Here is a 56901-nt window from a genome sequence, read left to right on the forward strand (position 1 = left end):
TACCCCCCCCCCCCCCCCCCCCCCCCCCCCCCCCCCCCCCCCCCCCCCCCCCCCTCCTTCCCCCCCCCCCCCCCCCCCCCCCCCCCCCCCCCCCCCCCCCCCCCCGGGTCGTGTCACGCGCGGGTCAGGTCACGCGTGGTTCAGACGGCCCACCAGACGGTGGTGTCGGCGGGCAGTGTCGCCTGGCCGTCCTGCGACACGGTCACCTCGCCGCTGGCGACGAGCACCCGGCCGTGGGCGGGGACGGTCACGGCCTTGGAGCCGGTGTTCGCGGTGCACACGAAGTCACCGCGCCGGAAGGCGAGGACGCCCTCCGGGGCGGTCAGCCACGTGACGCTGTCGCCCGCGCCGAGGTCGGCGCGCTCGCGCCGCACGGCCAGCGCGTCGCGGTACAGCTCCAGGGTGGAGCCCGTGACGCCGCTCTGCGCCTCGACGCTCAGCTCGGCCCACTCGGCCGGCTGCGGCAGCCAGCTTCCGCCGTCGCCGAAGCCGTACGACGGGCCGGTGCGGGTCCACGGGATCGGCACCCGGCAGCCGTCGCGGAAGCCGTCCTGTCCGGCGCCCCGGAAGAAGGCCGGGTCCTGGCGCGCCTCGTCTGGCAGGTCGACGACGTCGGGCAGGCCGAGCTCCTCGCCCTGGTACACGTAGGCGGAACCGGGCAGCGCCAGCATCAGCAGGCTCGCGGCGCGGGCCCGGCGCAGACCGAGCTCGCGGTCGCCCGCGGTGCGGATCTGGGTGCCGAGGCCGGCCTCGTTGGCGAAGCGGGTGGCGTGCCGGGTGACGTCGTGGTTGGAGAGCACCCAGGTGGAGGGCGCGCCCACGGGACGCATCGCGTCGAGGGTGCGGTCGATCACCGAGCGCAGTTCCTCGGCCTCCCAGTGGGAGCCCAGGTACTGGAAGTTGAAGGCCTGGTGCAGCTCGTCGGGGCGCACGTAGTTGGCGGTGCGCTCGACGGTGGGCGTCCACGCCTCGGCGACGAAGATGCGCTCGCCCGAGTACTCGTCGAGGATCGTGCGCCACTGGCGGTAGATGTCGTGCACGCCGTCCTGGTCGAAGAACGGCATGACATCGTTGCCCAGCAGTTTGAGCTGGTCGTGGCCGCCGAGGTCGGGGAGGCCCTCCGCCTTGACCATGCCGTGCGCGACGTCGATACGGAAGCCGTCGACGCCCATGTCCAGCCAGAACCGCAGGATCGAGCGGAACTCGTCGCCCACGGCCGGGTGTTCCCAGTTGAAGTCGGGCTGCTCGGGCGCGAAGAGGTGCAGGTACCACTCGCCGGCGGTGCCGTCGGGCTCGGTGACGCGGGTCCAGGCCGGGCCGCCGAAGATGGACTCCCAGTCGTTGGGCGGCAGTTCGCCGTCCTCGCCCTTGCCGGGGCGGAAGTGGTAGCGGTCGCGCAGCGAGGAGCCGGGGCCCTCGCGCAGCGCGCGCTTGAACCACTCGTGCTGGTCGGAGGAGTGGTTGGGCACGAGGTCGACGATGATCCGGAGACCCAGGCCGTGGGCGTCGCGGATCAGGGCGTCGGCGTCGAGCAGGTTGCCGAACATGGGGTCGACGGCCCGGTAGTCCGCCACGTCGTAGCCGGCGTCGGCCTGCGGCGAGGCGTAGAAGGGGCTGAGCCACACGGCGTCGACGCCGAGGTCGCGCAGGTACGGGAGTCGGGAACGTACGCCCTCCAGGTCGCCCATGCCGTCGCCGTTGCTGTCGGCGAAGCTGCGCGGATAGACCTGGTAGATCACCGCGTCGCGCCACCAGTCGCGATGCGCGGCGACGGTGGCGAGAACGGAGTTCGGGGCCTGGTCGGCGGAGTGCTGGCTCATGGCGTCCTTGATGCGATGAGGGTCCCCGCTTCCGGGCGCTGCCGGGGGTGGGGAGGAAATCGGGTGTGGGGGCAGGACCCCTGCTCGCGCGAGGCCGGGAGCACGGGGCGGGAGGCGTCGGGGCGGGGGGGATGAGGCGGCCGCGGTACTGGCGGGGTCGGATGGGCACCGCGGCCGCCACCCGCGCGCGCTGAGCGCGCGGGAGTCTGGGCGTTTCGGGGGCGTCCTCGCGGATCAGCCCTTCGTGCCGCCCGCGGTGAGTCCGGTCACCAGGTTCTTCTGCACGAGGTAGAAGAAGGCGGAGACGGGTATCGCGACCAGCACGGCGGTGGCCGCCATGAGGTTGCGCTGCGCGTCGTGCTCGCTGACGAAGCTCTGGAGGCCGACGGCGAAGGTGTACTTCGAGTCGTCCAGCATGAACGTCGAGGCGAAGGCGACCTCACCGAACGCGGTGATGAAGTTGTAGAACGCGGCCACCGCGAGACCCGGCTTGGCGAGCGGCAGGATCAGCCGGAAGAAGGTGCCGAAGGGGCTCAGTCCGTCGACCCGGCCGGCCTCGTCGATCTCGAACGGGATGGTGTCGAAGTAGCCCTTGAGCAGCCAGGCGCTGTAGGGCACCGCCGTCGAGCAGTAGACGAGGATCAGGCCGAAGTAGCTGTCGATGAGCTGCAGGTCCGAGAGGATCTGGTACATCGGCACGATCAGCACGGCGATCGGGAACATCTGGGTGACCAGCAGGACCCACATGAACTTCTTGTAGCCGGGGAAGCGCATGCGCGAGACCGCGTAGCCGGTGGTGGCCGCGACCATCACGCCGATGACCGTGGTGCCGAGCGACACGATGAGCGAACTCTTCATCCACTCGAAGAAGTTCGTGTGCTGGAGCACGAAGGTGTAGTTGTCGAACGTCATCGTGTCCCAGATGCGTCCGGGGTGCAGGTAGTCGTCCTTGTCCGGGCCGAGGGACAGGTAGACGAGCCAGGCGATCGGGAACAGCGCGACCAGGCTCGCGACGGTCAGGATGCCGTGGGAGGCGAGCGAGCCGGCGAGGCTGCGCCGGCCGCGCCCGCGCGCGGGGCGGGGCGGCTCGGCGGACCCGGTGGCCTGGTCGGCCGGAGGCGTCTGCAGTGTGGTGGTGCTCATGGAGACTCCCGCCTCAGATCGCGAGCTGCTGGTCATTGCGGTTCAGCCAGCGGCGGTAGAAGGAGGTGAAGACGATCAGGATGGCCAGCAGCAGCATGCCGTAGGCCGCCGACTGGGCGAAGTCACGCGGCTGCTGTCCGAAGCCGAGGTAGTACGCCCAGGTGACGAGGATCTGCGCGTCCGGCGCGGTGCTGCCGAAGAGCAGGAAGATCACGGCGAACTGGTTGAAGGTCCAGATGATGCCGAGGAGTACGACGGTGGAGCTGACCGACCTGAGGCCCGGCAGGGTCACGAAGCGGAACTGCTGCCACTTGTTGGCGCCGTCCATCTCGGCTGCCTCGTACAGCGTCGCGTCGATGGACTGCAGTCCGCCGAGCAGCGAGACCATCATGAACGGCACACCGCACCAGGTGTTGACCATGATGGCGGCGAAGCGCTGCCAGAAGGTGTCCTCCAGCCAGGAGGGTGCCGGCAGGTGCAGCGCGTCGAGCATGGAGTTGATGATGCCGCCGTCGGCGAGCATGAAGCGCCAGCCGAAGACGGTGACGAAGGTCGGCACGGCCCAGGGCAGCACCAGGATCAGCCGGTAGACCGTACGGCCGCGCAGCTTCTGGTTGAGCAGCAGCGCGAGGCCCAGGCCGACGCAGTAGTGCAGGGCGACGCAGATGACGGTCCAGGCGATGGTCCAGATGAAGTGCGACCAGAAGCGGTCGTACGACGTCGGACCCCACAGGATGTCCTTGTAGTTGTCCAGCCCGATGAACTTGTAGGTGGCGTCGATGTGGTTGACGCCGATCGTGCGGGCCGAGTTGAGGCTGTTGGCGTCCGTGAGCGTCAGGTAGAGGCCCCGAACCAGCGGATAGAGCACCAATCCGCCGAGTACGACGACGACCGGGGCGATCATCGCGTACGCGTACCAGTACTTCTGGTACGAGTGCTTGAGACGCTGCATCCGGCCGGGACGCGGTGCTCGGTCACCGCGGCGCTTGCCGGTCGCGCGGTCGATGGCGACTGTCATGGTTCGACACCTTCTGCAAGATCAGGATTTGGGCGCACACAGCCGGTGGCCGCCGGGTCCGTCCCCCGGTCTCTCGGGGGTCCCCCCGTCCCGACCGAGGTCGGGACGGGGCGGGTCCGGCGGCCACACGGGCTCACTTGCTGAAGTCCGGCACCAGCTTGGCGATGGCCAGCTCGACGTTGCTCAGACCCTTGTCCAGGGACTCCTTGCCACCCGCGATCTTGGGCAGCTCGGTGTCGAGCGGGCCCCACAGCGAGCTGTACTCCGGCAGCGCCGGGCGCGGCTGGGCGGCGGAGAGGACCGTGCCGTAGCCGGCGATGCCCGGGTCGGCCTTGACGGCGTCGGTGTAGGCGTCGTCACGCGTCGGCAGCGTGGAGTTCTTCAGCGCGATGGCGGCCTGGGACTTCGCCGACGTCATGAAGTTGACGAACTTCAGCGAGGCGGCCTGGTGGGCCTTGTCCGAACCGGCGTAGACCGAGAGGTTGTGACCGCCGGTCGGGGCGCCCGCCTTGCCGGTGGAGCCGGCCGGGACGGTGGCGATGCCGAGGTTCGCCTTGTCCGAGAACGCCGAACCCTTGTAGAAGTTCGTGATCTCCCACGGGCCCTGGACGATCGCGGCGACCTTGCCGTTCACGAACGCGTCCTGGATGTGGGCGTAGGCGTCCGCGGTGGTGTCGGCCTTGTGCAGGCCCTTGCCGGAGAAGAGGCCCAGCCAGGTGCCGTACGCCTTCTTCGCGGCGTCGGAGTTCACCGTGATCTTCTTGGCGGAGGCGTCGACGGTGTCGGTGCCCTCGCCGTAGAGGAAGTTCTGCGCGTAGTAGGCCTGGGTCGAGCCCCAGTAGCCGTCGACGCCGGTCTTCGCCTTGATGGTGGCGGCGTCCTTCTTCAGGTCGCTCCACGTCTTGGGCGCCTCGGTGATGCCGGCCTTCTGGAAGAGCGCCTTGTTGTAGACGAGCGCCAGGGTGTCCGTGACGAGCGGCACACCGTAGGTCTTGCCGTCGTACTTGGCCTGCTCGATCAGGTTGGACTTGAACTTGGCCTGGTCCTTCAGGGCCTCGGTGCCGTCGAGGGGCAGGAAGTAGCCCTTCTTCGCGAAGGCCGGGGTCCAGCCGACCTCGGAGCGCAGGATGTCCGGGGCGCCGGAGGCACCGGCGGCCGTGTCGAACTTGTTCTGCGCCTGGTCGAAGGGCACGTTGACGTACTTGACCTTGATGTTCTTGTTGGCGGCCTCGAACTCCTTGACCAAGGCCTTGTACGTCGGCGCCTCATTGGTGGCGTTGGACGTGTCCCACCACGTGATGGTGACCGGCCCGCCGGCCTTGTCGCTGCTGTCACTGCCGCTGCCGCCGCAGGCCGTCGCCGCGAGGGCGAAAGACGCCACCAGCGCACTGGCCGCTATGCCACGCCGCATGAGTTCTCCTTGAGGGTGAAAGCCCGAGTAGGTGGGGAACCGGTCCCGCCCGGTCCCCTTGCCGACTTGCCGACTGCGCCGTTGCGTCCGCCGGGCGACTGGAACGTAACAGCGATGTAAGCGGCGCGAAAGGTCTTGCAGCAAAAAAGTGAAAGACCTAACGACAGTTATGCGGCCGTGACCTGGTGGCGACCGTCCCGAAACCCCGCTACCAGGCCGCTCAGCAGACATACGGACGTCTGTGCAAGACTCTGCAAGCTCTTGCCACGGATGTCGCATACAGGGATCATCGGCCGTCAGTGCCTTGCAGGAGCCACCCCTTCCCGCGCGGCGCACGCACGGGACACCGAGCCGACCAGAACACGAGGGAGCGCGATGACGCAGCAGCCCGGAGCGGGCCGAGCAACCGCCCGCACACGGCGTCTGGTTGGTGGGCAGGGTGAGATGCGACCGGTACAGTCCAATCCTGTGACCACACGGCTTGCCGACATCGCAGCCCAGGCGGGGGTCAGTGAGGCGACGGTCAGTCGCGTCCTGAACGGGAAGCCGGGCGTCGCCGCGACCACACGCCAGTCCGTCCTGGCCGCGCTCGACGTGCTGGGCTACGAGCGCCCGGTGCGCCTGCGGCAGCGCAGCGAGGGCCTGGTGGGCCTCATAACCCCCGAGCTGGAGAACCCGATATTCCCTGCCCTCGCGCAGGTGATCGGGCAGGCCCTGACGCGCCAGGGCTACACCCCGGTGCTCGCGACCCAGACCCCGGGCGGCTCCACCGAGGACGAGCTGACCGAGATGCTGGTCGACCGCGGGGTCGCCGGCATCATCTTCGTCTCCGGCCTGCACGCCGACACCTCGGCCGACATGCAGCGCTACGAGCAACTGCGGGGCCGCGGTGTCCCGTTCGTCCTGGTCGACGGCTTCTCGCCCAAGGTGCAGGCGCCTTTCATCTCCCCGGACGACCGCGCCGCGATGGCTCTCGCGGTCACCCACCTCGCCTCGCTCGGGCACACCAACATCGGACTCGCCCTCGGCCCCAAGCGGTTCGTGCCGGTGCAGCGCAAGATCGAGGGCTTCGTGCGCTCGATGCAGGAGCAGTTCGACCTGAACCCCGCGGACGTCGAGGAGCGACTGGTCCAGCACTCGCTGTACACGCTGGAGGGCGGCCAGGCCGCCGCGAACGCCCTCATGGACCGCCACTGCACGGCGATCGTCTGCGCCAGCGACATGATGGCCCTCGGCGCGATACGGGCGGCGCGCCAGCGCGGCCTGGAGGTGCCCACGGACGTCTCGGTCGTGGGATTCGACGACTCCCCGCTGATCGCCTTCACCGACCCGCCGCTCACGACGGTCCGCAAGCCGGTGCCGGCCATGGGCCAGGCCGCGGTGCGCACGCTGCTGGAGGAGATCGGCGGGACGCCCGCGCCGCACAGCGAGTTCGTGTTCATGCCGGAACTCGTGGTGCGCGGTTCGACCGCTTCCGCCCCCGGGGACCGGAATCGTCCCTGAGCAGGACGCCACATCGCCCCCGAGAAGGATGACAAAGGGGGCGAAGCACTCCCACGGGCGTAGAAAATGCGGCCAGGACCCGACCAGAGCATCATCGGTGAGGGAAGGCTTTTCTGGCAGACTCTGTGCCTATGGGTGATTCGACCGTGACGACACTGGAAGGCCGGGATCAGGCCACTCCACAGCCCGTCGCGGAGGAGAACGCGGGGAACAGACTCCTGCGCCGTATGCGGAGCCCGCGTCGCCCCCGCCTCTGGTTCGAAGTCCTGCTCATCGCCGTGAGTTACTGGACGTACTCACTGATCCGCAACGCCGTGCCGGAGCAGAGACGCGAGGCGCTCCGCAACGCCGACTGGATCTGGCGGATGGAGCACCACCTCGGCATCGCCGTCGAGGAGTCGGTCAACCACGCCGTGAACTCGGTCGGGTGGCTGATCATCGGGATGAACTACTACTACGCGACCCTGCACTTCGTGGTGACGCTGAGTGTCCTGGTCTGGCTGTACCGCTGTCATCCCGGCCGCTACGCGGCGGCCCGTCTCGCGCTTCTCTCCACCACGGTGGTGGCCCTCGTCGGCTACTACTTCTTCCCGCTCGCGCCACCCCGTCTGATGACCGGCAGCACCTTCGTCGACACGGTCACGGTCCACGAGACCTGGGGCTCGATGGCCTCCGGCGACCTGAAACACATGTCCAACCAGTACGCCGCGATGCCGTCCATGCACATCGGCTGGTCCCTGTGGTGCGGGCTGACCGTCTTCGCGCTGGCCAAGGCCCCCTGGGCGCGCATCCTCGGCGTCCTCTACCCGGCGGCCACCCTCGTGGTCATCGTCGCCACCGCCAACCACTTCTGGCTGGACGCGGTGGGCGGCCTGCTCTGCCTCGCCTTCGGCTTCCTGGTCACGCTCCTGTGGTACGGCGCTCTGCCGTACGCGCTGCCGCAGTGGGTCCCGGGGACACGCGGGGCACCGGTCCTGCGGACGACGCAGTGAACACCACCCGCCCCGCCGACGGGCGACCATGCGGCGGTCACGTTCAGTGACCGCCGGGGGCCGCCCCGTAGAACAGTTCGTCCACCACGGCCCGGGCCCGCCGGGTGGTGCGCCGGTAGTCGTCGAGCATGTCCCCGACGTGCCCCGGGTCGTATCCGAGATAGCGGCCCACGGCGGCCAGCTCCCGCCCGTCCGAGGGGAAGGTGTCGCCGGCCCGGCCCCGGACGAGCATCACGGCGTTGCGCACCCGGGTGGCCAGCACCCAGGCCTCGTCCAGCGTCGCCGCGTCCTCCGTCGACAGCAGTCCCGCCGCGCTCGCCGCGGCCAGCGCCTCGCGGGTCCGGGTCGTCCTGAGGCCCGGCTCGGCCCAGCCGTGCCGGAGCTGGATGAGCTGGACCGTCCACTCCACGTCGGAGAGACCCCCGCGCCCCAGCTTGGTGTGCAGGGTCGGATCGGCGCCGCGCGGCATCCGCTCCGACTCCATCCGGGCCTTCAGCCGCCGGATCTCCCGTACGGCCTCCTCGCCCAGGCCCTCCGCCGGATACCGGAGCGGGGCGACGAGCTCGACGAACCGGCTCCCCAGGTCCGGGTCCCCGGCCACGACCTCCGCCCGCAGCAGCGCCTGCGACTCCCACACGAGCGACCAGCGCCGGTAGTAGGCCTCGTACGACTTCAGGGTGCGCACCAGCGGCCCGGACTTCCCCTCGGGCCGCAGATCCGCGTCGATCAGCAGCGGCGGATCCGCGCTGGGGAGCTGGAGCAGCCGCCGCATCTCGGACACGACGGCGTTCGCGGCGCGCGCCGCCTCCTGCTCGTCCACGCCCTCGCGGGGCTCGTGCACGAAGAGCACGTCCGCGTCGGAGCCGTAGCCGAGCTCGTGGCCGCCGAAGCGGCCCATCCCGATGACCGCGAACCGGGTGGGGAGCGTGTCGCCCCAGCCGTCGCGCACCACGGCCCGCAGGGTGCCCGCGAGCGTCGCCGCCGTCAGGTCCGAGACCGCGCCGCCGACGAGATCGACCAGCGCCCCCTGGTCGGCGACGGCCGGCGTCTCCTCGGTCCCGTAGCTGGCGACGATGTCCGTCGCGGCGATGCGGAACAGCTCCCGGCGCCGGACCCCACGGGCAACGGTCACGGCCTGCTCGCCGCCGTCGGCCCGGCGCACCGCGGCGAGGATCTCCTGTTCGAGCTGGGCCCGGCCGCGCGGCTCCAGGCCGCCGCTCTCCCCGTCGCCCAGCAGGGCCACCGCCTCGGGCGCGCGCATCAGCAGGTCGGGGGCGAGCCGGCCCGCCGACAGCACCCGCGCGAGGTTCTCGGCGGCGGCGCCCTCGTCCCTCAGCAGCCGCAGGTACCAAGGGGTCTTGCCCAGTGCGTCGGACACCTTGCGGAAGTTCAGCAGACCGGCGTCGGGGTCCGCGGAGTCCGCGAACCAGCCCAGCAGCACGGGGAGCAGGGTCCGTTGGATGGCGGCCTTGCGGCTGACCCCGGAGGCCAGCGCCTCCAGATGGCGCATGGCGGACGCCGGATCGGCGTATCCGAGGGCGACGAGCCGCTCCCTGGCCGCGTCCGGGCTCAGCCTGGCCTCACCCGGGGCCAGTTGGGCGACCGCGTCGAGCAACGGCCGGTAGAACAGCTTCTCGTGCAGCCGCCGGACCATGGACGCGTGCCGCTTCCACTCCCGGTTCAATTCCTTGACCGGGTCGACGCGCAGCCCGAGCGACCGTCCGATCCGGCGCAGATCGGCCTCGTCCGTCGGCACCAGATGGGTGCGCCGCAGCCGGAAGAGCTGGATGCGGTGCTCCATCGACCGCAGGAAGCGGTAGGCGTCGTCGAGCTGTACGGCGTCGGCGCGCCCCACGTATCCGCCCGCGGCGAGCGCCTTCAGGGCGTCCAGGGTGGTGCCGCTGCGCACGGTCGTGTCGGCCCGGCCGTGCACCAACTGCAGGAGCTGTACGGCGAACTCGACGTCCCGCAGACCGCCGGGGCCGAGCTTCAGCTCCCGTTCGATCTCGGCGGCCGGGATGTTCTCCACGACCCGGCGCCGCATCTTCTGCACATCGGCGACGAAGTTCTCCCTCTCGGCGGCGTGCCACACGAGCGGGGCCAGCGTGGCGACGTACTCCGCGCCCAGCTCCAGGTCCCCGGCGACCGGGCGGGCCTTGAGCAGGGCCTGGAACTCCCAGGTCTTGGCCCACCGCTGGTAGTAGGCGAGATGGCTGCTGAGCGTGCGCACCAGGGGGCCGTTGCGTCCCTCGGGGCGCAGATTGGCGTCGACCGGCCAGATGCTGCCCTCGACGGTCGTCTCCGAGCAGATCCGCATCATGTGCGAGGCGAGCCGGGTGGCCGCCTGCACGGCCTTCCCCTCGTCGGCGCCCTCGGCGGCCTCTCCGACGAAGATCACGTCGACGTCGGACACGTAGTTCAGCTCGTGTCCCCCGCACTTGCCCATCGCGACGACGGCGAGCCGGCACAGCGCGGCGTCCTCGGGCGCGGCGGCGGCGGCGATGGCGAGCGCGGCGCGCAGGGTCGCGGTGGCGAGGTCGGCGAGTTCGGCGGCGGTCTGGGCGAGGTCGGTGGTGCCGCACACGTCGCGCGCGGCGATGGACAGCAGGCAGCGGCGGTAGGCGACGCGCAGCGAGACGGGGTCCGCGGCGCCCGCGAGTCCCCGCTCGAACTCCTCGACCCCGGGATGCAGGTCCCGCGCCTCGTAGGTGACGAGGGCCTGCCAGTCGTGCGGGTGCCGGGCGAGGTGGTCGCCGAGCGCGGCGGAGGCTCCGAGCACCCCGAGCAGGCGGTCCCGCAGCGGCTTGGCGGCGATCAGCGTGTCGAGGAGTTCCCGCTGGGCCGGCGGGCCGTCCTGGGCCTCGACGAGGCGGACGAGTCCGAGCAGCGCGAGGTCGGGGTCGGCGGTGGCGCCCAGCGCGTCCAGGAGCACCGGGTCGGACCGCACGGGTGCCAGTTCGGGCCCCTCCAGGAGCCCCTCGGCCGCCGACGGATCGGTGAAGCCGTGCCGCAGCAGCCGCGTGAAGGTACTGCTCCTGCGCCCCGGCGCCGTCATCCCGGCCTCCTGTCGGATCTCACCGCACGGATCATCGGATCAAGGTCGTGCGAAGCGAGCCTAACCCCGGTCTCCAGGGTGGCGCCCCGCACCGGTCTGGGCTTCTGTGGACAGAGCCATGAGCCGTACGACAAGGGAGTCAAGCCATGGACATGACCCTCGAAGTGATCCTGCTGCCGGTGTCCGACGTGGACCGGGCCAAGGAGTTCTACCGGGACAAGGTCGGCTTCCATGTCGACCTGGACGGGGAGGTGATGGAGGGGGTGCGGATCGTGCAGCTGACACCGCCCGGGTCCGGGTGTTCGATCGCGCTCGTGGACGGGCTCGAGGTCCCGACGGGCACGCCGCGGCCGGGGACGTACCACGGGATGCAGTTGTGCGTGCAGGACGCCGCGGCGGCGTACGAGGAGCTGACCGCCCGCGGCCTCGAGGTCAGCGAGCCGGTCGCGTTCGCTCCGCGGGACGGGGCCACCTTCATGTATTTCAAGGACCCGGACGGAAACGGCTGGGCGATCCAGGAGTACCGCCGCCGGGCGAAGGAGCCCTTGCACCAGGTGCTGGGCCAACTGGCCCGTGATCACTGACGGCAGCAGTTCATCCGATCTTCACCCCTCCGGTTGAGGGGCGTGGGTCGGGGGAATGTTGGCGTGCGCATGCTCTGTCCGCACCGCCACCGTCGTATCTCCCCCCACCGGAGGTCTGAAGTGTCCGGCAGAAACGTGTACACCCGCAGCCGTGCCGTCGTGGCATCCGCCCTCGCCTTCACCGCGGCCGCGGTCGGGCTGTGGACGGGCTTCGCCGGCTCGGCTCCCGCGCACGCCGCGGCCGCGGTCCCGACCCCGGACCACGTCGTCGTCGTGGTCTTCGAGAACCACGCGTACAGCCAGGTGATCGGCTCCTCCAGCGCCCCGTACATCAACTCGCTCAAGACCGGCGGGGCCAACCTCTCCCAGTCGTACGCCGAGACGCACCCGAGCCAGCCCAACTACTTCGCCCTGTTCTCCGGCTCCACCCAGGGCATCACGGACGACAGCTGCTACACCCCCGGCTTCTCCTCCGCCCCGAACCTCGCCTCCGAGCTGATCGCCGCGGGCAAGACCTGGGGCAGCTACAACGAGACGCTGCCCAGCCAGGGTTCGACCACGTGCAGCAGCGGGAACTACGCCCGCAAGCACAACCCCTGGTTCGGCTTCAGCAACGTCCCGACGTCCAGCGCCAAGACCTTCACCCAGTTCCCGACGGACTACACGACGCTTCCGCAGGTCTCCTTCGTGGTCCCGAACCTGTGCAGCGACATGCACGACTGCTCGGTGTCCACCGGTGACACCTGGCTGAAGAACAAGCTGGGCGCGTACGCCACCTGGGCCAAGACCCACAACAGCCTGCTCGTCGTCACCTTCGACGAGGACAACCGGCTCGCCGGCAACAAGATCCCGACCGTGCTGTACGGCCAGCAGGTGACCGCCGGTTCCTCGTCCTCCACCACGTACAACCACTACGACCTGCTGCGCACGCTGGAGGACATGCACGGCCTCTCGCACGCCGGCAACGCCGCCTCCGCCAAGGACATCACGGGCATCTGGACGTCCTGACATGTACCTTGCGGACAGCCGCGCCGGTGCACCGGAGACAGCGGCGGCGTCCGCGGAGAGCGCCGCCCGGCCCCGCGCCGGGCGGCGCCTCACCGCGGTCGGGCCCACGGTGCTGGCGCTCGGCACGGTCAGCCTGATCACCGACGTCTCCTCGGAGATGGTGACGGCCGTGCTCCCCCTGTACCTGGTGGCGAGCCTCGGCCTGTCCCCGCTCGGCTTCGGGCTCCTCGACGGGATCTACAACGGCTTCTCGGCCCTGGTCCGCCTGGCCGGAGGACATCTCGCCGACCGGGGCGGCGGCCGCCACAAGTGGGTGGCGGGCGCCGGATACGCCCTGTCGGCCGTCTGCAAACCGCTGCTCCTGGTGGCCCAGACCCTGACCCCCATCGGCCTGGTCCTCGCCGCCGACCGCACCGGCAAGGGCCTGCGCACCGCGCCGCGCGACGCCCTGATCTCCCTGTCGAGCAGCCCCGAGACCCGCGGCCGCGCCTTCGGCGTGCATCGCGCGATGGACACGGCGGGCGCCCTGCTCGGCCCGCTCGTCGCGTTCCTGATCCTCCGGGCGACCGTCGACGGCTACGACGCTGTGTTCACGGTGAGCTTCTGCGTGGCCGTGGTGGGGGTGCTGGTCCTGGTCCTGTTCGTACCGGGCGGCCCGTCCACGCGGGCCGCGTCCGCGGCGGGGAGGCCGGCCGCGGAGACCACGCCCACGGCTGGGACACCGGCCGGGCGGGACCTGTCCGTGGGGGAGACACCGGCCGCGCGGGCCGCGTCCGCGGCGGGGAGGTCGGCCGCGGAGGCCAAGCCCACGGCTTGGACACCGGCCGGGCGGGACCTTTCCGTGCGGGAGACACCGGCCGCGCGGGCCGCGTCCGTGCCACCGACGCCACCCGGGCGGGGGGCGTCCGTCGCGCAGCCACCTGCCGAGCCCGGCGCCGCCTTGGCCGGCGCCGCCTTGGCCGCCCCCGCCATCACCGCCTCCTCCCCCGCCGAACGGGCCGCGCCCCGTCCCACCCTGCGCGCCGCGCTCGCGCTGCTGCGCCGGCGGGAGCTGCGCGGCATCGCGCTGTGTGCGCTCCTGCTCGGGCTCGCCACGGTCAGCGACTCGTTCATGTTCCTGCTGCTCCAGCGCAGACTCGGGGTGCCGGACCGCTGGTTCGCGCTGCTGCCCGTCGGCACCGCCGCCGCGTTCCTGCTGCTGGCCGTACCGCTGGGCCGACTCGCGGACCGGGCCGGCCGGTGGCGGGTGTTCCTGGCCGGCCACGGCGCCCTGCTCCTCGCGTACGGCCTGCTGCTGACGTCCTGGCACGGTACGGCGCTGCCGTTCGCCGTCCTGTTCCTGCACGGCGGCTTCTACGCGGCGACGGACGGCGTGCTCATGGCCGCGGCCTCCGACAGCGTGCCCGAGGAACTGCGGTCGTCCGGGCTCGCCCTGGTCCAGACGGGTCAGGCACTGGCTCGCTTCGTCTGTTCGCTCACCTTCGGCGCGGCCTGGACGGCGTGGGGGGACCGTACGGCGCTCATGGCGTCCGCCGTGGCACTGGCCCTGTGCACGCTGTTCTCCCTGAGCCTGCGCCCCGTCCGCCGCACCTCTCCGGAAGGCCGCCTCGCATGACGCTGCGCAACCGCATCCTGGTCCTGGTCTCGGCCCTGCTCGTCCTCGCGGGCGTCGCGACGGCCTCCGTGCTGCACGCCTCGGCCCGCGCGGACCGCCGCGACCGGGCGCAGCCGGGCGGCCCGCGGATCACGGCGGGGCCGGTCTCCCTGACCGACTCCCGGCGCCTGGTGTTCCGGAACATGGCGTGGGGCCCGCACCGCGACGAGCTGACGTCCGTCCCGGCGTCCGACCCGTCGGGGCCGCGCGTCGCGTCCAAGGTCAAGTGCCTGCGCTTCTACGCCGCCTCGGGCACCGGGGTGTGCCTCCAGGCGGCGCACGGCGCGGTCCAGGACACCTACCGGGCGGTGATCCTCGACGCCTCGCTGCGCGAGAGGGCCCGCTACGACGTGCCCGGCATCCCGTCCCGGGCCCGCGTCTCGCCCAGCGGTCGGTACGCCGCCTGGACGGCGTTCGTGGGCGGCGACTCGTACGCGGGCACGAACTTCTCCACCCGGGCAGCGATCGTCGACACCCGTACGGGGAGGCTGACGCCGTCCCTGGAGGAGTACCGGGTGGTGAAGGACGGCAGGACCTACCGGTCGGCCGACGTCAACTTCTGGGGCGTCACCTTCACGGCCGACGACCGCGGGTTCTACGCCACGATGGCCACGCGCGGCACGACCTATCTCGTCCGCGGCGACCTGGCCGCCCGCACCGTCACCACCCTGCACACGAACGTCGAGTGCCCGTCCCTCTCCCCCGACGGCACCCGGGTCGCCTTCAAGAAGCGCGTCAAGGGCCTTCCCAAGGACGCCCCCTGGCATCTGTACGTCCTCGATCTGGGCACCGGGCACGAGACGGCGCTCGCCGAGTCCCGCAGCGTCGACGACCAGGTCGTCTGGCGCGACGATCACACCCTCGTCTACGCGCTCCCCGGCGACTACGGCGCCGACCTGTGGACGCTGCCGTCCGACGGCACGGGAAAGCCGCGGCGCGTCAGCACCGCGGCCGTGTCACCCGCGTACGTGGGCTAGGGACTCCCCCCGGCCGGCAGGGAGCGTCAGGACCCGGCGCCGGCGCGGCGACGGCGGACGGCCAGCACCAGGCCGCCGCCGAGGACGGCCGTGGCCGCCGCCGCGGCGGCGAGGACCGGGGTGCCGTCGGAGCCGGTGCTCGCCAGGCTGCCGTCGACGTCACCGGTGGTGGAGCCGGCCGACGTGGAGCCCGTACCGCTCGTACCGCCCGTGCCGCTCGTACCGCCGGAGCCGCCGGAGCCGCCGGTGGACTGGCCCTCGTGGTCGTTGCCGCCGGTGGAGGTTCCCGGGGAGGTGGCGGAGGGCGTCGGGGAGGGGTCCTCCTCGTTGTCGGTGGGGATGGCGACGTGGATCTTGGCCGTGTCATTGGCGGCGTTCTTGTCGAAGTCCGGGTGGATGTCGTAGACGGAGGTCACCTTCACCGAGCCGTCGGTGGTCTTCGTGCCCTTCGCGACGTCCAGCATGAACGTGTACGTGAGGGTCTGGCCGACCTCGATGGTGTGGTCGTCGGGCGTGCAGACGTAGACGGCACGGCCCGGCGTCCCTCCGGGCGCGTTCGGGCCGTCGATCCCGAACGGCGAGCAGTCGTCGGGGACCTGGCTGGCAGTGGTGCCCTTCGGGATCCGCACCATGAGCGCCGGCTGGTCGTCGCTCGTCTGGACCCGGACCCAGCCGGGGCCGTCGTTGCGGAGTCCCACGTTGATGGACTGCTGCCCGCCCGCGAGGGCCTCGGTGTCCTCGCCGAGCGCGACGAGGTCGGCCAAGCTGTCGGCGGTCAGGTCGAGCCGGCGGTAGCTCTCGCTGAATCCCTCGCCCGGAAGCGCGCCCGTGGCCGAGGTGCCGTACTCGACCTCCTCCATCAGCGCCTTGGGCAGCGCCTTGAACCGTACGGGCGTCTCGACCGAGGCGCCGGGCGCGATGACGGTGTCGAGCTCGCAGACGGCCTGCCTGACCTGGTCGGCGATGGTCGAGTAGGTACAGCCCTGCACCTGTTCGGGGAAGTCGAGCCCGCGGGTCAGCCGCACCCGGAAGGTGAAGCCGTCCGCCGCCGCGGTGCCCTTGTTCGTGATGACGACGTTCTTGTCGTACACCTCGCCCGGCTTGGGCGACGCGGTCGCCAGGGTCGACATCTCCAAGGAGGCCTCGCCCGGATCGGCGTACGCCGGGGCCGCGGCAACCGCGGGAACGGCCGCGACGAACGCGGCGGCGGCCACGAAGGCCGCCGGCTTGCGAAGCTGCGAGGTGCGGATGCGCTGGCGCACGGTGGGATCTCCTAGGACGACCGGCCGGACAAGGACCGGAGCTTCTCCGTCCGGCCATGTCCTGGACACCTGAAGGGCGCCGAGGGTTGTACGCGGGTTCGCGAGGAGCAGGGTGGACGGCGCGACGCCCCCCGAATCCGGCGCTGCGGTGATCCGGCTCCGTCGCTACGGCCCCCGACCGGCCGAGGCTGTGGTCTTCCGTGGATGTGCCGCCTGGTCCGGGACGCCCCGTACCGAGCCGGAAGACGCTGTGGCAGCCTGGTGGCGACCGGCTGTGTTCTTGTGCCTGGGGGATGGCGCTGCGGCCGGTGACGGGGGTGGCGATGACCGTTCTCATCGGCCTGCTCGGGGCCGCGTTCGGCGGTCTGGCCGGCGCCGTGGCCGGCTATGTGACCAATCGCTCGGGCATGCTGATGCAGCTGAGCCACGCCTATGACGTCGCCCTGCGCGACCGTCGTCTTGAGCACTACGCACGGCTCTTCCACCTGACCGAGCGCATCCCGCGACGCTGGCGGCCGGGGCACGAACCGGACAGGGCGAAGCTGTTGGAGCACTGGGAGACCTTCCACGACTGGTACTTCGGGGAGGCGGCGGGCGGCATGTTCCTCACGCCCGCGGCGAAGGGCTGCTACCTCGCGGTCCAGAACGCGCTGATCGAACTGGGACGGGACGGCGCCCCCGGCGCAGCCGCCGCCGAACCTCTCAGCGAGGACGAGTCGCGATTGATCCGGCATCTCGCCAGCGAACTGCGGCACCAGCTCGCCGAGGACGTGGGCGCGGCGCACCCACCCCGGCTGCGGTGGGCACGGGTCAACCGGACGGTCGAGCTTCCCCACGTCGCCCCGCCCGTCTGACCCTTCCGTCGTCGTCCCCGCGGCCCGTCACCTCCTGCACAACGGCCGAGCGGAACCCCCGGGCGTCGTTCTCACTGACCTGGAAGTCGACCGTCCAGCCGCCCGTCTTCTGGTTCCAGTCGATCACGTTGAACGACAGCGGGCCGTCGCCCGCTCCGAGAGAGGCTCCGCAGCCGACGGTGAGCAGGGAATGCGACGCACGGGAGCTGTCGCCCGTGGGGATTCGATCGCTGATCAGCCGGGGCCGGTGCCGGTGCCCGTGCAGAACGAGGCTCACGTCGCGAGCGGCACACCATGTCAGGAACCGCTCCGCATCCTCCATCTCCAGCAAGCGCTCCCGCAGCACCCGACCCGGACGCCGCTCCTTGCGGCCGGTCCCGAAGCCGATCACCGGGACCTCTCCCTCCAGCGGGTAGGGATAGGGGTGATGGTGCAGGACCGCGATGCGAAGGCAGTCGTCGAACGACGCCACCTGCCGGGCAGCGTCATAGCGCGTGGCGACGTCTACAAACTGTTCGATGCCGATTCCGCCGCGCGCTGCCAGGCCGGTCCGGGAGGAGTCGAAGCAGAGGAACACGATTCCGGCGTCGGAGTCGTGCACAGGGCCTCGGTCCCACCGTAGGTCGACCAGTTCCTCCCGGCGCCGCCCCAGCCGGCTGATCCTGTTGCCCAGGATCCGCTGGTCGTGGTTGCCGGGCACCACGATGGGCTCGGCCCGGGTCAGTTCTCGTAACTGGTTCTCGAAGTCGATGTACTGCTGTCGGTACTCCGGAAACGGCTGGTCGAACAGGTCTCCCGTGACGACCACCCGGTCCAGCGGCTCGAACCGGGCCACAGCGCTGCGCAGGTACTGGCGGAGCTGGTTCGGCTTGCGGGCACCGATGTGGAGATCGCTGAGATGCAGCAGGCGCCGACGGGTCGCACGGGCGCGCGCGGCCCCGCGTTCCGCGTCGTTCCGTACCCCTCGCAGCACCGGATCCCAGTCGCCGTACGTGGTCAGATCGGCGACTGCGCGGTAGGCGGCATCGAGGGGGAGGAAGAAGGAACCCTCACCCCGGATCGCGAAGATGGCTCCGGGCCATTCGTCGCGTCGTTTCAGGGCGTCGGTCACCCCTTCGTCGGGGTCCAGGACCCGGGCGTTCACCTCCGGCTCGTACAAGGTGGGGATGAGGACGAGCAGTCCGTGCCCCGGAGCGAGCGCCGCTTCGCGGGCGAAACTGTCGAGCCACCGCCGGTCCTTGCGGGAGCCGATGGGCAGGACGACCACGTCATAGCCCCGGACCACATCTGTCAGCGGTTCCAGCACCCGCCGAACCGTGCGGCCAGGAAGGACACCGGACCTGGTGCCGGTCACATCCGGTCCTGTGTCCCGCAGGCGGCCGAGAGATTCGGCCGCCCGGTTCCGCAGGTCGTCGGCGAAGTGACGCGAGGAGGAGACGAACTGATCATGCCTTCGGCTCAGGGCGAGCAGGAAGTACTCGATCTCGCCGTACCCCAGCCGGGGCGGTTCGCGGTCCGGAGCCAGCAGATAGCCGACGACGGCGGAAGTAGGCAGGTCGAAACGGAGTCCCATGTAGCCCCCGGGAAAGCCACGGCCGACCCCACCCCGGAGACGGCTCGTCCCCACACTGTAGGGACGAGCCGGGACGTCCGCGCGAAGACCGACGAACAGCCGCGGGGCCCACGGTCACAGACCGTGGACCCCGCGTGCTGAACCTCAAGGAATCTCTCTGCCCATCCCTTACAGCACCGGCAGGTTCTTCCGCAGCTCGAAGACGGTGACCCCGGAGCGGTACTCCTCCCATTCCGCCTTCTTGTCGCGGAGGAAGCGACGGGATGAAGCTTCGGCCCCTCGAAACCAGAGTTCTGCCTCCATTGAGCCGTGCACGAAGGGGCGTTGGCGGTCGTCTTGGTGGGTGGAGGTCGCCTCGCGACGGCCCAGAGACGACACGAGCGAAGCCGTCTCCTGGGCAGTGCCCAGGACAACCGTTAACACTCTCCCGCTCCTTTGACGAAAGGGTAGTATGTCCAAACTCTTAACGGGACGAGGGGGAAGTATGGAAATGTACAGCCGCGTCGATTCCTCTGTCCCTCCCTCACAACGCGCTGGCCTAGGGGTCAACAATGAGGCCGTTGTGAACCTCAGAAAAGCGCTGGAACCCTTGACCCGGCGATCGAGGAAGTAGAACGCACCCTCCTCTACGCCTCCCGGAACTACTGGCCGAGAATTAACGATCACGCTCGAACATCGATCTTCAATCACGCCATAAACGACTTTAATTCGCTGATCAATCAATTGCGCGAGGGTGACGGCCGCAACTGCGCCCGAACTTCTCGTTCCCTCTACGAACATCTCGTGAATTATTGTTGGGTGTCAGCTTACGAAGAAGCCCAGGAGCGGTACATTGCGCACGAATCGGTAACACTCGACTTGCTTGCAAAAATGCGGCGCGGCGTGATGCTTTTGAGCAGTGTTCAGCGAAGGCGGGAGTTGCATCGCCTCAAAAAGATCGATGGCAAGAATAGACACAAGCTTCAAGAAGTTCGAAGGAAATACGGGACAGCATTCGCACGAGATTGGGCAGCGGTAAGTATTCGTGAGCGCGCGGAGATCTGCGGTTTCGGTTCGTCATACGACACCTACCGACTGCTGTCACAGGTGACGCATGGGAGCTTCGGCGGAACCTTGGGTACCAGGAGAGAGGCGCACGGCCAGGGGCTACCGATTCACCGCGTCGGCCCATCCCTTGAACTAGCGGTGTTGGCATACCCCGAAGGGTTGTCGTTTTTTCGCGACTTGTGCCGCAGGATTGAAATTATTGACGGGATAGACGCTCACGAACTGATTGACGCCCTCAACCTACTGATTAGATCATGGCCAATATACAAGAACGCCTGCGAGTGGCTCGATAAGCAACTCTGGCCGGATTCGCCGCCGCCACGGCCAACAGCCATTTTGGCTCTCTACCCGGCTGGCGGGTCAAGGTGGTTCCTCTGGGAACCGGCATTCTCGGTCATCACGCCAGCCACTCCGCCCACAGATGCGAACATCCATGAAGGTCGAGCGAGAAGTCACCTCGGTTCGAGCGTTCCAGATTACTTCAAGACAGATCTTGATGGAAAACCGGTCACGGTGGCAGTGCATGGGGTAGCGCTTACAGTGAGCTCTAGATGTAACTGGTATCCGGCAGAGTCTATCTTGCAGAAACCCGAGCGAGCCCAGGATTGAAGCGAGATAGCGAAGCACTGCGCGTAGGTTTTCTTGATGCTCCACTCAATATCCTATTTCGGGAAACCCTGACGCATTGGAGATGTGCCGCGGCATCCAAGTATTCCGCGTTGGCACGCCTGTTCCTGCCGCCCCGTCAAATGCTATTGATCAGTCGTAGGGTACCGGCACGATGAGCTTGACCAATTCTTGGTCCCGCAGGACTGCTATGGGACTGCCCTTCAGCCGGCGCCGCAGCAGGCCGTGCACACAAGTGCCCCCTGCGGGGCTGCGTCGATAGGGGGCTCCGGCCCCTGACGGCCCACAGACGGCCCAGGAGCGGTGAGGACAGCCGCGGGGCCCACGGTCGATGACCGTGGGCCCCGCGGGCTGGACCGTAGAAACTCTCGCCTGCGCTTACAGCACCGGCAGGTTCTTCCGCAGCTCGAACGCCGTGACCTCGCTGCGGTACTCCTCCCACTCCGCCTTCTTGTTGCGCAGGAAGAAGTCGAAGACGTGCTCGCCGAGGGTCTCGGCGACGAGTTCGCTGCGTTGCATCAGGGCCAGGGCCTCGCCCAGGTTCTGCGGGAGGGGCTCGATGCCCATGGCGCGGCGTTCGCCGTCGGAGAGGGCCCAGACGTCGTCGTCGGCGCCCGGCGGGAGTTCGTAGCCCTCCTCGATGCCCTTCAGGCCCGCGGCCAGGAGCAGCGCGTAGGCGAGGTACGGGTTCGCGCCCGAGTCGATCGAGCGGACCTCGACCCGCGCCGAGCCGGTCTTGCCGGGCTTGTACATCGGGACGCGGACGAGGGCGGAGCGGTTGTTGTGGCCCCAGCAGATGTACGAGGGGGCCTCGCCGCCGGCGCCCGCGGTGCGCTCCGAGCCGCCCCAGATGCGCTTGTAGGAGTTGACCCACTGGTTGGTGACGGCGGCGATCTCCGCGGAGTGCCGGAGCAGGCCCGCGATGAAGGAGCGGCCGACCTTGGAGAGCTGGTACTCGGCGCCGGACTCGTAGAACGCGTTGCGGTCGCCCTCGAAGAGGGAGAGGTGGGTGTGCATGCCGCTGCCCGGGTACTCCGAGAACGGCTTCGGCATGAAGGTGGCCTGGACACCCTGCTCCAGCGCGACCTGCTTCATGATCAGCCGGAAGGTCATGATGTTGTCGGCCGTGGAGAGCGCGTCGGCGTAGCGCAGGTCGATCTCCTGCTGGCCGGGGGCGCCCTCGTGGTGGCTGAACTCGACCGAGATGCCCATCGACTCCAGCATCGTGATGGCCTGGCGACGGAAGTCCTGGCCGACGTTCTGCGGGGTGTGGTCGAAGTAGCCGGAGTTGTCGGCCGGGGTGGGCCGCGAGCCGTCCAGCGGGCGGTCCTTCAGCAGGAAGAACTCGATCTCGGGGTGGGTGTAGAAGGTGAAGCCCAGGTCCGAGGTCTTGGCGAGGGCGCGCTTGAGGACGTAGCGCGGGTCCGCGAAGGACGGGGAGCCGTCCGGCATGAGGATATCGCAGAACATCCGGGCCGTGCCGGGGGCCTCGGCGCGCCAGGGCAGCACCTGGAAGGTGGACGGGTCGGGCTTGGCGATCATGTCGGACTCGTACACGCGGGCGAAGCCCTCGATGGCCGAGCCGTCGAAGCCGATGCCCTCGTCGAAGGCCTGTTCCAGCTCGGCCGGGGCCACGGCCACCGACTTCAGGAAGCCGAGTACGTCCGTGAACCACAGACGTACGAACCGGATGTCACGCTCCTCCAGCGTCCGGAGCACGAACTCCTGCTGCTTGTCCATCTTCCGCTTCCCCATCCTTGCTGGTCAGGCCGCCTGCTCCCACGCCTCGAAGACGATCGGCGCACCTGAGCATCCCACCACAACACCATTTCATGCGCGTTGCGGACCATGATCGGCCGGGCGACCTCGGCCTGAACGCCTCGCGTACGGCAGGTGTCCTGCTCTGTCGCACATACTGCCTGCTCACACCCCCACCCGTAAGGCCCGGCCGGTACCCACCCCTCCCCGGAGCTTTAATTTGCATCTCAGATACAAGTTTTATTAGTGTGCGATCCATGCGGAGCGGCGCAACCCACCGCTCCCGCCCCGGCTTTGAGGAGTCCTGATGCTGTCCGAACAATCCGCCGTCACCGTGCGCGCGACCCTCCCCGTCGTCGGCGCCGCCATAGGCGAGATCACCGAGCGCTTCTACGGCGGGCTGTTCAGCGCCCACCCCGAACTGCTCCGCGACCTGTTCAACCGCGGCAACCAGGCCGCCGGCACCCAGCGTCAGGCCCTGGCCGGATCCATCGCCGCCTTCGCCACCCATCTGGTCGAGCACCCCGACGAGCGGCCCGACGCGATGCTGAGCCGCATCGCCCACAAGCACGCCTCCCTGGGCGTCGCGCCCGAGCAGTACAAGGTCGTGCACGAGCACCTCTTCGCCGCCATCGTCGAGGTCCTCGGCGACGCGGTCACCGCCGAGGTCGCCGCCGCCTGGGACGAGGTCTACTGGCTCATGGCGAACGCCCTCATCGCCATCGAGAAGCGCCTGTACGACGAGAACGCGGACGACGGCTCCCTGCGCCCCTGGGTGGTCACCGAGCGCGTCGAGGAGACCGACGACGTCGCCACCTTCCGGATCCGCCCGGCCGACGGAGCGCCCCTGCCGGACTTCCGCGCGGGCCAGTACGTCTCCGTCGGCGTCGAACTCCCGGACGGCGCCCGGCAGATCCGCCAGTACAGCCTCTCCAGCGCGCCCGGCTCCCCGGTGCGCCAGATCAGCGTCAAGCGGGTGCGCGCCGACGAGAACGGCGTGACGAGCCCCGAGGGCGAGGTCTCCGGCCATCTGCACGCCCACGTCCGCGAGGGCGACCTCCTTCAGGTCTCCGCGCCGTACGGCGACCTGGTCCTCGACGACACGGACGCCCCGCTGTTCCTCGCCTCGGCGGGCATCGGCGTCACCCCGGTGATCGCCATGCTGGAGCAGCTCGCGATCTCCGGCCACAAGGCCCCCGTCACCGTCGTGCACGCCGACCGCTCCCCCGCCGAGCACGCGCTGCGCGCCGACCACGAGGCGTTCGCGGGCAAGCTCGCCGACGCGGAGACGCACTTCTGGTACGAGCGGCCCGAGCCGGGCCACCCCGCCGAGCGGACCGGTCTGGTCGACCTCTCCGGAGTGACCGTGCGGCCGGGCACGCACGCCTACCTGTGCGGTCCGCTGCCGTTCATGCGGGCGGTACGGACCCAGCTCCTCGCCAAGGGCGTGCCCGCGTCCGACATCCACTACGAGGTGTTCGGCCCGGACCTCTGGCTGGCCCAGCGCTGACCGGATCCGAGGCAGCAGCGGGTCGGCACGCCCCGGGACCACAGACGGTCGACATGGCCCACCGGTCCGGACCGCTACGGCCTTCGGCTGATGCCCAGCAGTACGGGCCCGGTCGGCTCGGCGACGACGTCGGCGACCGTGAGCGGGTCCAGCGAGGCGTAGAAGGCCTCCTGGGCCCGCCGCAGGGCGCCCCGCAGCCGGCACGCCGAGACGAGCGGGCAGGGCGTGTCGCCCTCGCACTCGACGACGTCGCCCTCCCCCTCGAAGGTCCGCACGATCGCCCCCACGGACTCCCCGCGCCCCTTCTCGGTGAGCGTGAGACCGCCTCCCCTGCCGCGCCGGGCGTCGAGCAGCCCGAGGTGCTGGAGTTCGGCGACCACCTTGGCGGCGTGCGTGTAGGGGACCCGCATGTCGTCCGCGACCTCGCGCGTGGTGGGCGTCGAGCCGTCGGCGACGGCCAGTCGCATCAGGACGCGAAGGGCCAGGTCGGTGGAGCGCAGCAACCGCATACCCGCCAGGGTAGGTAATGCGCATCTCCGGTTCAAATTTTCATTCCGGGCACGTCCGGACCCGCTTCGCCATCGGCCGGACCACCGGCCGACCCGCTTCCCCAGCGGCGGACCCCGCTTCCCCGCCGTCCGGCCCCGCTCCGCCGCCCGTCGGCCCGAGCGGGTGCCGCGCACATCCCCCCGCCCGCGCACAGCTCCTCGCCCACGCACAGCTCCCCGCCCGCGTCCACCCCCTTCTTCGGCCAATCCCGTGCAGTCCCTGGGCCATTCCTGTGCCCTCCCTGCCGACGCCGCACGGGGTCCGATTACGATCGGCGCACCCGACCGTCCCATCCTCATAAGGACTCGCCATGGGTTCCGCCAAGAACACCAGCACCGGATCGCGCCAGGCCCGTATCGAGGAGCTGCGCCGTGCCGAGCGCGCCCGCGAGCGGCGCAACCGGTTCCTCGTGATCGCGGCGAGCACGGTCGTCGTCGCCGGCCTCGTCGCCGGTGCTGTCGTGCTCGTCCAGTCGCAGTCCGACGACGGCAAGAAGGACACGGCGAGCGACGCGAAGCAGGCGTCGGGGCACTTCGTCACCGGCGCGGACGGGGTGAAGACCTGGAAGGGCACACTGTCGCGCAACCACGTCACCAAGACCGTGTCGTACGCGATGGAGCCGCCGGTCGGCGGTGACCACAACCAGGTCTGGATGAACTGCAACGGTGACGTCTACGCCAAGGCCGTGAACCCCATGAACGCCGTGCACTCCCTGGAGCACGGCGCGGTGTGGGTGACGTACAACAGCAAGGCGTCCGAGGCCGACGTGAAGGCGCTCGCGGCCAAGGTCAAGAAGACCCCGTACACGCTGATGAGCCCGGTCGAGGACCAGAAGGACCCGATCATGCTGAGCGCCTGGGGCAAGCAGCGCTCGGTGACCGGCGCGAGCGACAAGAACGTCGACGCGTTCCTCTCCGAGTTCGTGCAGGGCAAGCAGACGCCCGAGCCGGGCGCCGCCTGCACCAACGGCCTGTCCCAGTGAGGCACGTCGGGTGGATCGCGGGGGCCGCGGCGGCCGTTCTCGTCGCGGCCGGGGCGATCACGTACGCGGTCGCCGACGGCGGCGGCGACTCCGGGACGCGCACGCCCGCCGCCGACTCGGCGGACGCGGGGTTCGCCCGGGACATGGCGGTCCACCACCAGCAGGCCGTCGAGATGTCCTACATCGTGCGGGACCGCACCAAGGACGTGGAGGTACGGCGTCTCGCGTACGACATCGCGCAGACGCAGGCCAATCAGCGGGGCATGCTGCTCGGCTGGCTCGACCTGTGGGAGCTGCCGAAGGTGTCCGCGGACGCGCCGATGACCTGGATGGGCATGGGTGACATGTCCTCCGGCAAGGACGGCTCGCTGATGCCGGGCATGGCGACGAACGCCGAGATGAAGCGGCTCGGCACGCTCAACGGGAAGCAGGCCGAGGTCTTCTACCTCCAGCTCATGACCGACCACCACAAGGGCGGCATCCACATGGCCGAGGGCTGTGTCGCCAAGTGCACGGTCGGCGTGGAGAAGCGGCTGGCGCAGGGCATGGTCGACGCCCAGCAGTCGGAGATCAAGCTGATGGCCGACATGCTGAAGGCCCGCGGCGCGAAGGCCCGCGACTAGGGCCCTCCGGGCCAGGGGGACGGGCTCGGGGACGGGAGTTCGGAACGGTCCGGGGACGGGAGTCCGGAACGGTCCGGTGACGGGCGCACCAACCGGGTCCCGGATCAGGTGCGCGGAACGGGTCCGGTGACGGGCACAGCGACCGGGTCCGGAACAGGTGCGCGGAACGGGTCCGGTGACGGGCACACCGACCGAGTCCGGAACAGGTGCGCGGAACGGGTCCGGGGTGGTGTCCCGGACCCGTCAGGTTCTGCCGGCGCGCTCCGCCGACGTACCGTCAGCCCTTCCAGTCCGTACCGCACTTGAGCGGAACACCGGTGGGGACGAGCCGTTCCATCGAGCCGGGCCGGCCGTGGGTGACGGCGAGCTGGGCCCGGTCCAGATAGCCGATGAAGAGCTGGGTGTGGGCGGGCATGGCCGCCGGGTCGTACACGAAGACCACGGTGCCGTCGTCGCGCCGCTCCCGCTCCACGACCCGCTCGACCCCGGCCCCCGAGCCGTGCCGGTCGACCCGTGTGTGGTCGTCCGGGCCCTTGCAGAACACCCCGGTCTTCACGAGGACGGGGAATCCGGCCTCGCGCAGCGCCTTCTGCAGTCCCGCCGGGTCCTTGAAGTACTGCTCCTTGGTCCAGGTCACCGCGACCTTGCCGTCCGCCCGCTTGGCGACGGTGAACGCGACGGCCTCGGTGTCCGCGCCCGTGGGCGGCGCGGTGGCCGGGTGGCCGTAGCCGGGTGCGCCGAGCGCGAGGCCCGCGGCCGCGGTCACTCCGACGGCGGCGACGGCCAGCCGCCTGCGCCGCCGGCGGACCGCGCGGCCCTCGGCCACGATCCGTTCGACGGGCACCGTCATCGTGATGTCGTCGAGCGAACCCCGCAGGACGTCCAGGACGTCCCTGTCGTCGTGGGTGGCGTTCATGATCCTGCCTCCGGTGTGTCGAGGGTGACGAGGTGGCCGCGGAGTGTCCCGACGGCCCGTGCGAGATGGGCGGTCACGGTCCCGGGAGCGATCCCGAGCGTCTTCGCCGTGGTCGCCGTGTCGAGGTCGAGGAAGACCCGCAGGGCCACGACCTCCCGCTGTCTGCGCGGCAGTTCGCGCAGCAGGGCCAGCAGCGCGGGATCGATTCCGGCGCCGCCGGAATCGACGGCCGCGGCCTCCCGGCCGTCGTGGTCGCCGTACCCGACCTCGCGACGGTGCCGACGCCACCACGAGACACGGGTGTTGAGCGCGGTCCGGACGATCCACGCGCGGGGCGCGGGATGGCCGCGGACCCGGGGCCAGGCCGCCCAGGCCCGTGCGAACGCCTCGGCCACGAGGTCCTCGGCCAGCGCTCGGTCGCTCACCGCGGCGAGGACCGCCCGCAGGCAGACGTCCCGTCCGCTCCGGTAGAAGTCTTCGAACTCGAGCTGCTTCACACCACTGACACGCCTCGGGGACTCGATCCGCTTACAGAATCCGGGGACCTCTTTACAGAGCCCGGAGGGGGACAGAGGGAAAACCCTCGAATCTGGGCGAGGGTGTGCGGCAAACCGACCCAAATGATCGCCAATTGCCGCCACTTGGTCTTTCCTTGGGTTGTTCATTCCCCTGGCATGAACGGTTCACCGTAAGAGTGGCCCCCATCTGTGATCCATTCCTCACGCTCCGGCAGGACGTGGGGCTTTTCGCGCGGATCACCGCAACCACTACATGCGACGAATCGCATCGCAGGGGGTTCTATGAGATCCAACCGCGCCACCGCGCGCGCCGGAGTGAGCCTGGCGGCGACCCTGCCCCTGCTCGCCGGCGCGCTGGCGCTCGGCATACCCGCGGCGTCCGCCGCGGACGGCCCGAGCCGAGTCACGCTCGCGGGCACCAAGCCCGCGTGGGCCACGGCCCACGCGGACAAGGGAGCGGCTTCCGACGCCTCCCAGGTCTCGGCCCGGGTGTACCTCGCCGGACGGGACGCCAAGGGCCTGGCGGCATACGCCAGGGCCGTGTCCGACCCGCACTCGGCTTCGTACGGGAAGTACCTCAGCGCCAAGAAGGCGCAGACGCGTTTCGGTGCCACCAAGGCCCAGGTCACCGCGGTGACCACCTGGCTGAAGTCGGCGGGCCTGAAGGTCACCGGGACGACGCAGCACTACGTCTCCGTCACCGGTGACGTCGCCGCCGCCGAGAAGGCGTTCGGCACCCAGCTCCACAACTACACCAAGGGCAAGAAGGTCTACCGGGCGCCGTCGAAGACGGCTTCCGCGCCCGCCGCCCTGAACGGCGCCGTCCTGACCGTCACCGGCCTGGACAACGCCCCGCACAAGGCGCAGCACGCCGATCAACTGCCTCCTCCGGACGCGGTGTTCAAGAACTCCGGGCCGTTCTCCTCGTACTACGGCTCGAAGACCGCGAGCACCCTGCCGGACGCGTACGGAACGAAGATCCCGTACGCCGTCCAGGGCTACACCGGCAAGCAGCTCCGCGCCGCGTACGGGGCGGGCAAGCGCACCGGCAAGAACGTGCGCGTCGCCATCACGGACGCGTACGCCTCCCCGACCATCGCCTTCGACGCGGCCACCTACGCCGCCAAGCACGGCGACGCCGCGTACTCCAGCGGTCAGCTCCGTCAGGTGCTGCCCAAGAAGTACACGAAGACCGAGGAGTGCGGGGCGGCCGGCTGGTACGGCGAGGAGACCCTCGACGTCGAGGCCGTGCACGCGGTCGCGCCGGGCGCGAGCATCACGTACGTGGGTGCCGGTTCCTGCTACGACGACGATCTGCTCGACTCGCTCAACAAGATCGTCGACGGGCACCTGGCCGACATCGTCTCCAACTCGTGGGGCGACATCGAGGCCAACCAGACCCCGGACCTGGCCGCGGCCTACGACCAGACGTTCCAGTTCGGCGCGGTCGAGGGCATCGGCTTCTACTTCTCCTCCGGCGACAACGGCGACGAGGTCGCCAACACCGGTACGAAGCAGGTCGACACTCCGGCCAACTCGGCGTGGGTGACGGCGGTCGGCGGTACCTCGCTGGCGGTCGGCAAGAACGACACGTACCTGTTCGAGACCGGCTGGGGCACCGAGAAGGCCACGCTGTCCGCGGACGGCAAGAGCTGGACCGGGTTCCCGGGCGCGTTCACCTCGGGTGCGGGCGGTGGCACCAGCAAGACCGTGGCGCAGCCCTACTACCAGAAGGGCGTCGTCCCGAACGCGCTGGCCAAGGCCAACAACGCGGCGGGCAACCGGGTCGTCCCGGACATCTCGGCGATCGCCGACCCCAACACCGGATTCAAGGTCGGCCAGACGCAGACCTTCCCGGACGGGACCGAGCAGTACAGCGAGTACCGCATCGGCGGCACCTCGCTGGCCGCTCCGGTGATCGCGGCGGTCCAGGCGCTCGCCCAGGAGGCGCGCGGCGGCAAGGCGATCGGTTTCGCCAACCCGTCGATCTACGCCAAGGCCGGTTCGAAGGCGTACCACGACGTGACCGACACGCCCGGCGGCAAGCAGTACGCCGTGGCCCGTGTCGACTTCGTCAACGGCTTCGACGCGGCCGACGGTGTGGCCACCTCGGTCCGCAGCCTCGGCCAGGACAGCTCGCTGAAGGCCGTGAAGGGCTACGACGACGTCACCGGTGTGGGTTCGCCCGCCCCGGGCTACGTCGAGTCGTTCAGCCGTCGCTGACCGGCGTTCACCGACGACGCGCCCGTCTCTCCCCGGGAGAGGCGGGCGCGTCGCTCGTTCCCGGGGCCGCCCCGGACACCCCTCGCCCCCCATCGCGTCGCTCTGACGATTACACTGACCGCGTGCCTCATCTGAACTTCCGGTCCCTTTACCAGCACGGCTTCGCGCGCGTCGCCGCCTGCACGGGTCACACCGTCATCGCGGACCCGCACGCCAACGCCGAGGCGGTCCTGCGCCAGGCGCGCGCGTGCGCCGACGAGGGTGTCGCCGTCGCCGTCTTCCCCGAGATGGGCCTGTGCGGCTACTCGATCGAGGACCTGCTGATGCAGGACGCGCTGCTCGACCAGGTCGAGGAGGCGCTCCGGGCGGTGGTCGCGGGTTCGGCGCAGCTCCTGCCGGTCCTGGTCGTCGGCGCCCCGCTGCGCCACCGCAACAGGATCTACAACTGCGCGGTCGTCGTGCACCGCGGCCGGGTCCTCGGTGTCGTGCCCAAGTCGTACCCGCCGAACTACCGCGAGTTCTACGAGCGCCGGCAGATCGCCGCGGGCGACGACGAGCGCGGCGGCACCATCCGGGTGGGCGGCGAGTCCGTGCCGTTCGGGGTGGACCTGCTGTTCGCCGCCGAGGACGTACCGGGTCTGGTGCTGCACGCGGAGATCTGCGAGGACATGTGGGTGCCGGTGCCGCCGAGCGCCGAGGCTGCCCTGGCGGGTGCCACCGTCCTGGCGAACCTCTCCGGCAGCCCGATCACCGTCGGCCGGGCCGAGGACCGCAAGCTGATGTGCCGTTCGGCGTCCTCGCGCTGCATCGCCGCGTACGTCTACGCGGCGGCCGGACTGGGCGAGTCGACCACCGACCTGTCCTGGGACGGCCAGACGATGATCTACGAGAACGGGGCGCTGCTGGCCGAGTCCGACCGCTTCCCGCTCGACGACCAGTTCGCCGTCGCGGACGTCGACCTCGACCTGCTGCGCCAGGAGCGGCTGCGAACCGGCAGTTTCGACGACAACCGGCGCACCCACACCACCCGCACCGCCGACTTCCGGACCCTGTCGTTCCGGCTCGACCCGCCGTCCGGCGACCTGGGCCTGCGCCGCCGTGTCGAGCGCTTCCCGTTCGTGCCGGCGGACCCCGAGCGGCTGGCCCAGGACTGCTACGAGGCCTACAACATCCAGGTCGCGGGCCTCCAGCAGCGGCTCGCGGCGATCGGTGGCCCGAAGGTGGTCATCGGGGTGTCCGGCGGTCTCGATTCGACGCACGCGCTGATCGTCGCCGCGCACGCGATGGACCGGGCGGGCCGCCCGCGCGGCGACATCCTCGCCTTCACGCTGCCCGGCTTCGCCACCAGCGACCACACCAAGGGCAACGCGCACGAGCTGATGCGCTCCCTCGGGGTCACCGCCGCCGAACTGGACATCACCCCGACCGCCCGGCTGATGCTGAAGGAGATGGGCCACCCCTTCGCCTCCGGCGAGCCGGTGTACGACGTCACCTTCGAGAACGTGCAGGCCGGGCTGCGCACCGACTACCTGTTCCGGCTCGCCAACCAGCGCGACGGCATCGTGCTCGGCACCGGCGACCTCTCGGAGCTGGCGCTCGGCTGGTCCACGTACGGCGTGGGCGACCAGATGAGCCACTACAACGTCAACTCGGGTGTCCCGAAGACGCTGATCCAGCATCTGATCCGCTGGGTCATCGGCACCGGACAGTTCGGCGAGGACACCGGCCGGACGCTCGCCGCGATCCTCGACACGGAGATCAGCCCCGAGCTCGTGCCGGGCGAGGAGATGCAGTCCACCGAGTCGAAGATCGGCCCGTACGCCCTGCACGACTTCACCCTCTTCCACGTGCTGCGCTACGGCTTCAGGCCGTCGAAGATCGCCTTCCTGGCCTGGCACGCGTGGCACGACCCGGACGCGGGTGCCTGGCCGCCCGGCTTCCCCGCGGCCGAGCGCCGCGCGTACGACCTGCCCGAGATCCGGCGCTGGCTCGAGGTGTTCTGCCGCCGCTTCTTCGGGTTCGCGCAGTTCAAGCGCTCGGCCATGCCGAACGGGCCGAAGGTCTCGGCCGGTGGTTCGCTCTCGCCGCGCGGCGACTGGCGCGCACCGTCCGACAGTTCGTCCCGTACGTGGCTCCGCGACCTGGCCCGCTTCGACACCCCGGACCCCGAAGACCGGCCGGAGGCCTAGGAGACGTCAGGGGGCTGGATTTCCCGGACCCCGAAGACCGGCCGGAGGCACGGGACTTGCCGAACTACGGGCCGCCCGGACATCGAAGTCCTTCCGGGGACCCGGGACCTCCCGAGAGCCCGGCACTTCCCGGAGGCCAGGGACTTCCCGGAACTCGAAGATCTGCCGGAGGCAGGGGACTTGCCGGAAGTCCGAACTCCCCCGAGGGGCCTCCCCTTCCGGGTCCCGGGCCTCCCTGGGGCGCCGGGGTCGTGCTCAGTGGTGCAGGGCCTCCTGCCGGTCGGGCACGTGTGTGGCGATCACTCGCGCGGGCCCGGCCGGCTGCTTCGCGCGGCGCCGGTCGACCGCGTACGCCGCGCCCGCCACCCCGATCCCCAGGACCGCGAGCCCGGCTCCGGCGGTCGCCGGTGCGGTCGCGCCGAGGCCCGCCGCCAGGGCGAGTCCGCCGATCCACGCGCCGCCCGCGTTGGCGAGGTTGAAGGCGGCCTGGTTGGCGGAGGACGCGAGGGAGGGCGCGGCGGCGGCCTTCTCCATGACCATGAGCTGGAGGGGCGAGCCGGTGACGAAGGCGGCCGTGCCGAGCAGCACCACCGCCAGGGCCGCGCTCCACTCGGTGCGCATCAGCAGCGGGAAGGCGGCGAGCACGGCGACCAGCGAGGCGAGGCCGCCGAAGAGGGTGCGGCGCATCGCGTGGTCGGCGAACCGCCCGCCGAGCAGGTTGCCGGCCGTGGCGCCGACCCCGAACAGCGCCAGCAGCGGTGTGACGCTGCCCTCGGCGTATCCGGCGGCGTCGGTGAGCATCGGCGTGATGTAGCTGTACGCGGAGAACAGGGCCGCGAAGCCGGTGACCGTGGTGCCCAGCGCGAGCCAGACGGGCAGCGGGCGCAGGGCGGTGAGTTCGCCGCGCAGACCGCCGCCCGAGGTGTGGCCGGGCGTCCGCGGGATCAGCAGGTACAGCGAGGCGATGGCGGCCAGGCCGATCGCGCTCACACCGAGGAACGTGGCCCGCCAGCCCAGGTGCTGCCCCACGAGGGTGGCGGCGGGGACTCCGGCGACGTTCGCGACGGTCAGGCCGAGGAACATCAGCGAGACGGAGCGGGCCTTGCGCTCGGGGGCGACCAGCCCGGTGGCGACGACGGCGCCGACGCCGAAGAACGCGCCGTGCGGCAGACCGCTGAGGAATCGGGCGGCGAGCAGCCAGTTCTCGTCGGGGGCGAGCGCGGAGAGCGCGTTGCCCGCGACGAAGAGACCCATCAGGGCGATGAGGACCGTGCGGCGCGGCATCCGGGCGGTGGCCGCGGCGAGCAGCGGGGCGCCGATGACGACGCCGAGCGCGTAGGCGGAGACCAGGTGTCCGGCGGCCGGGATGGAGATGCCCAGGTCGCCCGCGACGTCGGGCAGCAGGCCCATCATGGCGAACTCGGTGGTGCCGATGCCGAAGGCGCCCACGGCGAGGGCGAGCAGGGCCAGTGGCATGAGATGCCTTTCGAAGGAGCTGGGGCGGAGCGGGACGCGTACGGGCGCGGCGGTCTGCGGGAGGTCGCGCGGGTACGGGCGCGTCCGCGCACGGCGATGTGCGCGGACGGTCGGTGGAGCACCGGCTATTAAGTTTAGCCGGTGAACAAAGTCTGCCGGGCCCAGTGTTCCAGGAGGTTGAAAGGCGATTCCGGGCGGGTTAAGAGGCCGTGGCGTCCATCTTGACGCGGGCCGCGATCGGGAGGTGGTCGCTGCCGGTCTCGGGCAGGGTCCAGGAGCTGACCGGTTCGACGCCCTTGACCATGATCTGGTCGATCCGGGCCATCGGGAACGAGGCCGGCCAGCTGAACCCGAAGCCGCTGCCCGCCGCACCCTGCGTGGACCGCATCTGCGAGGTGACGGCGTTCAACGCCCGGTCGTTCATCGTGCCGTTGAGGTCACCGAGCAGGACGACCTGCTGCAGCGAGTCGTCGGCGATGGCCTCGCCCAGGGCGTTGGCGCTCTTGTCGCGCTGCCGGGCGGTGAACCCGGCCTTCATCTTCACCCGCACCGAGGGCATGTGGGCCACGTACACCGCGACCCGGCCGGCCGGCGCCGTCACGGTCGCCCGCATGGCGCGCGTCCAGCCCAGCTTGATGTCCACGGGCCGCACGTCGGTGAGCGGGTACTTGCTCCACAGCCCGACGGTGCCCTGCACCGAGTGGTACTTGTACGTGGACGCGAGCGCCTCCTCGTACACCGGCACCGCCGACGCCGTCAGCTCCTCCAGGGCGAGCACGTCGGCGCCGGAGGCGGCCACGTCCCGGGCGGTGCCGGACGGGTCCGGGTTGTCGGCGTTGACGTTGTGGGTGGCGACCGTCAGATCGCCGCCCGCGCCGGTCTTGTCGGTGAGCAGTCCGCCGAAGAGGTTCAGCCAGACCGCACCGGTCAGCACCACGGCGATCAGGGCCACGGCGGACTTCCGCACGAAGGCGAGGACCAGCAGGACCGGGATGAACACCCCGAGCCACGGCAGGAACGTCTCTGTGAGACTGCCGAGGTTGCCGATCCGGTTCGGGATCCGCGCGTGCGTCAGCATCACCAGGGCGAGCAGCAGCGCGAGGGCGGCGAGGATCAGCCCGCGCCGCCAGATGCCGCGGTCGCCGCGCCAGCCGTCGAGCAGGCGCCGGAGCCGGGAGTCTCTGCGTTCCGGCCCCCGGCCGTCGCTGCCCGTCTCCGTCATATACGCCTGCGCCATACCGTCGCCTCACAAAATGCCGTGCGCACCGTCTGCCCCTCGACTAAGACCCTAGGGGATGTCCGGTGTGGTTCTCGCCGTCCGGGACGGCCGTACAGGCAAGGGGACGTAGAACTCGGTGCCCGGAGTTCCGCATCCTGGCACGACGTGCGGCCTCTGTGACGAAACGCGCACATTCACCCCGTCAGAAACCGTTCTTGTCACGGCCGGGCGGGGCGCAGGCCCTCCAGCAGCGTGTCGACGATCCGCTCGGCGAGGTCCTCCGGGAGTTCGGTGTCCGGGCGCATGACGGAGCGGACGAGCATGGGGCCGACGAACATGTCGTTGAGGAGCTCGATGTCGACGTCGTCGCGCAGTTCGCCGTTCTGCTGTCCGCGCCGCAGCACCTCGAAGCCCATCTGGCGGCGCGGCGCTATGACCGTGGCCTCGTACGCGGCCCACAGCTTGGGGCTGGACTTCATCTGCGCGTAGACGTTGTGCAGGATCGCCGAGGAGCGGCTGACCAGACCGCGCCGGCGCAGCGACTCCAGCAGCACGACGAGGTCGTCGCGCATGGAGACGCCGTCGAGTTCGGGGTCGGCGGGCTCGGCACCGCGCAGGACGTCGACGAAGAGTTCCTCCTTGCCGCTCCAGCGGCGGTAGATCGTCGCCTTGCCGACGCCCGCGGTGCGTGCCAGCCGCTCGATGGAGATGTCCGCGAGCGGGACGCCGTCCTCCAGGAGCTTCATCACGCCCTCGATGATGGCGCGTTCCACCGCCTCGCTGCGGGGACGTCCCCGACCGGGGCACACCTGCCTGTCTCGGCTGTCCGCGAGGCTCACGTCGAACTCCGTTCCCATCGTTGACCAGGTGTCATTCTCCCCCGTTCACGGCGGTGGCGGGCCCGCGGCGCGAGGTGCCCGCCGTGGGCACCCGGGTCGGGGGTGCCCACGGTCGCGTACGCCGGTGTCAGTCCTGTCCGAGGTCGGCCGTCACCAGCTCGGCCTCGTTGCCGCTCTCCTGCGGGGCCGCGGGGCGGCCGGGCAGGAACAGCGCGACGACCACCGCGCCGATGACCGCGACACCCGCGCCGCACAGGGCGGTGACGTGCATCGCGTGCAGGAACGCGTCGTTCGCGGGGGTGACGAGGGCCTTGCCCTGCGGGCCGAGCTTGGCTGCGACACCGAGGGTGGCCTCGATGGACTCGCCCGCGGTGTGCCGCAGCGGGGCCGGGACGAGGGAGAGCTTGTCCTCGATGCCGTTGCGGTAGGCGGTGGAGAGGACGGAGCCGAGGACCGCGATGCCAAGGGCGCCGCCGACCTGGCGGAAGGTGTTGCTCAGCGCGGACGCGGAGCCGGCCTTCTCGCGCGGCAGGGCCTGCATGATGACGACGCTGGTCGGGGTCATGATGTGCGCCATGCCGGTGCCCATCAGGAAGAAGATGACCTCGAGGAGCCAGATCGGGGTGTCGGCCTCCAGCGTGGCGAACGCGGCGAGCATCGCGGCGATGATCACCAGCCCGGCCGTGCAGGTGGCGCGGTTGCCGAAGCGGTCGACGACGAGCCGGGCGCGCGGGGCGAAGATGATCTGCGCCACGGCGAGCGGGAGCATCAGCAGACCGGTCTGCAGCGGCGAGTAGCCGCGCACGCTCTGGGTGTAGAAGACGGAGAAGAAGGTCACGCCCATGAGCGCGAAGAAGACGAGCGCGATGGCCGAGATCGCGGCCGAGAAGACCTTGTTCTTGAAGTACGTGACGTCGATGGACGGGTGGTCGCTGCGCTTCTCGAACACCACGAAGCCGACGAGGACGGCGAGACCGGCGCCGATGGTCGCGAGGACCTGCGGGTCGGTGAAGTCGGCGAGCTGGCCGCCCTTGATGATGCCGTAGACGAGCAGGACCAGGCCGATGATCGAGAGGACCACGCCGACCGGGTCCAGACGGCCCGGGTTCGGGTCGCGGGAGTCGGGGACCAGCCAGATCATCAGGCCGATCGCGAGGATCACGATGGGCACGTTGATCAGGAAGACCGAGCCCCACCAGAAGTGGTCGAGGAGCACGCCGCCGGTGATCGGGCCGATCGCGATGGCGAGGCCGACGCCGCCGGCCCAGATGCCGATCGCCTTGGGCTGCTCGTCGCGTTCGAAGACGTTCATCAGGACGGCGAGCGTGGCGGGCATCACGAAGGCGGCGCCGAGGCCCATCAGCGCGCGGAACACGATGAGCTGGACCGGCGAGCCGGACTCGGCGGCCAGCGCGGAACCGATGCCGAAGACGGCGAGACCGGCGAGCAGCACCTTCTTGCGGCCGAGCCGGTCGCCGAGGAGGCCCGCGGTGAACAGGAGACCGGCGAAGACGAGCGTGTAGGCGTTGATGGCCCACTCCAGCTCACCCTGGGTGGCTCCGAGGCCGGTGGGCGCCGGGGTCGAGATCGTCTTGATCGCGACGTTCAGGATGGAGTTGTCGAGCACCACGATCAGCAGGCTCAGCATGAGCGCGCCGAGGATCGCCCAGCGGCGCCGGTGCACCGCCTCGGGTACTCGTCGTTCGAGCGGAGGAGCGGAAGTTGTCATGACGACCACATTAGAGTCATTTCGATACGGCACCGTCTCGTATCGGAAATGCTTTACGCAGACCTTACGAAGGGACCTAGGCCTTCGGACGGAGGCGGGCGCTGCGGGCCTCCGGGCGGACGGCCGGGGCCGGCGGACGGACAGGTGCCGGCGGACGGGCGGAAGCGCGACGCGGAGTGGCTTGGCACGGAGGGGCGTGGCATGGAGGGGCGCGGCGTGGCGTGAACGACACCGCGTCCGACGGGCCCGGTCTAGCCGCGCGTAGCACGAGGTGCCACCATGGAGGTGATCCGGGGACGCCGTCAGGGTGCCTCGAGATGACATAAGGAGCCGTTGCGATGACGCAGCTTTCGGCTGCCCAGAAGCAGCCTGCGGAGGGTGTCCTCAAGGCCACCGGCAGCAAGGCGCTGTACGGGGGCAAGAGCACCCGCCGTATCACGGTGCGCGACATCACCGCCGCCAAGGAGCGCGGCGAGAAGTGGCCCATGCTCACCGCCTACGACGCGATGACCGCGTCCGTCTTCGACGAGGCCGGCATCCCGGTCATGCTCGTCGGCGACTCGGCTGGCAACTGCCACCTGGGCTACGAGACGACCGTCCCGGTGACCCTGGACGAGATGACCATGCTGTCCGCCGCCGTCGTCCGCGGCACCAGCCGGGCCCTGATCGTCGGCGACCTGCCCTTCGGTTCCTACCAGGAAGGCCCGGTGCAGGCGCTGCGCTCGGCGACCCGCCTGGTCAAGGAGGCCGGGGTGGGCGCGGTGAAGCTGGAGGGCGGAGAGCGCTCGCACCGCCAGATCGAGCTGCTGGTGGAGTCCGGCATCCCGGTGATGGCGCACATCGGCCTGACCCCGCAGTCCGTGAACGCCATGGGCTACCGCGTCCAGGGCCGGGGCGAGGAGGCCGCGCACCAGCTTCTGCGGGACGCCAAGGCGGTCCAGGACGCGGGCGCCTTCGCCGTCGTCCTCGAACTGGTCCCGGCGGAGCTCGCCGGCGAGGTCACGCGCACCCTGCACATCCCGACGGTCGGCATCGGCGCGGGCCCCGAGACCGACGCCCAGGTCCTGGTGTGGACCGACATGCTCGGTCTGACCGGCGGCAAGGTGCCGAAGTTCGTCAAGCAGTACGCCGACCTGCGCGCCGTCATGGGCGACGCGGCGAAGGCGTTCGCCGAGGACGTCGTCGGCGGGAACTTCCCGCTGGAGGAGCACTCCGTCCACTGACACCCCGGGTTCCGGGGCTCTGAGCCACTGCGGCACCGTGGACAACCCGCCGATCTTCCCCCGTCGGCGGGTTGTCGCCGTTCTCGCGTCCTGCCCGCGGGTTGTCGCCGTTCTCGCGTCCTGTCGGCGGGAGGCCCCCGCACCCCGCCTCCAGCCTCGTCCGCCCCGCCCGTCCTGCCGGTTCCGTCCGTCCGGTCCGTCCTGTAGGCGGGTTGTCGGCGTTGTTCGCGTTCTTGTCGGCCGACTGTCGACGACCTATCGGTAACGCTCGGATTCTGTAGGCGGCCTGTCGGTCGTTTGTCGGTGGCGGCTGGCACCTTGATGGACATGACGCGAATCGACAACACGCCCCGGCAAGCTGCGACCGGCCGCAGCGCCGTCACCGTACGGGGGCTGGTCAAGCACTACGGCGAGACCAAGGCGCTGGACGGGGTCGACCTGGAAGTGCGCGAGGGCACCGTCCTCGGCGTACTGGGACCCAACGGCGCCGGCAAGACCACCCTCGTCCGCTGCCTGTCCACCCTCATCACCCCCGACGCCGGCACGGCCACGGTCGCCGGCTTCGACGTGCTGAAGCAGCCCCGGCAGCTCCGCCGGGTGATCGGCCTCACCGGCCAGTACGCCTCCGTCGACGAGAAGCTCCCCGGCTGGGAGAACCTCTACATGATCGGGCGGCTGCTCGACCTGCCCCGCAAGGAGGCCCGCCGGCGCGCCGACGAGCTCCTGGAGCGCTTCTCCCTCACCGAGGCCGCCAAGCGCCCGGCGTCGACGTACTCCGGCGGTATGCGCCGCCGGCTCGACCTCGCCGCCTCCATGATCGGCAGCCCGGCCGTGCTGTATCTGGACGAGCCGACGACCGGCCTCGACCCGCGCACCCGCAACGAGGTGTGGCAGGAGGTCAAGCGCATGGTCGCCGACGGCGTCACCGTGCTGCTCACCACCCAGTACATGGAGGAGGCCGAGCAGCTCGCCTCCGAGCTGACGGTCATCGACCGCGGCAAGGTCATCGCCAGCGGCCGGATCGACGAGCTGAAGGCCCGCGTCGGCGGCCGGACGCTGCGGATCCGCCCGGTGGACCCGCTGCAACTGCGCCCGCTGGCCGCGATGTTCGACGAGATGGGGCTCACCGGCCTCGCCACGACGATCGTGGACGCCGAGACCGGCAGCGTCCTGGTCCCGATCCTGAGCGACGAGCAGCTCACCGCCGTCGTCGGCGCGGTCACCGCGCGCGGCATCACCATCGCCTCCATCTCCACCGAACTGCCCAGTCTGGACGAGGTGTTCCTCTCCCTCACCGGCCACAAGGCCAGTGCCCCGCAGGACGAGACCCCCGCCCGCGCCTACGAGGAGGTCTCCGCATGAGTACCGCCACCGTCGAAGCCCCCCTCACCATCGAGGCCGACCCCCGCATCTCGCTCCGCGCGCACGCCCGCCACACCGGTGCGCTGATCCGCCGCAACCTGCTGTGGATCCGCCAGGACCCGGAGTCGATGTTCGACGCGATCCTGTTCCCGGTCATCTTCACGCTGCTGTTCGTCTACGTCTTCGGCGGCTCCATCGGGCAGTCGCTCGGCGGCGGACAGGAGGCGTACGTCCAGTACGTCGTGCCCGGCCTGATGGCCATGATGGGCATGAACATGGCCCAGGGAGTGGGCACGGGCTTCAACACCGACTTCAACTCCGGTGTGATGGACCGGTTCCGGTCCCTGCCGATCGGGCGCGGCTCGGTGCTGTTCGCCAAGATCGCGGTCGAGGTGATGCGGATGCTGATCGCGACCGCGATCCTCATGATCGTCGGTGTCCTGGTCGGCTTCCACATCACCAACTGGCCCGGCCTGTTCGCCTCGGTGGGCCTGTCGGCCATCTTCGGTTCGGCCCTCATGTGGGTGTTCCTCACCCTCGGCGTGATCATGAAGAGCGCGCAGTCCGTGCAGGCCATGGGCTTCCTGGTGCTGATGCCGCTCCAGTTCGGCTCGTCGATCTTCGCGCCGACCAAGTCGATGCCGGGCTGGCTGCAGAACTTCACCGAGTACAACCCCCTGTCGTCCCTCGCGGACGCGGCACGCGGGCTGATGGTGGGCGGTCCGGTCGCGCACGGCCTGTGGGTGACGCTCGCCTGGTCGCTGGCCCTCACCCTGGTGATGGCGCCCGTCGCCATCCACAAGTTCCGCACCAAGAGCTGACGTCCGGGCACGGACCCGGCCCCGCCGACCGGGGCCGGGGAGCGCCGGTTCGCGTCCGCGCCTCAGACGAGGGCGGTGGCCTCCTCCAGGGAGAGGCCACCGCCCTCCGCGTGCGCCGCCTCGAACGCCGCGTCGCCGAGCAGGGCCCGCGCGCCCGACTCGGCCTGCTCACGCGTCTCCACCTCCATGGGACCGGGAACGTGGCCCGGCGGCAGCAGGGCGTCCGCGGCGCCGAGGAGACGGGCCGCGTCCGTCGCGCGACAGCCGCCGTCCAGACCGTTCAGGGCGATGGCGGCCGTGGTCAGATGGGCGGAGGGCATGTGCGGGGCGATCATCCGCGACAGCCGGTCCACGGCGTTCAGCGCCCGGCGCACCTTGTCCAGGGCGCTCTCGCACCGCCCGTCGATCGCGTCCAGCCAGGCCTCCACCCCGAGCATGAACCCGTCGAACAGGACGAAGGAGGCGGCCCCGAAGTCCTGGCGGAGCAGCCGTATCTGCTCGCGCGCCTCGTCGGTCCTGCCGGTGCGGCCGAGCCAGGTCGCGAGGAAGAGATGGGCCGCCGGCATGGCCTCGTTGTGGGCGCCGTGCCCGGTCGCGAGGACGCCGCGGATCATCCGCTCGCCCCGCTCGGCCTCCCCCAGCTCCATGTACATGCTGCCGAGCCGGACGCTGAGCACCGCCGTCTGGGCGCGTGCGCCGAGCCGCTCGGCGTACTCCGCCGCCTCCGCGTAGTCCGCCGCGGCGGCCCGGAAGTCGCCCTTGCGCTCATGGGCCTCCCCGCGCGCGGAGAGCGATTCGGCGGCGCCCCACGCGTCCCCGAGGCGTCCGAAGAGCTCCAAGGCCTCGTCGGCGTCCACGGTGGCGTCGCCGGCCATGTCGGCGCGGTTGGCGAGGATGTTGGCGCGCATCTGCAGGGAGGTGGCCAGCTCCCAGTCGTAGCCGAGTTCGCGGCAGGTGCTGACCGTCTTGTTGATCACCTCGGTGAACCGCTCCATCGTGCCGGTGAGCAGCACGGCGTAGAACCAGAGGTAGCCGGGGGTGCGGCAGGTCTGCGGCATGCCGGGCTCGTACGTCATGCTGATCGCGCGGAGCTTCTCCTGGGCCTGCGGGGTCTGCCAGGCGCCCATGTCCATGTCCATGTAGGCGAGATGGACGAGGTGGACACCGCGCCGGGCCTCCTGGAGGACCTCCTCGCGCATGGGCGGCGGGAAGTCCGTGCAGCGCTCGTACAGCGGGGTGGCCGGCCGCACGGGCGGGGCGAAGGGGTCGGGTCCGAGGGTCATGACCTCCATGGACCAGGCCCGGGCGTCGACGCGCTGGTCGCGGATCTGCCAGTACCAGGCCAGCGAGTGGACCATGCACAGCGCCTCCTGCTCGTCGCGCTCGGCGACGGCGTGCCGCAGGGCGGTGCGCAGGTTCTCGTACTCGCGCTCGATGCGGTCGATCGCGGCGCGCTGGCCCGGGCCGCGCAGCAACGGGTCGGTGGTGCGGGCGAGTTCGCGGTAGTACGTGAGGTGGGCGTGCTCCGTGGCCTCGCGGGCGCCGGACTCGTCGAGGCGTTCGCGCGCGTACTCGGCGACCGTCTCCAGCAGCCGGTAGCGCATCTCGGTGTCCCCCTCGCCCGAAGGGGCCGCGACGACCAGGGACTTGTCGACGAGCGAGCCGAGGACGTCCAGCGCGGCCGGACCGCAGACGGCCTCGGCGGCGGCCAGGTCGCAGCCGCCCGCGAACACCGACAGCCGTCCGAGGGTGTCCCGTTCGGCCTCGTCGAGCAGATCCCAGGACCAGTCGACGACGGCGCGCAGGGTCTGCTGGCGGGGCAGCACCGTACGGCTGCCCGAGGTCAGCAGCCGGAACCGGTCGTCGAGCCGGTCGGCGATCTGGCGCGGGGTGAGCATCCGCAGCCGGGCGGCGGCGAGTTCGATGGCCAGTGGGAGACCGTCGAGACGCCGGCAGATCTCGGCCGCCGCCTCGGGGTCGTCCTCGACGCGGAAGCCGGGCCGGGCGGCTGCTCCCCGGTCGGCGAGCAGCCGCAGCGCGGAGGGTTCCGGCAGCGGGTCCACCGGGCGCAGCAACTCCCCCGGCACGCCGAGGGGTTCACGGCTGGTGGCCAGGACGGTCACGCCGGGGCAGCGTTCGAGCAGGGCCTCGGCGAGGTGTGCGGCGGCGTCGACGACGTGTTCGCAGTTGTCGAGGACGATCAGCATCCGGCGTTTGGCGCAGTGTTCGGCGAGCCGGGTGAGCGGGTCGTCGTGCCGGTCGGCCACGGCGCGCATCTCCTCGGCACCGGCGCCGCGCAGGACGGTCTCGCGGGCGCCGACGGCGGTCAGGACGGCCTCGGGGACGGCCTTCGGGTCGTCCACCGGCGCCAGCTCGGCCAGCCACACGCCGTCCCGCGGCGCGGGTGCCAGGGCCTCGGCCGCCTCCTGCGACAGCCGGGTCTTGCCCGCCCCGCCGGGCCCGAGCAGGGTCACGAGCCGGGCCGTGGAGAGGTCGCCCCGGATGGCATCGATGTCTTTCTCCCGCCCCACGAAGGACGTGAGCCGGGCCCGGAGGTTGCCGGGCGGCGGCGGGACGACGGGGCGGACGTGCGGGTCCGACGCCGGGTCCGGGGCCCGCCCGGCCCGGTCCCCGGAGGGGCGGGGGACTTCCGGTACCGGGTGTCCGGCGAGCCCGGTGTCCGGGGCGCCGGGGCGGGCGAACGCGCCGGAACCGCGGCCCACGGGCGGCGCGGTGGCGGGGTCGGCGGCCGGGGAGTGGGAGCCGTGGGCGGACGCGGAGGCCGCGGCCGAGGTTCCGGAGGCCAGAACTCCGGCACCGGAACGTCCATCGGTCCCGCCGGACCCGCCGGTCCCATCGGTCCCATCGGTCCCACCGGTCTTGGCCCTACCGCCGGCCTCGACCCTCCCGCCGGACCCGGACCGTTCCCGAGACCCGGAACCCGCCCGAGGACCAGGACCGTCCCAGGCCTCAGGGCCGCTCACGGTCCCGGAACCCTCGAAGGGCCCGAAGGCGCTCCGGGCCACGGAACCGTGGGCTCCGGGACGGTCCCCGGGGCCGTTCAGCAGCTCGGTGTGCAGGGAGCGCAGTTCGGGGCCCGGGTCCGAGCCCAGACGGTCGGCGAGGAGGGTGCGTACGGATTCGTAGGCGGCGAGGGCCTCGGCGGGCCGGCCCGCGTCGCGCAGCGCCCGCAGCCGCAGGACGTGCAGCGGCTCGTCGAGCGGGTGCAGATCGCAGAGGGCGGTGAGCTCGGGCAGGGCCTGCTCGGCGTCGCCGAGGGCCAGGGCCGCGGCGAGCCGGGCGCGCCGGACGTCGAGCCGGCGGGTTTCCCAGCGGGCCGACTCGGCCGTGCGGTCCGGAAGGTCGGCGAGGGCGGGGCCGTGCCACAAGGCCAGGGCGTCGTCCAGGGCGGCGGCGGCCTTGGCCGGATCGCCGTCGGCGAGGGCACGGGTTCCCTCGCCCGCCAGCCGCTCGAAACGGTGCAGGTCGACGTCCTCGGCCACCGCCGCCAGCCGGTAGCCGCCCTCGACCGACTCGACCGCGCCCGCGCCGAGCGCCCTGCGCAGCCGCCCGACGAGCGCCTGCAGCGCGCCGGGGGCGTCGGCGGGCGGGTCGCCGTCCCAGACCTCGTCGACCAGGACGGCCGCGGAGACGGTCCGTCCGGGCCGCAGGGCGAGCACGGTGAGCAGGGCGCGCAGCCGCGCCCCGCCGACCGGGACGGGCGTGCCGTCGGGGCGGAGTGCCTGGGTGGTGCCGAGGATGCGATAGCGCACGGGGTCCATTGTCTCTGGTCATGTCAGGTGCGGGGGGCGGGTACGGGGAGTTCGGGCGGGACTCCGCCCCGGGCCCCGGTCGAACCGCTCGGGACCGCTGCCCCCGTTCCCCCACCCTCCCCGGAACCGATAGCCGATGGCGAGACGTTTTCCGTGTGAGCCCGGTACGGTCGGGCAGGCCCGAGTACACCCGTCGTCAGCCCAGCCAGTCCAGGGAGCCCCATGACCACCGCCGCGACCCGCCGCAGCGACCGGAGGATCAGCCCCGTCTTCGTCGGGATCGCGGCCGTCATGGGGGTGACCGGCTGGGCGACGTGGACCGGGTTCGCCGAGCAGCCCGGTGTGGCCGTGTTCCTGTTCGTGACGGCGGCCTGGGTCGTCTCGCTGTGCCTGCACGAGTACGCGCACGCCCGCACCGCCCTGCACAGCGGTGACATCTCGATCGGCGCCAAGGGCTATCTGACCCTGAACCCGCTGAAGTACACCCACGCCCTGCTGAGCATCGTGCTGCCCGTGATCTTCGTGATCATGGGCGGGATCGGTCTGCCGGGCGGGGCGGTCTTCATCGAGCGGGGCCGCATCCACGGCCGCTGGAAGCACAGCCTGGTCTCCGCCGCGGGCCCGCTGACGAACGTGCTGTTCGCCGTCGTGTGCACGGCGCCGTTCTGGCTGCACGCCCTGGACGGCGTCCCGGACGCCTTCCGCTACGCGCTGGCGTTCCTGGCGCTGCTCCAGGTCACGGCGGCGATCCTGAACTTCCTGCCGGTCCCGGGCCTGGACGGCTACGGCGTGATCGAGCCCTGGCTGTCGTACGGCGTCCGCCGTCAGGTCGAGCCCTTCGCGCCGTTCGGACTGCTCGCGGTGTTCGCGCTGCTGTGGATCCCCTCGGTGAACCGGGAGTTCTTCCACCTGATCGACACGATCCTGGGCGGCCTCGGCATCGACGGCCGCGACAGCGACTGCGGACAGTGGCTCTACCGCTTCTGGGAGCCGAACAACGACATCTGCCTGAAGTCGTGACCGGGCGGGCCGGGACCGCCGTCCCGGCCGGTCGCTACGCCCTGCCGCGCCGCGCGTAGTACCAGGTCATGTTCGAGGACAGGCCCGCCAGCAGCACCCATACGATGCCCAGCCAGCTTCCCTGGACGAACGAGACGACGGCCGCGGCCACGGAGAGGACACAGACGGCGAGGGCGTAGAGAGCGAGGCGGGGCATGGGGTCGGCTCCTGTCGGGGGGACACTGCTTCGCATCAGTGTCCCCCACGCACCCCGCACGTCCGCCACCCACGCCCCGTACGTCCGTGGCCCGCGGCCCTCACGTCCGTGGCCCGCGGCCCGTATGCGTCCCGCGCGGCCTATACGTCCGTGACCCGCAGGCCGGCGTGTGCCTTGTAGCGGCGGTTCACCGAGATCAGGTTGGCGACCAGGGCCTCCACCTGGTGCGCGTTGCGCAGCCGGCCGGAGAACACGCCCCGCATGCCGGGGATGCGGCCCGCGAGGGCCTGGACGATCTCGACGTCCGCCCGCTCCTCGCCGAGGACCATCACGTCGGTGTCGATCTCCTCGATCTCCGGGTCGGCGAGCAGCACGGCGGAGAGGTGGTGGAAGGCCGCGGTGACCCGGGAGCCCGGCAGCAGGGCGGCGGCCTGTTCGGCGGCACTGCCCTCCTCCGGCTTCAGCGCGTAGGCGCCCTGCTTGTCGAAGCCGAGCGGGTTGACGCAGTCGACGACGAGCTTTCCGGCCAGCTCCTCGCGCAGCGATTCGAGGGTCTTGCCGTGACCCTCCCACGGCACGGCGACGATCACGATGTCGCTGCGCCGCGCGGTCTCCGCGTTGTCGGCGCCCTCCACACCGTTGCCGAGTTCGTCGGCGGCGGCCTGCGCGCGGTCGGCGGCGCGCGAGCCGATGATCACCTTCTGGCCCGCCTTGGCGAGCCGGTAGGCGAGGCCCTTGCCCTGCGGACCGGTGCCGCCGAGCACGCCGACAACGAGCCCGGACACGTCGGGCAGGTCCCAGGGGTCCTTGGCGGGGGCCTTCTGTGCACTGTCAGTAGAGGTCATGGGCCGACTTTACGTGCGCGGGCCGCGCCGGGGCGCCCGGGGCGGCCGAGCTCTGCGGGTGAGGACGGTCACCCGAGCGCGGCCACCGGGACACGCCGGAAGGTGATCGTCTCGTACGCGCCGAAGTCGCCCGTCTCGTAGAGGAGTCCGACCGTGTCGGTGTCGACGCGGACCAGGTCGGAGTACGCGGCGGGCAGTCCGTCCACGGTGTGCGCGGACCGCCAGGTGGTGCCTCCGTCGGCCGAGACGCGGACCGTCATCAGGGCGCGGAACTCGGGGTCGGCGGGCCCGGAGTACAGGAGCAGGTCCGGGTCGCGGAGCTGGAGCAGGCTGCCCTGGACGACCGGGGTGACGAGCCCGGCCTGCGGGCGGAAGGGCTTGACCAGGGTTCTGCCGCCGTCCAGGGAGTGGGCGTCGGCGCGGTTGCCGGGCGACGGGGAGTCGTTGCGGGTGTTGAAGTAGACGCGGCCGTCGGGGAGTTCGGCGGCGGTGGTCTCGTTGGCGTTGATGTACCCGTTGGTGTTCTCGTCGATGTAGCCGAGGTACCAGGTGGCCCCGCGGTCGTCGCTGAGCAGACAGTGCCCGCTGTTGTACTTCGCCTCGGTGCCGTTGTCGGTGCCGGTGGGCGGCAGGGTGTGGTTGCCGGGGACGACCACCCGGCCGGAGCCGAGCTGGAGGGCGTGCCCGGGTGTGGTGGCGTACCAGCGCCAGCCCGCCTTCTTCACCTGTGCGGTGATCTCCTTGGGGGCGGACCAGGTGCGTCCTTCGTCGTCGCTGTGCTGCACCCAGACGCGACGGCCGTCGGCGGCCTTCACCTTGCCGCGCAGCAGGGCGTCCTCGGTGGCGGAGGCGGCGCTGCGGACGTGGACGAGCAGGACGCGGCCGGTGTCGAGGGTGACGGGCGCGGGGTTGCCGGCGAGGTCGGTGCCGTTGTTCGCGACGACCTGGAGCGGGCCCCAGGTCCGGCCGCCGTCCATGGACCGCTTGAGCACGACGTCGATGTGTCCGTGGTCCTTGGCGGAGCCGACCCGGCCCTCGCAGAACGCCAGCAGGGTGCCGCTGCGGGTGGCGACGACGGCGGGGATCCGGAAGCTGGCGTAGCCCTCGCGCCCGCCGCGGAAGGGAACGCTCACCGCCGTGTCGGCGACCGCCCCCGTGTCGGTGACCGCGCCAAGACCCGCGCCCGTCGCCGTGCTCGTGTCCGTACCCGCCTCCGTGCCCGCCTCCGTGCCTGTCCCGGTGCCGGTCGGTCCGTCCGTCCCGGTGCCCGTCGCTGCGCTCGGCTGTGTCATGGCCGGCTCCCTGCTGCGGTCGCTTGTGGGGTCGTCGGTGCGGACTTCTGCCCAACTTGGGCGAATTCGTGGTGAACTCCGGGTCACGAGTGGCCCGTTGCGGCAGGATGCGGCCATGGATGCCGTACGGGTCGCATTGCTGCGCGAGGTGCTTGCCGGGACCGAATGGCTGGGTGCGACACGACGGTTCGGGGGAACCCTGCGGGGGTCCGTGGTGTCGCACGGCGGCGGCCTGCTGCTGGTCGGTTCCGAGGCGTACGAGCCCTGGCACCTCGCGGCGCACCTGGTGGACGAGGCGGCCTGGTCGGGCACGCCGGAGCTGTCGCCGACCCTGGTGCGGCACGGGGCGCGGGAATCGGACCCGGCTCACCTGGCGGTGGGCCTCGGGCGGATCGAGGCGGCCCGCCGCGGGGAGACGCTGCTCGTGGTGACGCCGCAGGCGCCCGGGGACGCGCTGCTGGAGCGGGTGCACGACGCCCGGCGGGCCGGGGCGACGGTGCTCACCCTGTCCCAGGGTGAGGGCGAGCTGTCGGCGCTGGCCCACGAGTCGCTCGCGGTGCCGCCGGACCCCGAGCTCGACCTCGACACCGTGCAGCATCTGGTCAGCGCGGCGGCCGGGGAGAACGCGCTGCCCTCGCCCCGGGGCCGCCACCGCCTCCGCGACCGCCTGTCCCGCCTCGCGGACCAGCTCACGGCCCCGCCGACCTACCGGTGGTAGCGGGGCGCGGCCGCCTCAGTCGTCCTCGGTGCCCGGGGCCTGGTCCGACTTGTCGTGCCACTTCGGGTCCGTCTCCCATTCGAGGTTCCGCTCCCGCGCGAGGTCCATCGCGCGTTCGGCCTCTCCACGGGTGGCGTACGGGCCGAAACGGTCCTTGCCCGGGCAGTCGGGGCCCTCCTCGACCTTCTTGTGTTCGAGGCAGTAGAACCACTCGCCGGGCTTGCCGACCGTCCGCTTCTTGAACAGGGCCATCACCAGCTCCTTTCGCCAGAGACATGTTCCCCCATGCCCGCTGGTTAGACTCGCTGCCATGTCTGGCCAGTCGCTGCTCGTACCAGGGGAGCTTTCTCCCACCCGCCCCGTGCCGGGAAACATCAGGCGTCCCGAGTACGTGGGGAAGCCCGCCCCCACGCCGTACACCGGACCGGAGGTGCAGACCCCCGAGACCATCGAGGCGATGCGGGTCGCCGGGCGGATCGCCGCGCAGGCGATGGCCGAGGCCGCGAAGCTCATCGCGCCGGGCGTGACGACGGACGAGCTGGACCGGGTGGCGCACGCCTACATGTGCGACCACGGCGCCTACCCGTCGACCCTCGGCTACCGCGGCTTCCCGAAGTCGCTGTGCACGTCGGTCAACGAGGTCATCTGCCACGGCATCCCCGACTCCACGGTGCTGCGGGACGGCGACATCGTGAACCTCGACGTGACGGCGTACATCGGCGGGGTGCACGGCGACAACAACGCGACCTACCTGGTCGGCGACGTCGACGACGAGTCGCGGCTCCTCGTGGAGCGGACCCGGGAGTCGCTCGACCGCGCGATCAAGGCGGTCAGGCCGGGGCGCCAGATCAACATCATCGGGCGGGTCATCGAGTCGTACGCGAAGCGCTTCGGGTACGGGGTCGTGCGTGACTTCACCGGGCACGGGATCAATTCCTCGTTCCACTCCGGGCTGATCGTCCCGCACTACGACAACCCGCACGCGACCACCGTCATGCAGCCCGGGATGACCTTCACCATCGAGCCCATGCTCACGCTCGGTACGCACGACTACGACATGTGGGACGACGGGTGGACCGTCGTGACGAAGGACCGCAAGCGCACGGCCCAGTTCGAGCACACCCTCGTCGTCACCGCGAGCGGCGCGGAGATCCTCACCCTGCCGTGACCGCCGGGAGTTGCCGCGACCACCGAACCCGCCCTGTCCACAGGGCGGGTTTTCGCATGTGGGCCCGGCCGCCGATCGGGGTACGGTTTTACCGACAGGGCGTCGGGAAAGCTCTTGACTTAGGTAAGCCTAACCATAGAAGATTCGACTGATCCCGCAACGGCTCGCGCCCCACCTCATCGGCTCCGGAGGCCCCATGAACGCGTCGGACACGTCGCACACCGCGTCGGACACGACGAGCACGCCGGACACCACGGACCCGGCGGGCACACCCTTCTCGACCCTCATCCGCACCGCGTCGCACGAACAGCACACCGAGGCGGAGACCTCGACGTTCATGAGCGACCTGCTCGGCGGCCGGCTCGGCGTCGAGGCGTACACGCGGTACACCGAGCAGCTCTGGTTCGTGTACGAGGCGCTGGAGGCGGAGGCCGAGCGGCTGGCCGGCGATCCCGTGGCCGGGCCCTTCCTGCGGCCCGAGCTGCTGCGCCGCACCGCCCTGGAGCGCGACCTCGCCCACCTGCGGGGGCCGGACTGGCGCGAGACGCTCACCGCGCTGCCCGCCACCCGCGCGTACGCGGACCGGGTCACCGAGTGCGCCCGTGAGTGGCCGGGCGGCTACGTGGCCCACCACTACACGCGCTACCTGGGCGATCTCTCCGGCGGCCAGATCATCCGCGGCAAGGCGGAGCGGACCTGGGGCTTCAGCCGCAAGGGCGACGGGGTCCGCTTCTACGTCTTCGAGGACATCTCCAACCCGGCCGCGTTCAAGCGGAGCTACCGCGAGCTGCTGGACGGGGTCCGGGCCGACGATCTGGAGAAGCAGCGGATCGTGACGGAGTGCAAGCGGGCGTTCGCCCTGAACACCGGGGTGTTCAGGGCCCTCGGTGAGGAGTTTCCGCTCACCGCGTGAAGGGTCGCCCCGGGCGCGGGGCAGTTACCGCGCCCGCCCTCGACCGCCGGAGTGCTCCGGGGGCTTTACCCCCGAATTCCCCCGGGGAGGGACTGGCCCCGTCCGTGCGCCTGCGGCCGGTGGGGGCTGGTCGCGCAGTTCCCCGCGCCCCTGAGGGGCGCGGGTGTGGGCCCGGGATGCGACGCCGACCCGGCCCTGAGGGGCGCGGGCCCGGCGTTGCCGGCGGATCCCTGCCCCGAGGGGCGTGGGCCCGGGTCCGGTATCGGTTGGTGCCGCTTCAGCGTTCCAGGCGGACTCGGCCGCCCATCTCCACCCAGTCGCCCGGCTGTGGTGCGGTGAGGATCTGGGAACCGACGCCCTGGGTGATGTTGAGGGCCCTGCCGAGCTGCCGGGTCAGCAGCAGTGCCGCCGCCCCGGTGGCCTCGTCCTCCTCGATGCCGTCGTTGCGGCCGGGGAAGGCACGGGCCCGTACCCGGCCGGCGGCCTCGTCCTCCCAGGCCCAGGCGTAGATCCACTCCCCCGACGGCGGCACGGCCAGCGCCTCGACCTCGGCCGCGGTCCCGTGCCGCCGCAGCGTCCTCGGCGGTGCCCACTCGGCCCGTGCCTCGATCCAACTGAACTCGCCGTCCAGCCGTACGCCCACCACGCCTGCGGGCGTGACCAGTTCGGGCACGTCGAGCAGCCAGCCCACCCCGACGCACGGGTGTCCGGCGAACGGCAGCCGCAGCGAAGGGGTGTAGATGTCGATGACCCCGCGCTCGGGGTCGTCGACGAACACGGTCTCGCTGAAGCCGAGTTTCGCTGCGAACTCCTGCCGTTCGGCGCGGTCCGGCATCACCGAGCCCTCGCGCACGACACCGAGCTCATTGCCATACCCGCCGCCTGGTCCGCAGAAGACCCGCAGCACGTCGTAGTCAGTCACTCCGGCATTCAAACATTCATCCGCCTCGTCGGTGGCCCGCACAACCGGACCGCCCACCTCCGAAAGCTCCCTGATCATCGGGAACGCTGTCGGAGGCGGGCGGTCCGGGTGGGATCGGACCGGTCGGAGACGTCCTGTCCGGGTCGGGCACGTCCTGTCCGGTCCGACGGGGTCAGATTCTGTCCGGTCCGACGGGGTCAGATCCCGTCCGGTCCGGTGGGTCGGACGGTCCGCCGCCTGCGCATCGCGACCACCACTCCGGCGCCCGCGGCGACGGTCACCGCGGCCGCGGCTCCGAGCGCCCCGGCCGGGAGCTCCGACCCGGTGGAGGCCAGCGCACCGCCGGCCCCACCCGTGGTGGACCCGGTCGTGCCCGTGCCGCCCGTGGTGCCCGACGACGTACCCGAGCCGTCCGAGCCCGCCCCGGAACCGGATCCGGAGTCCGAGCCGCCGTCTCCGTCCGGGAGCTGGGCGTCGTCGCTCAGCGCCACCGAGAGGCCGACCGGGTCGAGTTCGGTGCCCTCGGTGTAGAAGCCGCCGAACGCCTCGGCGCCGGCCTTGGTGAGTTTGGCGGTCACCCCGTCCAGAGTGATCACGTCGTCCGTCGCCTTCAGGTCGGCGCTGTTCGTGCTCAGCTCGGCGAGGACGACGTCGTCGGAGGCCTTGCCGAGGCTGTCGACGTCGGCGGTCAGCTCGCCGGAGCCGCCGTCGAGCTCCACGCCGAGGTCACTGAGGGTGAGGTCGAGACCGTAACTGCCGTTCGCCTCATGACCCTTGAAGTTGACCGCGCCCTTGAAGGACGCCGAGAGGGTGTCGGCGTCGGTGTCGTAGGTGCCGGTGGCGTCCGGGAAGGTGAAGGCGCCGTTGCCGGCGGCCTGCGTGGCCCCGCCGGACGCGGTGATCCTGCCCTGGGCGGCACCGTCGACGACGTACGTACGGAAGGACTGCTTCACCCCCCAGCCGAGGGTGCCGTCCGCTATCTCGCCCCGCGCGGCGGCGCCGGTCTCCGAGGCCGAGGCGCTCGGGCTCGCACTGCCCGAAGCCGGGCCGGAGGGAGACGCGGACGACGAGGGGGAGCCCGAGGGGGAGGTGGAGGCGGACGTGGACGACGTCGGTTCCGGGGACGCGGAGCCCGTCGCGGTCGACGACGGGGTCGCGCTCGGTGTCCCGGTCGGCGACGGCGTCTGGGTCGCGGCCGGCTTCTGCGTCACGGTGAGGGGGTCGCCCGCGGCGCCCTCGTAGCCCGCGCTGCCGAGGACGGTGGCCGCCTCCTTCGTCAGCCTGGTCTCCATGTCCGTCATCGTGCGGGTCACGGTGACGTCCGCGAGCGGGACGTCGTTCCGCGTCGTGCCGCCGCTCGTCACATCGGCGGTGATCTCGGCCGCCGCGCTGTCGAATCTCACGTCCGACAGGGTGAGTTCGAAGCCGTGCAGCGTGGAGGCGATCTTCAGACCGCCCGCGAAGCCGAGCCGTACGGCGTGGGTGTCGGAGTCGTACGTCCCGCTGCCGTCGGGGAAGGTGAACGGGCCGTTGCCGGCCGCCTGCGTCGCCCCGCCGGCCGGGGTGAAGGAACCGGCCGCCATCCCGGTCACGTACGAGCGGTAGGACTGCTTGATGCCCCAGGTCAACTCGTAGTCCTTGAGCGGCGCTTCGGCGGCCGAGGCGCTGGTCACGGCGAGGGCACCGGCCCCCAGGGCGACCGCGACGGCGGCGGCGAGTGCGAGAGGGCGGCGGCGAAGGGCGGACATGGTCGTGGGTCTCCTCGAGGTTCGGGGCAGGTCGGGTTCAGGGTGGGGAGTTCGGGTCAGGTCGGGTTCAGGGGTCCGCGGGGTCCGGGGGCAACCCCGGTTTGCGGGTGAGGGGTTGGAGGGGGGCAGGAGGTGGGGGCGGCGGGTGAAGGGCGCCGGGGTCAGCCGGTGCGGGTACGGCGCCTGCGGACGAGCCCGAAGGCGGCCGCGGCCGCGAGCAGGGTCCCGGCGGCGAGGCCGATCGGCAGGGCCGATCCGCCGACCGGGCCGCCGTCGGCGGCGTTCTCGGTACGGGACGCGGCGGCGGCCTTCGCGTCAGGTGCGGTCGACGTGCTCGGCGCCGGCGAGGGGGACGCGGACTCGCCGAGGTCGGGCAGGGCGGGGAGCCGCGCATCGTCCGAGAGGGCGATGGACAGGGTCACGGGGTCCATCGGCGTGCCCGCGCGGTACATCCCGCCGAACGCCTTCGCTCCGCTCGCGGTCAACTCGCTCGGCGCTTCGGTGACTTGAAGCAGCCCGTCCTCGGGTGCCAGATCCTTGGCGGCGAAGGTCACGAGCGGGACCTTCTTCCCGGTGAGGTCCGCGCTCGTCACGTCGGCGTAGAGCGTGCCCCTGCCGTCGGCGACGGTGACCCGCAGTCCGCCGAGCCGGAGGTCGAGTCCGTGGCGGCCGGTGAAGCGCAGGGTTCCGTCGAAGCCGGCCTTCAGGACGCGCTTCCTCCTGTCGTACGTGCCCTCGCCGTCCGGGAAGCGGAAGAGCGCGCCGCCGTCCCGGGCTCCGGCGGTCAGCGTCCACCTGCCGTCGGCGACGGGCCCGGTGACGTACTCGCGGAAGGTGCGGCGCACACCCCAGTCGACGGCTCCGTCCTCGATCGCGCCCGCCGCCTTCCCCGCCTTCTTGGCCGGGGACGTGGAGGGCGCGGCGGTGGGTGTGGCCGACGGCCGCGCCGGGGCCGGCACGTCCGCCACCAGGCTCACCGGGTCGAGCGCGGTGCCCGCCGTGTAGTAGCCGGCGAAGGACCGGGCGCCCTGTGAAGTGAGCGTGGCCGGGAGGTTGTCGAGCCGAACCGCCGTGCCGCCGCCCTTCATGTCGATGCCGCCGAGGGAGAGGGCGGCGAAGGGCACCGCCGTGGACGTCGTGACCGTCCCGGTGCCCTTCGCCTTGCTGGTGATGTCGACGTAGAGGGTGCCGCGACCGCCGGAGACGCGGACGGTGGGGCGGCTGATCGTGAGGTCGAGTTCGTGGCCGCCGTCGCTCTTGCGGTGTCCCACGAAGCGGACTCCGCCGGAGTAGGCGGCGGTGAAGGCGCCCGTGCCGCCGTCGTAGGAGCCGGTGGCGGAGTGGAAGCGGAACCGGCTCGCGCCGACCGTGGCCGCACCGCCGGTGAGGGAGTAACTCCCCTTCGCGATGGGCCCGGTGACATAGCTCTGGAAGGACGACTTGATGCCCCAGTCGAGCCGGCCGCCCCGCACCGTGCGGCTCGTCGCGTGCGCGGCGGTGGCGGTGAGCAGCGCTCCCAGCACGGCCACGCAGACCACGGCGGCCCCCAGGGCCCTCGAACGCGCGGTCATGGGTGTCCTCCGGATTCCGGGGTCGGGAGAACCCCTGGTGACTTAGGTAAGGCTAACCTAAACTATCGACCGGACGTGCTGGAAGAGGACCGAGAGGAACAACGGGACAGTGCAACGCTTGCGCACACGAACGGCGGGGGCGCTGCTGTCGGCGCTCGCCCTCACCCTCGCCCTCACCGGATGCGGGGGCCCCGGCGGCCCCGCTCCGACGGCGGCGACCGGGACGGCCGGGACGAACGGGTCGGACGCCACCGACCGCGTCGAACCCCTGGCGTCCCCCGGAACGCCCCGACTCCCGGTCACGGTGCGGTCGTTCGGCGGAAAGAGGACGACCGTCGAGAAGGCGGACCGGATCGTCCCGCTGTCCGGCAGCCTCAGCGAGATCGTCTTCACGCTCGGGCTCGGCGACCGGGTCGTGGCCCGCGACATCACGGCGACCTTCGAGCAGGCGAGGAGACTGCCCCTCGTCACCCGCAACCACGACGTCTCCGCCGAGGGCGTGCTCTCGCTCCACCCCGACCTCGTCCTCGCCGAGTCGACGACCGGACCGGACGAGGCCGTGCAGCAAATCCGCGACGCCGGTGTCCCCGTCCTCGTCGTCGCCCCGGCGCACGGCCTCGCCGACGTGGGCACGCGCATCCGGGCGGTGGCCGACGCGCTCGGCGTACCGGCGGCGGGACAGCGGCTGGCCGAGCGGTCGCGGGACCGGATCGCCGCCGTGCGCAAGGCGGTTCCGGCCCACGCGGACCACCCGCGCGTCGCCTTCCTCTACCTCCGCGGCTCCGCCTCCGTCTATCTCATCGGCGGCCGCGGCTCGGGCGCGACCTCGCTGCTGGAGGCGGCGGGGGCGGTCGACGCGGGGGCCGAGTCGGGACTGGACAAGGACTTCACCGCCATCACCACCGAGGCGCTCGTGCGGGCCGCGCCCGACGCGATCCTCGTGATGTCCAAGGGACTGGCGTCCGTCGGCGGGACCGACGGGCTCGTCAGGATCCCCGGGGTGGCACAGACCCCGGCCGGGGCGAACCGGCGGGTGGTCTCCATCGAGGACGGGGTGCTCCTCAACTACGGGCCGCGCACGGACCAGGTACTCGAGTCGCTGGTACGGCAGTTGTACGGGGAGACCCGATGACCGCGCTCGACCGCCCGGCACCGGAAGCACCCACCGATCCGGCTCGCGGACCGGGACCTGAACCGGCTCGCGGACCGGAGACAGATCCCGGCACCGAACCGGCCTGCGGACCCGGCACCGATTCCGGCACCGAACCGGCTCGCGGACCCGGCACCGAACCGGTCGCCGTCGCCGCTTCGGCCGCCGAACCGGACACGGCATCCGTCGCCGGCAAGGCGCCCGTCGCTCCCGGCCGCGGACGGATGCGCCGCGGCACCCCCTGGCTCCTGACCGCCGGACTGCTCGCCGCCCTGCTCGTCCTGGTCCCCGTGGCCGCGGGACTCGGCGCGTATCCGATCCCGACCGGCGACGTGCTCGCCTCCGTCGCGCATCGCGCCGGTCTCGGGGGCACCGCGCTGGACCGGGTCCCGGAGTCGGTCCTGTGGGACGTGCGCTTCCCGCGGATCGTGCTCGCGCTGCTCATCGGCGGCTCGCTGGGCTGCGCGGGCGCCCTCATGCAGGGCGTGTTCGGCAACCCGCTGGCCGAACCGGGCGTCATCGGCGTCTCGTCGGGCGCGGCCGTCGGCGCCGTCGCCGCCATCGCGCTCGGCCTCGACTTCCTCGGCACCTTCACCGTCCCGGCCGTCGCGTTCGTCACGGGTCTGGCCGCGGTCCTGCTGGTCTACGCGATGTCCCGCTCCGGCGGACGCACCGAGGTCGTCACACTGATCCTCACCGGGATCGCCCTGAACGCCTTCACCGGCGCCCTGATCGGGCTGTTCCTGTTCTTCGCGGACTCCGCCGCCGTCAGCCAGATCACCTTCTGGCAGCTCGGATCGCTGGCCCAGGCGACCTGGCCGAAGGTCCTCGCGGTCCTGCCCTGCGCCGCCATCGGCCTGACGCTGGCACCGCTGTACGCCCGCCGGCTCGACCTGCTGGCCCTCGGCGAACGCCCCGCCCGGCACCTGGGCGTCGACGTCGAACGGCTGCGGCTCGTCCTCGTGCTGGTCATCGCGCTGCTCACGGCGGCGGCCGTCAGCGTGTCCGGGATCATCGGCTTCGTCGGTCTCGTCGTACCGCATCTGCTGCGCATGGCGGCCGGACCCGGTCACCGCTTCCTGATCCCGGGCAGCGCCCTCGGCGGCGCCGCCGTACTGCT

At 71.2% G+C, this 56901-nt stretch carries 45 protein-coding genes and 1 pseudogene (1 of these 46 running past the window's edge); 22 read left to right on the forward strand and 24 right to left on the reverse strand.

Features of this window, described 5'->3' with window-relative positions:
• Positions 1–140: 140 nt before the first annotated feature.
• The 4 genes from ACZ4TO_RS11175 to ACZ4TO_RS11190 all read right to left on the reverse strand — a co-directional run bounded on the left by ACZ4TO_RS11175 (position 141) and on the right by ACZ4TO_RS11190 (position 5392).
• Positions 141–1820 (reverse strand): glycoside hydrolase family 13 protein, encoded by a 1680-nt coding sequence (locus ACZ4TO_RS11175; RefSeq protein WP_382781263.1) that lies wholly within the window; start codon positions 1818–1820, stop codon positions 141–143.
• A 234-nt stretch (positions 1821–2054) separates the two neighbouring features.
• Positions 2055–2963 (reverse strand): sugar ABC transporter permease, encoded by a 909-nt coding sequence (locus ACZ4TO_RS11180; protein WP_382781266.1) that lies wholly within the window; start codon positions 2961–2963, stop codon positions 2055–2057.
• A 13-nt stretch (positions 2964–2976) separates the two neighbouring features.
• The gene (locus tag ACZ4TO_RS11185) at positions 2977–3981 is read right to left on the reverse strand and encodes a carbohydrate ABC transporter permease (protein WP_382781269.1); all 1005 of its coding nucleotides are present in this window, start codon (positions 3979–3981) and stop codon (positions 2977–2979) included.
• 133 nt (positions 3982–4114) lie between these two features.
• The gene (locus ACZ4TO_RS11190; RefSeq protein WP_382781273.1) at positions 4115–5392 is read right to left on the reverse strand and encodes an extracellular solute-binding protein; all 1278 of its coding nucleotides are present in this window, start codon (positions 5390–5392) and stop codon (positions 4115–4117) included.
• A gap of 468 nt (positions 5393–5860) precedes the next feature.
• On the opposite strand from ACZ4TO_RS11190, the gene ACZ4TO_RS11195 reads away from it, so the two are divergent.
• Positions 5861–6895, forward strand: coding sequence for a LacI family DNA-binding transcriptional regulator (locus ACZ4TO_RS11195; protein ID WP_385042103.1), 1035 nt, complete (start codon positions 5861–5863; stop codon positions 6893–6895).
• 131 nt (positions 6896–7026) lie between these two features.
• Positions 7027–7887, forward strand: coding sequence for a phosphatase PAP2 family protein (locus ACZ4TO_RS11200; RefSeq protein WP_468024018.1), 861 nt, complete (start codon positions 7027–7029; stop codon positions 7885–7887).
• A gap of 43 nt (positions 7888–7930) precedes the next feature.
• Here the strand turns inward: ACZ4TO_RS11200 and ACZ4TO_RS11205 are convergent, their stop codons facing one another.
• A complete protein-coding gene (locus ACZ4TO_RS11205; protein WP_468024019.1) occupies positions 7931–10942 on the reverse strand; it encodes a bifunctional [glutamine synthetase] adenylyltransferase/[glutamine synthetase]-adenylyl-L-tyrosine phosphorylase in 3012 nt (1003 codons plus the stop codon).
• Between the two features lie 146 nt (positions 10943–11088).
• On the opposite strand from ACZ4TO_RS11205, the gene ACZ4TO_RS11210 reads away from it, so the two are divergent.
• From ACZ4TO_RS11210 to ACZ4TO_RS11225, 4 genes are all read left to right on the forward strand, one after another.
• Positions 11089–11526 carry a VOC family protein gene (locus ACZ4TO_RS11210; protein ID WP_385042105.1) on the forward strand — a complete coding sequence of 146 codons (438 nt, stop codon included), beginning with the start codon at positions 11089–11091 and terminating at the stop codon, positions 11524–11526.
• Between the two features lie 120 nt (positions 11527–11646).
• Positions 11647–12534: an alkaline phosphatase family protein gene (locus ACZ4TO_RS11215; protein ID WP_468024020.1), complete on the forward strand. Its 888-nt coding sequence runs from the start codon at positions 11647–11649 to the stop codon at positions 12532–12534.
• Position 12535: 1 nt separating this feature from the next.
• Positions 12536–14149, forward strand: coding sequence for an MFS transporter (locus tag ACZ4TO_RS11220; protein WP_468024021.1), 1614 nt, complete (start codon positions 12536–12538; stop codon positions 14147–14149).
• On the forward strand, positions 14146–15165 hold the full coding sequence (locus ACZ4TO_RS11225; RefSeq protein ID WP_468024022.1) for a TolB family protein: 1020 nt from the start codon (positions 14146–14148) through the stop codon (positions 15163–15165). The genes ACZ4TO_RS11220 and ACZ4TO_RS11225 overlap by 4 nt, the downstream gene beginning before the upstream one ends.
• A gap of 26 nt (positions 15166–15191) precedes the next feature.
• Here the strand turns inward: ACZ4TO_RS11225 and ACZ4TO_RS11230 are convergent, their stop codons facing one another.
• Positions 15192–16427 (reverse strand): LPXTG cell wall anchor domain-containing protein, encoded by a 1236-nt coding sequence (locus ACZ4TO_RS11230; protein WP_468024023.1) that lies wholly within the window; start codon positions 16425–16427, stop codon positions 15192–15194.
• Positions 16428–16750: 323 nt separating this feature from the next.
• Here ACZ4TO_RS11230 and ACZ4TO_RS11235 point away from each other — a divergent pair, with 323 nt between their 5' ends.
• A complete protein-coding gene (locus tag ACZ4TO_RS11235; protein WP_468024024.1) occupies positions 16751–17281 on the forward strand; it encodes a hypothetical protein in 531 nt (176 codons plus the stop codon).
• Here the strand turns inward: ACZ4TO_RS11235 and ACZ4TO_RS11240 are convergent.
• Positions 17238–18854: a metallophosphoesterase family protein gene (locus ACZ4TO_RS11240; protein ID WP_468024025.1), complete on the reverse strand. Its 1617-nt coding sequence runs from the start codon at positions 18852–18854 to the stop codon at positions 17238–17240. The genes ACZ4TO_RS11235 and ACZ4TO_RS11240 overlap by 44 nt on opposite strands.
• A 168-nt stretch (positions 18855–19022) precedes the next feature.
• A pseudogene (locus ACZ4TO_RS11245) lies at positions 19023–19109 on the reverse strand (glutamine synthetase); the annotation flags it as partial.
• Positions 19110–19532: 423 nt separating this feature from the next.
• Here ACZ4TO_RS11245 and ACZ4TO_RS11250 point away from each other — a divergent pair.
• Positions 19533–20510 (forward strand): DUF5677 domain-containing protein, encoded by a 978-nt coding sequence (locus ACZ4TO_RS11250; protein WP_468024364.1) that lies wholly within the window; start codon positions 19533–19535, stop codon positions 20508–20510.
• 396 nt (positions 20511–20906) lie between these two features.
• Here the strand turns inward: ACZ4TO_RS11250 and glnA are convergent, their stop codons facing one another.
• The gene (glnA, locus tag ACZ4TO_RS11255) at positions 20907–22268 is read right to left on the reverse strand and encodes a type I glutamate--ammonia ligase (protein ID WP_385042113.1); all 1362 of its coding nucleotides are present in this window, start codon (positions 22266–22268) and stop codon (positions 20907–20909) included.
• Positions 22269–22593: 325 nt separating this feature from the next.
• On the opposite strand from glnA, the gene ACZ4TO_RS11260 reads away from it, so the two are divergent.
• A complete protein-coding gene (locus ACZ4TO_RS11260; RefSeq protein ID WP_468024026.1) occupies positions 22594–23796 on the forward strand; it encodes a globin domain-containing protein in 1203 nt (400 codons plus the stop codon).
• Between the two features lie 74 nt (positions 23797–23870).
• On the opposite strand, the gene ACZ4TO_RS11265 is transcribed toward ACZ4TO_RS11260, so the two are convergent.
• On the reverse strand, positions 23871–24305 hold the full coding sequence (locus ACZ4TO_RS11265; protein WP_468024027.1) for an RrF2 family transcriptional regulator: 435 nt from the start codon (positions 24303–24305) through the stop codon (positions 23871–23873).
• A gap of 350 nt (positions 24306–24655) precedes the next feature.
• Here ACZ4TO_RS11265 and ACZ4TO_RS11270 point away from each other — a divergent pair, with 350 nt between their 5' ends.
• A complete protein-coding gene (locus ACZ4TO_RS11270; protein WP_382781306.1) occupies positions 24656–25327 on the forward strand; it encodes a DUF3105 domain-containing protein in 672 nt (223 codons plus the stop codon).
• Positions 25324–25950, forward strand: coding sequence for a DUF305 domain-containing protein (locus ACZ4TO_RS11275; protein ID WP_385042116.1), 627 nt, complete (start codon positions 25324–25326; stop codon positions 25948–25950). The genes ACZ4TO_RS11270 and ACZ4TO_RS11275 overlap by 4 nt, the downstream gene beginning before the upstream one ends.
• Before the next feature lie 277 nt (positions 25951–26227).
• On the opposite strand, the gene ACZ4TO_RS11280 is transcribed toward ACZ4TO_RS11275, so the two are convergent.
• Positions 26228–26866 carry a hypothetical protein gene (locus ACZ4TO_RS11280; RefSeq protein WP_468024028.1) on the reverse strand — a complete coding sequence of 213 codons (639 nt, stop codon included), beginning with the start codon at positions 26864–26866 and terminating at the stop codon, positions 26228–26230.
• A complete protein-coding gene (locus ACZ4TO_RS11285; RefSeq protein WP_468024029.1) occupies positions 26863–27363 on the reverse strand; it encodes a sigma-70 family RNA polymerase sigma factor in 501 nt (166 codons plus the stop codon). The genes ACZ4TO_RS11280 and ACZ4TO_RS11285 overlap by 4 nt, the downstream gene beginning before the upstream one ends.
• Before the next feature lie 303 nt (positions 27364–27666).
• On the opposite strand from ACZ4TO_RS11285, the gene ACZ4TO_RS11290 reads away from it, so the two are divergent.
• Positions 27667–29607 (forward strand): S53 family peptidase, encoded by a 1941-nt coding sequence (locus ACZ4TO_RS11290; protein ID WP_382781316.1) that lies wholly within the window; start codon positions 27667–27669, stop codon positions 29605–29607.
• Between the two features lie 131 nt (positions 29608–29738).
• Entirely contained in the window at positions 29739–31796 is a 2058-nt protein-coding gene (locus ACZ4TO_RS11295; protein WP_382782732.1) for an NAD(+) synthase, read from the forward strand.
• 255 nt (positions 31797–32051) lie between these two features.
• Here ACZ4TO_RS11295 and ACZ4TO_RS11300 read toward each other — a convergent pair whose 3' ends face one another.
• The 4 genes from ACZ4TO_RS11300 to ACZ4TO_RS11315 form a co-directional block, all read right to left on the reverse strand.
• The gene (locus ACZ4TO_RS11300) at positions 32052–33272 is read right to left on the reverse strand and encodes an MFS transporter (RefSeq protein ID WP_468024030.1); all 1221 of its coding nucleotides are present in this window, start codon (positions 33270–33272) and stop codon (positions 32052–32054) included.
• 199 nt (positions 33273–33471) lie between these two features.
• Positions 33472–34509 (reverse strand): endonuclease/exonuclease/phosphatase family protein, encoded by a 1038-nt coding sequence (locus tag ACZ4TO_RS11305; protein ID WP_382781321.1) that lies wholly within the window; start codon positions 34507–34509, stop codon positions 33472–33474.
• A gap of 200 nt (positions 34510–34709) precedes the next feature.
• Positions 34710–35330: a TetR/AcrR family transcriptional regulator gene (locus ACZ4TO_RS11310; protein WP_382781324.1), complete on the reverse strand. Its 621-nt coding sequence runs from the start codon at positions 35328–35330 to the stop codon at positions 34710–34712.
• Positions 35331–35457: 127 nt separating this feature from the next.
• A complete protein-coding gene (locus tag ACZ4TO_RS11315) occupies positions 35458–37059 on the reverse strand; it encodes an MFS transporter (protein WP_468024031.1) in 1602 nt (533 codons plus the stop codon).
• Between the two features lie 338 nt (positions 37060–37397).
• On the opposite strand from ACZ4TO_RS11315, the gene panB reads away from it, so the two are divergent.
• The 3 genes from panB (at position 37398) to ACZ4TO_RS11330 (ending at position 40465) form a co-directional block, all read left to right on the forward strand.
• Complete coding sequence (gene panB, locus ACZ4TO_RS11320; RefSeq protein ID WP_382781329.1) at positions 37398–38282, forward strand: 3-methyl-2-oxobutanoate hydroxymethyltransferase; 885 nt, start codon at positions 37398–37400, stop codon at positions 38280–38282.
• A 327-nt stretch (positions 38283–38609) separates the two neighbouring features.
• A complete protein-coding gene (locus ACZ4TO_RS11325; protein WP_382781332.1) occupies positions 38610–39644 on the forward strand; it encodes an ATP-binding cassette domain-containing protein in 1035 nt (344 codons plus the stop codon).
• Positions 39641–40465 carry an ABC transporter permease gene (locus ACZ4TO_RS11330; protein ID WP_382781335.1) on the forward strand — a complete coding sequence of 275 codons (825 nt, stop codon included), beginning with the start codon at positions 39641–39643 and terminating at the stop codon, positions 40463–40465. The genes ACZ4TO_RS11325 and ACZ4TO_RS11330 overlap by 4 nt, the downstream gene beginning before the upstream one ends.
• A 62-nt stretch (positions 40466–40527) precedes the next feature.
• On the opposite strand, the gene ACZ4TO_RS11335 is transcribed toward ACZ4TO_RS11330, so the two are convergent.
• Positions 40528–44247: an AfsR/SARP family transcriptional regulator gene (locus tag ACZ4TO_RS11335; RefSeq protein ID WP_468024032.1), complete on the reverse strand. Its 3720-nt coding sequence runs from the start codon at positions 44245–44247 to the stop codon at positions 40528–40530.
• A 213-nt stretch (positions 44248–44460) separates the two neighbouring features.
• Here ACZ4TO_RS11335 and ACZ4TO_RS11340 point away from each other — a divergent pair, with 213 nt between their 5' ends.
• Positions 44461–45258: a site-2 protease family protein gene (locus ACZ4TO_RS11340; protein ID WP_382781341.1), complete on the forward strand. Its 798-nt coding sequence runs from the start codon at positions 44461–44463 to the stop codon at positions 45256–45258.
• A gap of 34 nt (positions 45259–45292) precedes the next feature.
• On the opposite strand, the gene ACZ4TO_RS11345 is transcribed toward ACZ4TO_RS11340, so the two are convergent.
• The 3 genes from ACZ4TO_RS11345 to ACZ4TO_RS11355 form a co-directional block, all read right to left on the reverse strand.
• Positions 45293–45454, reverse strand: a complete 162-nt coding sequence (locus ACZ4TO_RS11345) for a hypothetical protein (protein ID WP_167455616.1) — start codon at positions 45452–45454, stop codon at positions 45293–45295.
• Positions 45455–45594: 140 nt separating this feature from the next.
• Positions 45595–46299, reverse strand: a complete 705-nt coding sequence (gene npdG / locus ACZ4TO_RS11350) for an NADPH-dependent F420 reductase (RefSeq protein ID WP_355762364.1) — start codon at positions 46297–46299, stop codon at positions 45595–45597.
• 68 nt (positions 46300–46367) lie between these two features.
• Positions 46368–47591 (reverse strand): sialidase family protein, encoded by a 1224-nt coding sequence (locus tag ACZ4TO_RS11355; RefSeq protein WP_468024033.1) that lies wholly within the window; start codon positions 47589–47591, stop codon positions 46368–46370.
• Positions 47592–47706: 115 nt separating this feature from the next.
• Here ACZ4TO_RS11355 and ACZ4TO_RS11360 point away from each other — a divergent pair, with 115 nt between their 5' ends.
• Positions 47707–48309 carry a hypothetical protein gene (locus ACZ4TO_RS11360; RefSeq protein WP_468024034.1) on the forward strand — a complete coding sequence of 201 codons (603 nt, stop codon included), beginning with the start codon at positions 47707–47709 and terminating at the stop codon, positions 48307–48309.
• Between the two features lie 15 nt (positions 48310–48324).
• Here ACZ4TO_RS11360 and ACZ4TO_RS11365 read toward each other — a convergent pair whose 3' ends face one another.
• Positions 48325–48561 (reverse strand): hypothetical protein, encoded by a 237-nt coding sequence (locus tag ACZ4TO_RS11365; protein ID WP_382781352.1) that lies wholly within the window; start codon positions 48559–48561, stop codon positions 48325–48327.
• Positions 48562–48619: 58 nt separating this feature from the next.
• Between ACZ4TO_RS11365 and map the strand changes: the two genes are divergently transcribed.
• Both map and ACZ4TO_RS11375 read left to right on the forward strand, forming a co-directional pair.
• Positions 48620–49477, forward strand: a complete 858-nt coding sequence (gene map, locus ACZ4TO_RS11370) for a type I methionyl aminopeptidase (RefSeq protein WP_382781355.1) — start codon at positions 48620–48622, stop codon at positions 49475–49477.
• Positions 49478–49673: 196 nt separating this feature from the next.
• Positions 49674–50390, forward strand: coding sequence for a biliverdin-producing heme oxygenase (locus ACZ4TO_RS11375; protein ID WP_468024035.1), 717 nt, complete (start codon positions 49674–49676; stop codon positions 50388–50390).
• A gap of 277 nt (positions 50391–50667) precedes the next feature.
• Here the strand turns inward: ACZ4TO_RS11375 and ACZ4TO_RS11380 are convergent, their stop codons facing one another.
• The 3 genes from ACZ4TO_RS11380 to ACZ4TO_RS11390 all read right to left on the reverse strand — a co-directional run bounded on the left by ACZ4TO_RS11380 (position 50668) and on the right by ACZ4TO_RS11390 (position 54631).
• Complete coding sequence (locus ACZ4TO_RS11380; protein ID WP_382781360.1) at positions 50668–51312, reverse strand: PhzF family phenazine biosynthesis protein; 645 nt, start codon at positions 51310–51312, stop codon at positions 50668–50670.
• A gap of 197 nt (positions 51313–51509) precedes the next feature.
• Entirely contained in the window at positions 51510–53060 is a 1551-nt protein-coding gene (locus ACZ4TO_RS11385) for an HtaA domain-containing protein (RefSeq protein ID WP_468024036.1), read from the reverse strand.
• 161 nt (positions 53061–53221) lie between these two features.
• Positions 53222–54631: an HtaA domain-containing protein gene (locus tag ACZ4TO_RS11390; RefSeq protein ID WP_468024037.1), complete on the reverse strand. Its 1410-nt coding sequence runs from the start codon at positions 54629–54631 to the stop codon at positions 53222–53224.
• A 118-nt stretch (positions 54632–54749) separates the two neighbouring features.
• On the opposite strand from ACZ4TO_RS11390, the gene ACZ4TO_RS11395 reads away from it, so the two are divergent.
• The gene (locus ACZ4TO_RS11395) at positions 54750–55763 is read left to right on the forward strand and encodes a heme/hemin ABC transporter substrate-binding protein (RefSeq protein WP_468024038.1); all 1014 of its coding nucleotides are present in this window, start codon (positions 54750–54752) and stop codon (positions 55761–55763) included.
• 242 nt (positions 55764–56005) lie between these two features.
• Positions 56006–56901 carry the 5' portion of a FecCD family ABC transporter permease gene (locus ACZ4TO_RS11400; RefSeq protein ID WP_385042294.1) on the forward strand. Its footprint extends 136 nt past the window's final position, so 896 of the gene's 1032 nt are visible here — the first part of the coding sequence; it begins with the start codon at positions 56006–56008; its stop codon lies beyond the right edge, outside the window.

This window comes from Streptomyces sp. NPDC028298, assembly GCF_055565895.1.

Bases quoted from the DNA above. Each gene is read 5' to 3' on its own strand.
- ACZ4TO_RS11175 (WP_382781263.1), bottom strand. From the start codon at position 1,820: ATGAGCCAGCACTCCGCCGACCAGGCCCCGAACTCCGTTCTCGCCACC.
- ACZ4TO_RS11180 (WP_382781266.1), bottom strand. From the start codon at position 2,963: ATGAGCACCACCACACTGCAGACGCCTCCGGCCGACCAGGCCACCGGG.
- ACZ4TO_RS11185 (WP_382781269.1), bottom strand. From the start codon at position 3,981: ATGACAGTCGCCATCGACCGCGCGACCGGCAAGCGCCGCGGTGACCGA.
- ACZ4TO_RS11190 (WP_382781273.1), bottom strand. From the start codon at position 5,392: ATGCGGCGTGGCATAGCGGCCAGTGCGCTGGTGGCGTCTTTCGCCCTC.
- ACZ4TO_RS11200 (WP_468024018.1), top strand. From the start codon at position 7,027: ATGGGTGATTCGACCGTGACGACACTGGAAGGCCGGGATCAGGCCACT.
- ACZ4TO_RS11205 (WP_468024019.1), bottom strand. From the start codon at position 10,942: ATGACGGCGCCGGGGCGCAGGAGCAGTACCTTCACGCGGCTGCTGCGG.
- ACZ4TO_RS11210 (WP_385042105.1), top strand. From the start codon at position 11,089: ATGGACATGACCCTCGAAGTGATCCTGCTGCCGGTGTCCGACGTGGAC.
- ACZ4TO_RS11220 (WP_468024021.1), top strand. From the start codon at position 12,536: ATGTACCTTGCGGACAGCCGCGCCGGTGCACCGGAGACAGCGGCGGCG.
- ACZ4TO_RS11225 (WP_468024022.1), top strand. From the start codon at position 14,146: ATGACGCTGCGCAACCGCATCCTGGTCCTGGTCTCGGCCCTGCTCGTC.
- ACZ4TO_RS11235 (WP_468024024.1), top strand. From the start codon at position 16,751: ATGACCGTTCTCATCGGCCTGCTCGGGGCCGCGTTCGGCGGTCTGGCC.
- ACZ4TO_RS11240 (WP_468024025.1), bottom strand. From the start codon at position 18,854: ATGGGACTCCGTTTCGACCTGCCTACTTCCGCCGTCGTCGGCTATCTG.
- glnA (WP_385042113.1), bottom strand. From the start codon at position 22,268: ATGGACAAGCAGCAGGAGTTCGTGCTCCGGACGCTGGAGGAGCGTGAC.
- ACZ4TO_RS11260 (WP_468024026.1), top strand. From the start codon at position 22,594: ATGCTGTCCGAACAATCCGCCGTCACCGTGCGCGCGACCCTCCCCGTC.
- ACZ4TO_RS11265 (WP_468024027.1), bottom strand. From the start codon at position 24,305: ATGCGGTTGCTGCGCTCCACCGACCTGGCCCTTCGCGTCCTGATGCGA.
- ACZ4TO_RS11270 (WP_382781306.1), top strand. From the start codon at position 24,656: ATGGGTTCCGCCAAGAACACCAGCACCGGATCGCGCCAGGCCCGTATC.
- ACZ4TO_RS11280 (WP_468024028.1), bottom strand. From the start codon at position 26,866: ATGAACGCCACCCACGACGACAGGGACGTCCTGGACGTCCTGCGGGGT.
- ACZ4TO_RS11290 (WP_382781316.1), top strand. From the start codon at position 27,667: ATGAGATCCAACCGCGCCACCGCGCGCGCCGGAGTGAGCCTGGCGGCG.
- ACZ4TO_RS11300 (WP_468024030.1), bottom strand. From the start codon at position 33,272: ATGCCACTGGCCCTGCTCGCCCTCGCCGTGGGCGCCTTCGGCATCGGC.
- ACZ4TO_RS11305 (WP_382781321.1), bottom strand. From the start codon at position 34,509: ATGGCGCAGGCGTATATGACGGAGACGGGCAGCGACGGCCGGGGGCCG.
- ACZ4TO_RS11315 (WP_468024031.1), bottom strand. From the start codon at position 37,059: ATGACAACTTCCGCTCCTCCGCTCGAACGACGAGTACCCGAGGCGGTG.
- panB (WP_382781329.1), top strand. From the start codon at position 37,398: ATGACGCAGCTTTCGGCTGCCCAGAAGCAGCCTGCGGAGGGTGTCCTC.
- ACZ4TO_RS11325 (WP_382781332.1), top strand. From the start codon at position 38,610: ATGACGCGAATCGACAACACGCCCCGGCAAGCTGCGACCGGCCGCAGC.
- ACZ4TO_RS11330 (WP_382781335.1), top strand. From the start codon at position 39,641: ATGAGTACCGCCACCGTCGAAGCCCCCCTCACCATCGAGGCCGACCCC.
- ACZ4TO_RS11335 (WP_468024032.1), bottom strand. From the start codon at position 44,247: ATGGACCCCGTGCGCTATCGCATCCTCGGCACCACCCAGGCACTCCGC.
- ACZ4TO_RS11340 (WP_382781341.1), top strand. From the start codon at position 44,461: ATGACCACCGCCGCGACCCGCCGCAGCGACCGGAGGATCAGCCCCGTC.
- ACZ4TO_RS11345 (WP_167455616.1), bottom strand. From the start codon at position 45,454: ATGCCCCGCCTCGCTCTCTACGCCCTCGCCGTCTGTGTCCTCTCCGTG.
- npdG (WP_355762364.1), bottom strand. From the start codon at position 46,299: ATGACCTCTACTGACAGTGCACAGAAGGCCCCCGCCAAGGACCCCTGG.
- ACZ4TO_RS11355 (WP_468024033.1), bottom strand. From the start codon at position 47,591: ATGACACAGCCGAGCGCAGCGACGGGCACCGGGACGGACGGACCGACC.
- ACZ4TO_RS11360 (WP_468024034.1), top strand. From the start codon at position 47,707: ATGGATGCCGTACGGGTCGCATTGCTGCGCGAGGTGCTTGCCGGGACC.
- ACZ4TO_RS11365 (WP_382781352.1), bottom strand. From the start codon at position 48,561: ATGGCCCTGTTCAAGAAGCGGACGGTCGGCAAGCCCGGCGAGTGGTTC.
- map (WP_382781355.1), top strand. From the start codon at position 48,620: ATGTCTGGCCAGTCGCTGCTCGTACCAGGGGAGCTTTCTCCCACCCGC.
- ACZ4TO_RS11375 (WP_468024035.1), top strand. From the start codon at position 49,674: ATGAACGCGTCGGACACGTCGCACACCGCGTCGGACACGACGAGCACG.
- ACZ4TO_RS11385 (WP_468024036.1), bottom strand. From the start codon at position 53,060: ATGTCCGCCCTTCGCCGCCGCCCTCTCGCACTCGCCGCCGCCGTCGCG.
- ACZ4TO_RS11390 (WP_468024037.1), bottom strand. From the start codon at position 54,631: ATGACCGCGCGTTCGAGGGCCCTGGGGGCCGCCGTGGTCTGCGTGGCC.